Source organism: Streptomyces capparidis, from assembly GCF_054782095.1.
On the sequence record NZ_BAAGTD010000003.1, the window covers coordinates 222,185 to 275,164 of the forward strand.

At 75.4% G+C, this 52,980-nt stretch carries 60 protein-coding genes (1 of these 60 running past the window's edge); 20 read left to right on the forward strand and 40 right to left on the reverse strand.

Annotated features, from left to right (window positions below; translation table 11 throughout):
- The first annotated feature begins 20 nt into the window (after positions 1–20).
- The 3 genes from ACYVO2_RS04455 to ACYVO2_RS04465 all read left to right on the forward strand — a co-directional run bounded on the left by ACYVO2_RS04455 (position 21) and on the right by ACYVO2_RS04465 (position 1,781).
- Positions 21–458, forward strand: coding sequence for a PPOX class F420-dependent oxidoreductase (locus tag ACYVO2_RS04455; protein WP_461006232.1), 438 nt, complete (start codon positions 21–23; stop codon positions 456–458).
- 108 nt (positions 459–566) lie between these two features.
- A complete protein-coding gene (locus tag ACYVO2_RS04460; RefSeq protein ID WP_461006233.1) occupies positions 567–995 on the forward strand; it encodes a hypothetical protein in 429 nt (142 codons plus the stop codon).
- A gap of 39 nt (positions 996–1,034) precedes the next feature.
- Positions 1,035–1,781, forward strand: coding sequence for a nucleotidyltransferase family protein (locus ACYVO2_RS04465; RefSeq protein ID WP_461006234.1), 747 nt, complete (start codon positions 1,035–1,037; stop codon positions 1,779–1,781).
- A gap of 163 nt (positions 1,782–1,944) precedes the next feature.
- Here the strand turns inward: ACYVO2_RS04465 and ACYVO2_RS04470 are convergent, their stop codons facing one another.
- The 6 genes from ACYVO2_RS04470 to ACYVO2_RS04495 all read right to left on the reverse strand — a co-directional run bounded on the left by ACYVO2_RS04470 (position 1,945) and on the right by ACYVO2_RS04495 (position 8,740).
- On the reverse strand, positions 1,945–3,543 hold the full coding sequence (locus ACYVO2_RS04470; RefSeq protein WP_461006299.1) for a DoxX family protein: 1,599 nt from the start codon (positions 3,541–3,543) through the stop codon (positions 1,945–1,947).
- A 168-nt stretch (positions 3,544–3,711) separates the two neighbouring features.
- Entirely contained in the window at positions 3,712–4,659 is a 948-nt protein-coding gene (gene rlmB, locus ACYVO2_RS04475) for a 23S rRNA (guanosine(2251)-2'-O)-methyltransferase RlmB (RefSeq protein ID WP_461006235.1), read from the reverse strand.
- A 117-nt stretch (positions 4,660–4,776) separates the two neighbouring features.
- A complete protein-coding gene (gene cysS, locus ACYVO2_RS04480) occupies positions 4,777–6,177 on the reverse strand; it encodes a cysteine--tRNA ligase (RefSeq protein ID WP_461006236.1) in 1,401 nt (466 codons plus the stop codon).
- A gap of 121 nt (positions 6,178–6,298) precedes the next feature.
- Positions 6,299–6,832 carry a 2-C-methyl-D-erythritol 2,4-cyclodiphosphate synthase gene (gene ispF, locus ACYVO2_RS04485; RefSeq protein WP_461006237.1) on the reverse strand — a complete coding sequence of 178 codons (534 nt, stop codon included), beginning with the start codon at positions 6,830–6,832 and terminating at the stop codon, positions 6,299–6,301.
- Between the two features lie 25 nt (positions 6,833–6,857).
- Positions 6,858–7,601 (reverse strand): 2-C-methyl-D-erythritol 4-phosphate cytidylyltransferase, encoded by a 744-nt coding sequence (ispD, locus tag ACYVO2_RS04490; protein ID WP_461006300.1) that lies wholly within the window; start codon positions 7,599–7,601, stop codon positions 6,858–6,860.
- Between the two features lie 656 nt (positions 7,602–8,257).
- Positions 8,258–8,740, reverse strand: a complete 483-nt coding sequence (locus ACYVO2_RS04495; protein WP_461006238.1) for a CarD family transcriptional regulator — start codon at positions 8,738–8,740, stop codon at positions 8,258–8,260.
- A 592-nt stretch (positions 8,741–9,332) separates the two neighbouring features.
- On the opposite strand from ACYVO2_RS04495, the gene ACYVO2_RS04500 reads away from it, so the two are divergent.
- Positions 9,333–10,109, forward strand: a complete 777-nt coding sequence (locus tag ACYVO2_RS04500; RefSeq protein ID WP_461006239.1) for a hypothetical protein — start codon at positions 9,333–9,335, stop codon at positions 10,107–10,109.
- 108 nt (positions 10,110–10,217) lie between these two features.
- On the opposite strand, the gene ACYVO2_RS04505 is transcribed toward ACYVO2_RS04500, so the two are convergent.
- Together ACYVO2_RS04505 and ACYVO2_RS04510 are read right to left on the reverse strand one after the other, a co-directional pair.
- A complete protein-coding gene (locus ACYVO2_RS04505) occupies positions 10,218–10,898 on the reverse strand; it encodes a response regulator (protein WP_461006240.1) in 681 nt (226 codons plus the stop codon).
- Positions 10,895–12,136: a sensor histidine kinase gene (locus ACYVO2_RS04510; protein ID WP_461006241.1), complete on the reverse strand. Its 1,242-nt coding sequence runs from the start codon at positions 12,134–12,136 to the stop codon at positions 10,895–10,897. The genes ACYVO2_RS04505 and ACYVO2_RS04510 overlap by 4 nt, the downstream gene beginning before the upstream one ends.
- 273 nt (positions 12,137–12,409) lie before the next feature.
- Here ACYVO2_RS04510 and phoU point away from each other — a divergent pair, with 273 nt between their 5' ends.
- Together phoU and ACYVO2_RS04520 are read left to right on the forward strand one after the other, a co-directional pair.
- The gene (phoU, locus tag ACYVO2_RS04515) at positions 12,410–13,078 is read left to right on the forward strand and encodes a phosphate signaling complex protein PhoU (RefSeq protein WP_461006242.1); all 669 of its coding nucleotides are present in this window, start codon (positions 12,410–12,412) and stop codon (positions 13,076–13,078) included.
- 149 nt (positions 13,079–13,227) lie between these two features.
- Positions 13,228–13,422: a hypothetical protein gene (locus ACYVO2_RS04520; protein WP_461006243.1), complete on the forward strand. Its 195-nt coding sequence runs from the start codon at positions 13,228–13,230 to the stop codon at positions 13,420–13,422.
- A gap of 83 nt (positions 13,423–13,505) precedes the next feature.
- On the opposite strand, the gene ACYVO2_RS04525 is transcribed toward ACYVO2_RS04520, so the two are convergent.
- The 3 genes from ACYVO2_RS04525 to ACYVO2_RS04535 all read right to left on the reverse strand — a co-directional run bounded on the left by ACYVO2_RS04525 (position 13,506) and on the right by ACYVO2_RS04535 (position 15,931).
- Positions 13,506–14,267, reverse strand: a complete 762-nt coding sequence (locus tag ACYVO2_RS04525) for a phosphoglyceromutase (protein WP_461006244.1) — start codon at positions 14,265–14,267, stop codon at positions 13,506–13,508.
- A gap of 44 nt (positions 14,268–14,311) precedes the next feature.
- Positions 14,312–14,905, reverse strand: coding sequence for a type III secretion system chaperone family protein (locus ACYVO2_RS04530; protein WP_461006245.1), 594 nt, complete (start codon positions 14,903–14,905; stop codon positions 14,312–14,314).
- A gap of 96 nt (positions 14,906–15,001) precedes the next feature.
- Positions 15,002–15,931: a zinc-binding dehydrogenase gene (locus ACYVO2_RS04535; protein ID WP_461006246.1), complete on the reverse strand. Its 930-nt coding sequence runs from the start codon at positions 15,929–15,931 to the stop codon at positions 15,002–15,004.
- Between the two features lie 131 nt (positions 15,932–16,062).
- Between ACYVO2_RS04535 and ACYVO2_RS04540 the strand changes: the two genes are divergently transcribed.
- Positions 16,063–16,713, forward strand: coding sequence for a TetR family transcriptional regulator (locus ACYVO2_RS04540; protein WP_461006247.1), 651 nt, complete (start codon positions 16,063–16,065; stop codon positions 16,711–16,713).
- A 68-nt stretch (positions 16,714–16,781) separates the two neighbouring features.
- Here ACYVO2_RS04540 and mshA read toward each other — a convergent pair whose 3' ends face one another.
- Positions 16,782–18,122 carry a D-inositol-3-phosphate glycosyltransferase gene (mshA, locus tag ACYVO2_RS04545; RefSeq protein WP_461006248.1) on the reverse strand — a complete coding sequence of 447 codons (1,341 nt, stop codon included), beginning with the start codon at positions 18,120–18,122 and terminating at the stop codon, positions 16,782–16,784.
- A gap of 294 nt (positions 18,123–18,416) precedes the next feature.
- Here mshA and ACYVO2_RS04550 point away from each other — a divergent pair, with 294 nt between their 5' ends.
- Positions 18,417–19,139 (forward strand): class I SAM-dependent methyltransferase, encoded by a 723-nt coding sequence (locus ACYVO2_RS04550; RefSeq protein ID WP_461006301.1) that lies wholly within the window; start codon positions 18,417–18,419, stop codon positions 19,137–19,139.
- Positions 19,140–19,258: 119 nt separating this feature from the next.
- Positions 19,259–20,341 (forward strand): C40 family peptidase, encoded by a 1,083-nt coding sequence (locus tag ACYVO2_RS04555; RefSeq protein WP_461006249.1) that lies wholly within the window; start codon positions 19,259–19,261, stop codon positions 20,339–20,341.
- 32 nt (positions 20,342–20,373) lie between these two features.
- Here the strand turns inward: ACYVO2_RS04555 and ACYVO2_RS04560 are convergent, their stop codons facing one another.
- Entirely contained in the window at positions 20,374–20,895 is a 522-nt protein-coding gene (locus ACYVO2_RS04560; protein WP_461006250.1) for an O-acetyl-ADP-ribose deacetylase, read from the reverse strand.
- Between the two features lie 232 nt (positions 20,896–21,127).
- Here ACYVO2_RS04560 and ACYVO2_RS04565 point away from each other — a divergent pair, with 232 nt between their 5' ends.
- Positions 21,128–22,462 (forward strand): PP2C family protein-serine/threonine phosphatase, encoded by a 1,335-nt coding sequence (locus tag ACYVO2_RS04565; protein WP_461006251.1) that lies wholly within the window; start codon positions 21,128–21,130, stop codon positions 22,460–22,462.
- Here the strand turns inward: ACYVO2_RS04565 and ACYVO2_RS04570 are convergent.
- From ACYVO2_RS04570 to ACYVO2_RS04590, 5 genes are all read right to left on the reverse strand, one after another.
- On the reverse strand, positions 22,447–22,803 hold the full coding sequence (locus tag ACYVO2_RS04570) for a DUF2516 family protein (protein ID WP_461006252.1): 357 nt from the start codon (positions 22,801–22,803) through the stop codon (positions 22,447–22,449). The genes ACYVO2_RS04565 and ACYVO2_RS04570 overlap by 16 nt on opposite strands.
- 112 nt (positions 22,804–22,915) lie before the next feature.
- Complete coding sequence (locus ACYVO2_RS04575) at positions 22,916–23,542, reverse strand: hypothetical protein (protein ID WP_461006253.1); 627 nt, start codon at positions 23,540–23,542, stop codon at positions 22,916–22,918.
- 56 nt (positions 23,543–23,598) lie between these two features.
- Entirely contained in the window at positions 23,599–24,264 is a 666-nt protein-coding gene (locus ACYVO2_RS04580; RefSeq protein WP_461006254.1) for a helix-turn-helix domain-containing protein, read from the reverse strand.
- A 156-nt stretch (positions 24,265–24,420) separates the two neighbouring features.
- Complete coding sequence (locus tag ACYVO2_RS04585) at positions 24,421–25,296, reverse strand: LLM class flavin-dependent oxidoreductase (RefSeq protein ID WP_461006255.1); 876 nt, start codon at positions 25,294–25,296, stop codon at positions 24,421–24,423.
- A 91-nt stretch (positions 25,297–25,387) separates the two neighbouring features.
- A complete protein-coding gene (locus ACYVO2_RS04590) occupies positions 25,388–25,927 on the reverse strand; it encodes a PadR family transcriptional regulator (RefSeq protein ID WP_461006256.1) in 540 nt (179 codons plus the stop codon).
- A gap of 109 nt (positions 25,928–26,036) precedes the next feature.
- Between ACYVO2_RS04590 and ACYVO2_RS04595 the strand changes: the two genes are divergently transcribed.
- Entirely contained in the window at positions 26,037–26,807 is a 771-nt protein-coding gene (locus ACYVO2_RS04595) for an alpha/beta fold hydrolase (RefSeq protein ID WP_461006257.1), read from the forward strand.
- A 27-nt stretch (positions 26,808–26,834) separates the two neighbouring features.
- On the opposite strand, the gene ACYVO2_RS04600 is transcribed toward ACYVO2_RS04595, so the two are convergent.
- On the reverse strand, positions 26,835–27,212 hold the full coding sequence (locus tag ACYVO2_RS04600) for a MerR family transcriptional regulator (protein ID WP_461006258.1): 378 nt from the start codon (positions 27,210–27,212) through the stop codon (positions 26,835–26,837).
- Between the two features lie 472 nt (positions 27,213–27,684).
- The gene (locus ACYVO2_RS04605; protein WP_461006259.1) at positions 27,685–27,966 is read right to left on the reverse strand and encodes a hypothetical protein; all 282 of its coding nucleotides are present in this window, start codon (positions 27,964–27,966) and stop codon (positions 27,685–27,687) included.
- A gap of 227 nt (positions 27,967–28,193) precedes the next feature.
- On the opposite strand from ACYVO2_RS04605, the gene ACYVO2_RS04610 reads away from it, so the two are divergent.
- Both ACYVO2_RS04610 and ACYVO2_RS04615 read left to right on the forward strand, forming a co-directional pair.
- A complete protein-coding gene (locus ACYVO2_RS04610) occupies positions 28,194–29,081 on the forward strand; it encodes a helix-turn-helix domain-containing protein (RefSeq protein WP_461006260.1) in 888 nt (295 codons plus the stop codon).
- Positions 29,068–29,319, forward strand: a complete 252-nt coding sequence (locus ACYVO2_RS04615; RefSeq protein ID WP_461006261.1) for a DUF397 domain-containing protein — start codon at positions 29,068–29,070, stop codon at positions 29,317–29,319. Before ACYVO2_RS04610 ends, ACYVO2_RS04615 begins: the two co-directional genes overlap by 14 nt.
- 85 nt (positions 29,320–29,404) lie before the next feature.
- On the opposite strand, the gene ACYVO2_RS04620 is transcribed toward ACYVO2_RS04615, so the two are convergent.
- A complete protein-coding gene (locus ACYVO2_RS04620) occupies positions 29,405–29,959 on the reverse strand; it encodes a CGNR zinc finger domain-containing protein (protein ID WP_461006262.1) in 555 nt (184 codons plus the stop codon).
- A 174-nt stretch (positions 29,960–30,133) separates the two neighbouring features.
- Here ACYVO2_RS04620 and ACYVO2_RS04625 point away from each other — a divergent pair, with 174 nt between their 5' ends.
- Complete coding sequence (locus ACYVO2_RS04625; RefSeq protein WP_461006263.1) at positions 30,134–31,498, forward strand: MFS transporter; 1,365 nt, start codon at positions 30,134–30,136, stop codon at positions 31,496–31,498.
- 39 nt (positions 31,499–31,537) lie between these two features.
- Here the strand turns inward: ACYVO2_RS04625 and ACYVO2_RS04630 are convergent, their stop codons facing one another.
- Positions 31,538–32,296 (reverse strand): TetR/AcrR family transcriptional regulator, encoded by a 759-nt coding sequence (locus tag ACYVO2_RS04630; protein WP_461006264.1) that lies wholly within the window; start codon positions 32,294–32,296, stop codon positions 31,538–31,540.
- Positions 32,297–32,432: 136 nt separating this feature from the next.
- On the opposite strand from ACYVO2_RS04630, the gene ACYVO2_RS04635 reads away from it, so the two are divergent.
- The 3 genes from ACYVO2_RS04635 to ACYVO2_RS04645 all read left to right on the forward strand — a co-directional run bounded on the left by ACYVO2_RS04635 (position 32,433) and on the right by ACYVO2_RS04645 (position 36,659).
- Entirely contained in the window at positions 32,433–33,410 is a 978-nt protein-coding gene (locus ACYVO2_RS04635; RefSeq protein WP_461006265.1) for an ATP-binding cassette domain-containing protein, read from the forward strand.
- Between the two features lie 28 nt (positions 33,411–33,438).
- Positions 33,439–34,164: an ABC transporter permease gene (locus ACYVO2_RS04640; RefSeq protein WP_461006302.1), complete on the forward strand. Its 726-nt coding sequence runs from the start codon at positions 33,439–33,441 to the stop codon at positions 34,162–34,164.
- Positions 34,165–34,331: 167 nt separating this feature from the next.
- A complete protein-coding gene (locus ACYVO2_RS04645; RefSeq protein ID WP_461006303.1) occupies positions 34,332–36,659 on the forward strand; it encodes a Tex family protein in 2,328 nt (775 codons plus the stop codon).
- A 34-nt stretch (positions 36,660–36,693) separates the two neighbouring features.
- Here ACYVO2_RS04645 and ACYVO2_RS04650 read toward each other — a convergent pair whose 3' ends face one another.
- The 3 genes from ACYVO2_RS04650 to ACYVO2_RS04660 form a co-directional block, all read right to left on the reverse strand.
- Entirely contained in the window at positions 36,694–37,431 is a 738-nt protein-coding gene (locus ACYVO2_RS04650) for an HAD family hydrolase (protein WP_461006266.1), read from the reverse strand.
- Positions 37,421–38,725: a phosphotransferase family protein gene (locus ACYVO2_RS04655; RefSeq protein WP_461006267.1), complete on the reverse strand. Its 1,305-nt coding sequence runs from the start codon at positions 38,723–38,725 to the stop codon at positions 37,421–37,423. Before ACYVO2_RS04655 ends, ACYVO2_RS04650 begins: the two co-directional genes overlap by 11 nt.
- Positions 38,726–39,055: 330 nt before the next feature.
- On the reverse strand, positions 39,056–39,934 hold the full coding sequence (locus ACYVO2_RS04660; RefSeq protein ID WP_461006268.1) for a winged helix-turn-helix domain-containing protein: 879 nt from the start codon (positions 39,932–39,934) through the stop codon (positions 39,056–39,058).
- Positions 39,935–40,309: 375 nt separating this feature from the next.
- Between ACYVO2_RS04660 and ACYVO2_RS04665 the strand changes: the two genes are divergently transcribed.
- Positions 40,310–40,435 carry a hypothetical protein gene (locus ACYVO2_RS04665; RefSeq protein ID WP_461006269.1) on the forward strand — a complete coding sequence of 42 codons (126 nt, stop codon included), beginning with the start codon at positions 40,310–40,312 and terminating at the stop codon, positions 40,433–40,435.
- A gap of 91 nt (positions 40,436–40,526) precedes the next feature.
- Here ACYVO2_RS04665 and ACYVO2_RS04670 read toward each other — a convergent pair whose 3' ends face one another.
- The 3 genes from ACYVO2_RS04670 to ACYVO2_RS04680 all read right to left on the reverse strand — a co-directional run bounded on the left by ACYVO2_RS04670 (position 40,527) and on the right by ACYVO2_RS04680 (position 43,574).
- A complete protein-coding gene (locus ACYVO2_RS04670; RefSeq protein WP_461006270.1) occupies positions 40,527–41,783 on the reverse strand; it encodes a GNAT family N-acetyltransferase in 1,257 nt (418 codons plus the stop codon).
- Between the two features lie 129 nt (positions 41,784–41,912).
- A complete protein-coding gene (locus tag ACYVO2_RS04675) occupies positions 41,913–42,884 on the reverse strand; it encodes an asparaginase (RefSeq protein WP_461006271.1) in 972 nt (323 codons plus the stop codon).
- 90 nt (positions 42,885–42,974) lie between these two features.
- Positions 42,975–43,574, reverse strand: coding sequence for an RsiG family protein (locus ACYVO2_RS04680; RefSeq protein WP_461006272.1), 600 nt, complete (start codon positions 43,572–43,574; stop codon positions 42,975–42,977).
- Positions 43,575–43,787: 213 nt separating this feature from the next.
- Here ACYVO2_RS04680 and dtd point away from each other — a divergent pair, with 213 nt between their 5' ends.
- Positions 43,788–44,213, forward strand: a complete 426-nt coding sequence (dtd, locus tag ACYVO2_RS04685; protein ID WP_461006273.1) for a D-aminoacyl-tRNA deacylase — start codon at positions 43,788–43,790, stop codon at positions 44,211–44,213.
- A gap of 152 nt (positions 44,214–44,365) precedes the next feature.
- Here dtd and ygfZ read toward each other — a convergent pair whose 3' ends face one another.
- From ygfZ to ACYVO2_RS04705, 4 genes are all read right to left on the reverse strand, one after another.
- The gene (gene ygfZ / locus ACYVO2_RS04690; RefSeq protein WP_461006274.1) at positions 44,366–45,331 is read right to left on the reverse strand and encodes a CAF17-like 4Fe-4S cluster assembly/insertion protein YgfZ; all 966 of its coding nucleotides are present in this window, start codon (positions 45,329–45,331) and stop codon (positions 44,366–44,368) included.
- Between the two features lie 55 nt (positions 45,332–45,386).
- A complete protein-coding gene (locus tag ACYVO2_RS04695; protein WP_461006275.1) occupies positions 45,387–45,851 on the reverse strand; it encodes a Fur family transcriptional regulator in 465 nt (154 codons plus the stop codon).
- Positions 45,852–45,968: 117 nt separating this feature from the next.
- Positions 45,969–46,550, reverse strand: coding sequence for a heme-binding beta-barrel domain-containing protein (locus tag ACYVO2_RS04700; protein WP_461006276.1), 582 nt, complete (start codon positions 46,548–46,550; stop codon positions 45,969–45,971).
- A 231-nt stretch (positions 46,551–46,781) separates the two neighbouring features.
- Positions 46,782–47,486 (reverse strand): hypothetical protein, encoded by a 705-nt coding sequence (locus ACYVO2_RS04705; protein ID WP_461006277.1) that lies wholly within the window; start codon positions 47,484–47,486, stop codon positions 46,782–46,784.
- A 152-nt stretch (positions 47,487–47,638) separates the two neighbouring features.
- On the opposite strand from ACYVO2_RS04705, the gene ACYVO2_RS04710 reads away from it, so the two are divergent.
- The gene (locus ACYVO2_RS04710; RefSeq protein WP_461006278.1) at positions 47,639–48,001 is read left to right on the forward strand and encodes a DsrE family protein; all 363 of its coding nucleotides are present in this window, start codon (positions 47,639–47,641) and stop codon (positions 47,999–48,001) included.
- Between the two features lie 39 nt (positions 48,002–48,040).
- Here the strand turns inward: ACYVO2_RS04710 and ACYVO2_RS04715 are convergent, their stop codons facing one another.
- The 8 genes from ACYVO2_RS04715 to ACYVO2_RS04750 form a co-directional block, all read right to left on the reverse strand.
- Positions 48,041–48,244 (reverse strand): DUF3099 domain-containing protein, encoded by a 204-nt coding sequence (locus tag ACYVO2_RS04715; RefSeq protein ID WP_461006279.1) that lies wholly within the window; start codon positions 48,242–48,244, stop codon positions 48,041–48,043.
- Between the two features lie 99 nt (positions 48,245–48,343).
- A complete protein-coding gene (locus ACYVO2_RS04720) occupies positions 48,344–48,634 on the reverse strand; it encodes a DUF1416 domain-containing protein (protein ID WP_461006280.1) in 291 nt (96 codons plus the stop codon).
- 46 nt (positions 48,635–48,680) lie between these two features.
- Positions 48,681–49,520, reverse strand: a complete 840-nt coding sequence (locus ACYVO2_RS04725) for a sulfurtransferase (RefSeq protein WP_461006281.1) — start codon at positions 49,518–49,520, stop codon at positions 48,681–48,683.
- Positions 49,521–49,689: 169 nt separating this feature from the next.
- A complete protein-coding gene (locus tag ACYVO2_RS04730) occupies positions 49,690–49,770 on the reverse strand; it encodes an Ms5788A family Cys-rich leader peptide (RefSeq protein WP_461006304.1) in 81 nt (26 codons plus the stop codon).
- A 223-nt stretch (positions 49,771–49,993) separates the two neighbouring features.
- Complete coding sequence (locus tag ACYVO2_RS04735) at positions 49,994–50,695, reverse strand: LmeA family phospholipid-binding protein (protein WP_461006282.1); 702 nt, start codon at positions 50,693–50,695, stop codon at positions 49,994–49,996.
- A 40-nt stretch (positions 50,696–50,735) separates the two neighbouring features.
- Positions 50,736–52,406 (reverse strand): hypothetical protein, encoded by a 1,671-nt coding sequence (locus tag ACYVO2_RS04740; protein WP_461006283.1) that lies wholly within the window; start codon positions 52,404–52,406, stop codon positions 50,736–50,738.
- 8 nt (positions 52,407–52,414) lie between these two features.
- Complete coding sequence (locus tag ACYVO2_RS04745) at positions 52,415–52,699, reverse strand: MoaD/ThiS family protein (RefSeq protein WP_461006284.1); 285 nt, start codon at positions 52,697–52,699, stop codon at positions 52,415–52,417.
- Positions 52,700–52,860: 161 nt separating this feature from the next.
- Positions 52,861–52,980, reverse strand: partial view of an alpha/beta hydrolase gene (locus ACYVO2_RS04750; protein ID WP_461006285.1) — the final stretch only. The gene runs 759 nt beyond the window's last position; 120 of the gene's 879 nt are visible here — the last part of the coding sequence; its start codon lies beyond the right edge, outside the window; its stop codon occupies positions 52,861–52,863.

Genomic DNA, 52,980 nt, shown 5'->3' on the forward strand with positions numbered 1-52,980 from the left:
TGTCGGTACGGGGAGAGAGGATGGCCGGCATGGCGAGGATGAGTGACGCGGAGTGGCGGGAGTTCGCCGCCGAGGGGACCAGGACGGGCAAGCTGGCCACTGTGCGGGAGGACGGGCGGCCGCACGTGGCCCCGGTGTGGTTCGTCCTCGACGGGGACGACGTGGTCTTCAACACGGGGCGGGACTCGGTGAAGGGCCGCAATCTGCGCCGCCCGGGGGTCAGGGCCGCGATATGCGTGGACGACGAGCGGCCGCCGTTCGCGTTCGTCGTGCTGGAGGGCGAGGTGTCGGTGTCCGAGGAGCCGGAGGAGCTGCTGCGGTGGGCCACCGCGATCGGCGGCCGGTACATGGGCGCGGACCGGGCGGAGGAGTTCGGCAGGCGCAACGGGGTGCCGGGCGAGCTGCTGGTGCGGGTGCGTGTTGACCGGGTGGTCGCCCACAAAGGGGTCTCCGACTAGGGCGGATTCCCGGGCGTCAACGTCAGTGGTGGAACGGGGGCGGTTCGCTGTCCCTCGGCAGGGTTACCAAATGTCGCCAAATCATCACTTGCCGCTACTATCGCGGTCGTGAACCAGGCAGCCCGCCATATCGGCAAAACCATCGCACTCGTCCTCCCGGTCGTCCTCGTGCTTTCCGGGACCCTCGCGGTCACCCGGGTTACCTGGACACCGACCGGCTCGGACACCCAGTCCCTGACCGCCTCGGCCGGCGGCGGACACCTGTCCGCGGACTCGGCCCGCGGCGCCTCGGCGCCCGAGGTGCTGCGCGACCAACTGCTGCGCGAGCTCCAGACCGAGGACCCGGGCGTCGCGCTCACCCACCTCCAGCGCGAGGTGAACCGCAGGCCGTCGCTGGCCAGGTACTGCCACTCGATCGCCCGCTTCCTCGGCCGCGCCGCCGTGGACAAGTACGACGGGGACGTGCGCCGCGCGCAGAGCTGGTCGCGCCCGGTGTGCGACACCTCGTTCGCGTCGGGGGTCGTCTCGGCCGGGTGACGCCCCGGAGGGGCCCGGCCGCCCCGTAGGGTGCGGGGCATGACAGGTGTCCTCGAACCCACCCAGGCCGTGGTGCTCGCGGGCGGCCAGGGCTCACGGCTGCGCCCCTACACCGATGACCGTCCCAAGCCGATGGTCGAGATCCCCGGCACGGGGACCCCGATCATCGGCCATCAGCTCGCCTGGCTCGCCGAGGCGGGGGTGACGGACGCCGTGGTGAGCTGCGGCCATCTCGCCGAGGTGCTGCGCGAGTGGCTGGACAAGGCCGAGCTGCCGCTGCGGGTGACCACCGTCGTGGAGAGCGAGCCGCTGGGCCGGGGCGGCGGCCTGAAGTACGCCGCCGCCTCGCTGCCGCGCCCGGACGAGCCGTGGTTCGCCACGAACGGCGACATCTGGACCAGGTTCCCGCTGCGGGACATGGCCGCCTTCCACGTGGAGCGGGCGGCCGTGGCGACGCTGGCCCTCGCCCGGCCGCGCATCCCGTGGGGCGCGGTGGAGACCAACGAGTTCGGGCAGGTGCTGGACTTCATCGAGGCGCCGCTCTCGCCCTATCTGATCAACGCGGGGGTGTACGTGTTCGCGCCGGAGTTCGCGGGGATGCTGCCCGCCCGGGGCGACCACGAGCGCACCACGTTTCCGCATCTGGCGCGGGAGCGCAGGCTCGCCGGGTACCCGATCCCGCAGGGCGCGTACTGGCGGGCGATCGACACGGCGAAGGACCTGACGGAGGCCGCCAGGGAACTGGCGGAGCTGCGGGGCGGCGGCGGGGGCCGGACGGGCCGCTGACGGGCCGCCACCGGGGCCGGGGACGGGCGGGACGGGTGCGTCGGGCGGCGGTTCGGCGGACGGCGCCCCGCGGGGAGAGAGCGGACGGTCGCCGACGGGGAAAGGGCGACGGGCCCGCGAGGACGTCCTCGCGGGCCCGTGCCGTGCGCGGCGGGGGCGCGGCTCAGGCGCTCCCCGCGCCGCCGTCCCTGGGCTTGCGGACGCTCTCCATGCCGAGCAGCCCACCGCCGAGGATGCCGCCGAGGGCTCCCCCGCCCTCGTTGCCGCCGCTGCCGCCTTCGCCGCCGCCCACGGGCGGGGAGGGCAGCGCGGGCTGCGGGTGGGTGGGGACGGCCGGCTGGGGGGTGGTGGCGGGGCCGCCCTGGCTGGGTGCCCTGCGGGTGGCGCCGCCCGTGCCCGCCTCGGTGCCCGCCGGCGCGGGCGGCGTACGCCGGCTCGGGGGCGGCGTGGTGCCCCGCGGGGAGCGGGAGGGCGCGGCGGCGGACGGGGAGGTGGAGCCGGGCCGGGTCCAGGACGGGTGGGAGGAGCGGGCGCCGCCGGACGGGGACGGCGACTCCTGCGGCGGCAGGGGCGAGCCCGGCAGGTGGTTCGTGGGCGGCGGGGACGGCTCGGGCAGCTCCGTGCGGAAGGTGCCCGCGCGGACCGCGCCGCCGAGCAGGGAGCCCACCAGCAGGGTCAGCCCGGTGACGACCGTGGCGACCACCGCGCCGCGGCGCAGCGCCCAGCACCGCAACTGGTAGACGGACGTGTGCGGGCCCAGCCGCCGCCAGGCGTCCCGGGCCAGGCGGGCGTCCAGCGAGAAGTAGGGGGCGCCCGCGATGAGCAGCGGGCTCCACGCGGCGAAGTAGACGATGTCCGGCGCGTCGTACACGGGGACGTTGCGCCAGCTCACCGTGAGCAGCAGGGCCGCGGACAGCAGCATGCCGACGGCGGCGGCGGCCCGCTGCCACAGGCCGAGCACGGACAGGGTGCCGACCACGATCTGGGTGAACGCGATGGTCAGGCCGGAGCCCACGGGGTGGGCGAGCGCGAAGTCGTGCAGCGGTTCGGCGGCCGCCCACGGGTGCAACGAGGACAGCCACTGCACCATGGAGCCGCGCTCCCCGCCGTCGAAGTAGACGGGGTCGCACAGCTTGCCCATGCCGGCGTACACGCAGATGCCGCCGAGGAAGATGCGCAGCGGCAGCAGCACGATGCCGGGGTTGCGGCGGCGGTGCGGGTGCCAGGAGCGCGGGATCGGCTCGGGGGACGGGGCGGGCCCGCCCGGTCCCGCGGCGAGCGGCCCGGGGCGGCCCGGCGGGTACGGGGAGCGCGGCCCGATGACGGTGACGCGGTGCGGCGCCCGCGCCTCGCGAACGCGCGGCAGCAGCCGGGTGCCCCCGCCCACGGGCACGGTGGGCAGCAGCCGGGTGGCCTCGGCGTCGCCGAAACCGCCGCGGCCGACGCGCAGCACCCGGGCCCCCCGGGACACCGCGGGGCCCACCGGGACGGCGGGCGAGCGGGCGTACTCCCCGGGGTGGGGGCGGCCGGGCGCGGGGACGACCGGCAGCGGAGCCGTCTCGTCCGACGGCCCCGCGGCCGGGGCGGACCGGGACGGCGCGGGCAGGGAGGGCACGGCCGGGGACTGCGCGGTCGGGGACGGGGCGGTCAGGGACGGGGCGGGCAGCCCGGCCCGCTGCCAGGACGGGGGACGCGGCGGCCGCGCCAGGTGGACGCGGAAGCTCGCGTGGTTGACGCTGACCTGCGCCGGGTCGCTGGGCACCTTCACGGCGCGGATGACCGTGTCCTGGGCCTCCCGCGCACGTCCCCCCGAAGATCGCGGGGCTGTTCTGGTGTACACATCCCCCTAACCGAGTGAACTCGGATGAGGACACGCTGTAATCACCCCGCGGTTCGCGGGAGGCCGCGGGGACGGGCGGCCGGACGGGCCTCAGCCGCGGCGGCGGGCCGCCTCGTAGAGCACGACACCCGCGGCCACGCCCGCGTTCAACGACTCGGCGCCGCCCGGCATCGGGATGCGCACCGTCACGTCGCAGGTCTCCCCCACCAGGCGGGACAGGCCCTTGCCCTCGGAGCCGACCACGACGACCACCGGCCCTTCGAGGATCTCCAGGTCCGGCAGCGCCACGTCGCCGTCGGCGGCCAGGCCGACCACCATCACGCCGGCCTTCTTGTACGCCTCCAGCGTCCGGGTGAGGTTGGTGGCGCGGGCGACGGGCAGTTGGGCCGCCGTGCCCGCGGAGGTCTTCCACGCGCCCGCCGTCATCCCGGCCGCGCGCCGCTCGGGCACCACCACGCCGTGGCCGCCGAACGCCGCCGCGCTGCGCACCACGGCGCCCAGGTTGCGCGGGTCGGTGACCCCGTCGAGGGCCACGATCAGCGGCTCCTCCGCGGCCTCGGCGGCGCGCTCCAGCAGGTCGTCGGGGTGCGCGTACTCGTAAGGCGGCACCTGGAGGGCCAGGCCCTGGTGGTTGATGTAGCCCGTCATCCGGTCCAGCTCGGGGCGCGGGGCCTCCAGCAGCGGGATGTTCCGGTCGTTGGCCAGGGTCAGCGCCTCGCGGACCCGGTCGTCGTTGTCGATGTACTGCTGGACGTACAGCGCGTTGGCCGGCACGCCGCCGCGCAGCGCCTCGACCACGGGGTTGCGGCCGACGACCAGCTCGGAGGCGGACGTCCTGCCCTTGCGCTGCTGCTGCCGCTGCGCGGCCTGCTTGGCCTTCGCCTGGGCGGCGCGCTGCTTGGGGTGGCCCTTGCGCATCTCGGCGGGCGGGGTCGGGCCCTTGCCGCGCAGCGCCTTGCGGCTGTGCCCGCCGGTGCCGACCTGCGGTCCCTTCTTGGACGAGATGCGGCGGTTGGCTCGCTGGCTGTTGCCGGCCATGGTGGTGATTCTGCTTTCTGCTCGGGGGCGCGGCGGGGGCCGCCCGGGTGCCGCGGCCGGGTGCCGCGGGCCGGACGGGCCGCCCGCTCCTGCTGGTGCGGGGCTTGGGAAGAGCGGCTACTGCGTGCGGCCGAGCTCCCAGCGTGGCCCCTGCGGGGTGTCCTCGATGACGAGGCCCGCCCGGGTCAGCCGGTCGCGGATGGCGTCCGCGGTGGCGTAGTCCTTGCGTGCCCTGGCGGCCTGGCGCTGCTCCAGGACGAGGCCGACCAGCGAGTCCACGGCGGAGCGCAGCTCGTCGCTCTCACCGTCGGCGCCGGCCCACTGCTCGTCCAGCGGGTCCAGGCCCAGCACGCCGAGCATCGCGCGGACCTCGGCGAGACGGGCCACCGCGGCGTCCTTGTCGTCCGCGGTGAGCGCGGAGTTGCCCTGGCGGACGGTGGTGTGGACGACGGCGAGGGCCTGGGGCACGCCCAGGTCCTCGTCCATGGCCTCGCTGAACGCCGTGGGCAGCTCGGCGGCGGGCTCCACGGGCCCGGCCAGCTCCACCACGCGGCGCACGAAGCCCTCGATGCGGTCGTAGGCGGACTCGGCCTCGCGCAGCGCCTCCTCGCTGTACTCGATGGTCGAGCGGTAGTGCGGGGTGCCCAGGTAGTAGCGCAGCACCACGGGCCGCCAACGGCGGACCATCTCGGAGACCAGCACCGAGTTGCCGAGCGACTTGCTCATCTTCTCGCCGGCCATGGTCACCCAGGCGTTGTGCACCCAGAAGCGGGCGAAGCCGTCGCCCGCGGCCCTGCTCTGCGCGATCTCGTTCTCGTGGTGCGGGAAGACCAGGTCCAGGCCGCCGCCGTGGATGTCGAACTCGCGGCCGAGGTACTTGCGGGCCATGGCCGAGCACTCCAGGTGCCAGCCGGGGCGGCCGCGCCCCCACGGGGTGGGCCAGCTCGGCTCGCCGGGCCTGGCGGCCTTCCACATCGCGAAGTCCCGCTGGTCCCGCTTGCCGTGCTCGCCCTCGCTCTCGGGCTGGCGCAGGTGGTCCAGCTCCTGGTTGGACAGCGCCAGGTAGTCCGGGAAGGAGTGCACGTCGAAGTAGACGCTGCCCTCGGAGGCGTAGGCGTGGCCGCGGTCGATCAGCTCCCGCATCATCTCGACCATCTCCGGCACATGCCCGGTGGCCCGCGGCTCGGCCGTGGGCGGGAGGCAGCCGAGGACGCGGTAGGCGTCGCCGAAGGCGCGCTCGTTGGCGTGGGCGATGGCCCACCAGGGCTCGCCGCGCTCCGCCGACTTGGCGATGATCTTGTCGTCGATGTCGGTGACGTTCCTGATGAACGTGACCCGGTGGCCGCGGTGCTCGAACCACCGCCGCATGATGTCGAAGTTCACACCCGACCGGATGTGCCCGATGTGCGGCGGCGCCTGCACGGTCGCGCCACACAGGTAGATCGAGACGCACCCCGGCACGAGCGGGGAGAAGTCACGGACCTGTCGGGCGCTGGTGTCGTACAGGCGAATGCTCACGGACACCAGGGTAGTGGGCGCGGAGCCGTGCCCCACGACCGATCGCGCCATCGTACGCCCCGCGGGGCACCGGCGCACCGCGGGGCGGGCCCCGCCGCGGGCGCCCGGAGCGGGCACGGCGTCAGGGCCGCCGCACCACCAGCGCCGTCGCGATCGCCGCCAGGCCCTCCGCACGGCCCGTCAGACCCAGGCCGTCGGTGGTGGTGCCGGAGACCGACACCGGCGCGCCGACCGCGTCGGACAGGACCCGCTGCGCCTCCTCGCGGCGCCTGCCGACCTTGGGGCGCACCCCGATGACCTGGACGGCGACGTTGCCGATCTCGAAGCCCGCCGCCCGCACGATCCGCGCCGCCTCCGCCAGCAGGGTGACGCCGGACGCGCCGGACCACTCGGGGCGGCCGGTGCCGAAGTGCGCCCCGAGGTCGCCGACCCCGGCGGCCGAGAACAGGGCGTCGCAGGCGGCGTGCGCCGCCACGTCACCGTCGGAGTGGCCCGCCAGGCCGTACTCGGAGTCCGGCCACAGCAGGCCGGCCACCCACAGCGGGCGTCCCTCCTCGAAGGCGTGCACATCGGTGCCGACACCGGTGCGCGGCAGCGGGGCCCGGAGCTCGGAACCCACTGGGCGGTGCCCTCCTCCGTCGGGCTCAGAACCCACTTCGCGGCGCCCTCCTCCGTCGGGCTCAGAACCCATCCGTCGCCCTCCTCCGCGCCAGGACCGCCTCCGCGAGCACCAGGTCCAGCGGGCGGGTGACCTTGAACGCCTCCTCGTGGCCGGGGATCAGCACCACGGGGACGCCGGTGCGCTCGACCATGCCCGCGTCGTCCGTGGCGCCCTCGCCCTCGGCGGCGACCGTCTCGTGCGCCCGCACCAGCACGTCGCGCCGGAAACCCTGCGGGGTCTGCACGGCCCGCAGCAGCGCCCGCTCCGGGGTGGCCACGACCGGCTCGGGCCCGTCCCGGCGCGGCTCGACCTGCTTGACGGTGTCGGCCAGCGGCAGGGCGGGGACGACCGCGGGGGCGCCGTCGCGCACCGCCCCGGCGACCGCGTCCACCACGTCCACCGGCACCAGCGGGCGGGCGGCGTCGTGGACCAGGACGGTGTCCACGTCGTCGGGCAGGGCGGCCAGGCCCAGGCGCACCGACTCCTGGCGGGTCGCCCCGCCCGCCACCACCGCTATCTCCTTGCTCTCCGGCAGGCCGTTGCTGTCCAGCAGACGGCGTACCTCGGCGACCCCGTCCGGCGGGGCCACCACGACGACGAGCGTGACCGCGCGAGCGCGCAGGAGCGCGCGCACGGCGTGCACCAGCATGGGCACGCCGCCCAGGGTGCGCAGGGCCTTGGGCGCGCCGGGGCCGAGGCGTACGCCTCTCCCCGCCGCCGGAATGACTGCTGCGGTAGTCAGGTTTGCTTCCTTAGCCGAAATGGGTATCGCCTCAACGAGCCGGGTGTGGCACGGCCGTCCGGGCCCTTCCGTGACGATCCGGGCGGCGCTGCCTCCGGGCTCGGTTCGGCACCGGCCGTCGGTGCCGGGCACCGCCGTTCCCGCACCGGTCCGCTCCTTCCGTCGCCGCGAACCGGCCGTGGGCGCGGTTCGCGGGAAGGCGGGGGCGTTTCAGGGGTTTCCGCACGTCAGTGCACGAACGCACGTGGCACGAGCAGGCACGGGAGTGTGCCGCCGGTCCGCGTGTGCCGGGAGCGTAGCCGAACGCCGCCGGGCGCGGCCATCGCCGCTTCCCGCGCCGCTCGCACGGCCCGTCCCCTCAGGGGAAGGATCCGCGCGGTGGGACGAGAAGAGCCGGTGGCCGCCCTGAGTGGTCCCGTGGGGCGCGCTCGCGATGCGGAGCAAAGCGGGGCGCATATCGGGGACGCTTCGGGGCATGCTCCCGGCATGACATGCTCAGGGCACACGCGCCAGGGACGGCCGCACGGCCGCCGGGCGCCCCGGGGCGCTCCGGTCGGGTACGGAAGCCGTCCGCGCACGACCGGGACCGCCGGCGCCGCCGGCCGGTCCGCGGCACACGTGCCACAGTGCCCGGCCGCGCCGAGTGGTGAACCCGGCCGGGCACTGCCGCACGGGCGTCAGGACGCGAGTACCTCGTCGAGGAGGGTCTCGGCCTTGTCCTCGTTGGTGTTCTCGGCCAGCGCGAGCTCGCTGACCAGGATCTGACGGGCCTTCGCCAGCATGCGCTTCTCGCCGGCCGACAGTCCGCGCTCGCGCTCACGGCGCCACAGGTCGCGGACGACCTCGGCCACCTTGATCACGTCGCCGGAGGCAAGCTTCTCGAGATTCGCCTTGTAGCGCCGGGACCAGTTGGTCGGCTCTTCGGTGTAAGGCGCGCGCAGCACCTCGAAGACCCGGTCCAGCCCCTCCTGGCCAACCACGTCGCGCACTCCGACGAACTCCGCGTTGTCCGCGGGCACGCGTACCGTCAAGTCGCCCTGGGCGACCTTGAGCACCAGATAGGTCTTCTCCACGCCCTTGATCTGCCGAATTTCGATGGCTTCGATCAGCGCGGCCCCGTGATGGGGGTAGACCACGGTGTCGCCAACCTTGAACGTCATGTGACAGGTACCCCTTCCGTGGCTTTCCAGGGTAACACGGGACGGGGCCCACTTGAATGGCGTTTGTGCAGGTCAGAGCATATCTCGGGGCTTGACAAGAGCGGCTGGGCCGTGCTCGACCCCCCTCCGGGAACGGTCTTCGCGCAGGTGGGAGCGGTTCTGGGGAAGTCGTGAAACGCCCCCGTTACACGGGTTTGAGTCGCGAGAACAGGAGCCGATCCGTCCGCGTTGTCCAGACCTCGGCGGGGTGCGGTGGGAGCCGGAATCGATCGTTCGGAGCAAGATCCCGGCCAATTGCGGGACGAGTGGCCGAACCCGTGCCGCGGCCGCGGGATATCCGAACCGCGGCGGGAACGTGTCGGGGAAAGGTTTTCCGATCATGAACTCGGCCGGTCCGGGAACGGCCGCGGAGCCCGGCCGGGCGCGGGCCGGGCGCGGGCCGGGCGGGGGGGCGCGCCGCGCGGTGGGGGTGCCCCCGGCCGGGGTCGAGGTGCGGCTCGGTAACCTATGGCCGCTGGTGGATCCCGGCCAATGCCGCGATCTTGGAACCATGCGAACCATCGGACGATCACCCGAAGGAGAAGCCGCCGCCGTGAGCCTCCCCCAACCTCCGGCCGGGGGTGCCCCCTGGCTTCGTCGCGGCGTTCTCGCCGCCTCCGCCCTGCTGGCCACCGCCGCCCTGACCGCGTGCGGGGCCGGGCACGACGCGGCCAGCCTCGAGATCAAGCCGGACAACCCCGCCACGTCCGCGGGCGGCATCGAGATCCACAACGGCGTGGTGATCGTCCCCGAGGGCGAGAGCGCGGCCGTGGCGGTCTCCGCCTCCCTGACCAACAACACCCCGAAGGCCCAGACGCTGGAGTCGGTGACGGTCGAGGGCCTGTCCGGGCCGCTGGAGCTGTCCGGGCCCGACGGTGAGGGCGACGTGACCGTTCCGGCGGGCGCGACCGTGGTGCTCGGCGGGGAGGGCAACCCGTCCGCGGTCGCCGAGGGCGCGTCCGGCTCCGCCGAGAAGGCGGTGGGCTCCTACCGCACGGTGACGTTCACCTTCAGCGAGAGCGGCAAGGTGCCGCTGGAGGCGAACGTGGTGGCGGACGAGGACTACTACGCGCCGTTCGCCGCCACCGCCGAGGCGTCCCCGCCGGCGGCGGGCGAGTCGGGCTCCCCCGAGGGCGAGGAGGGCCACGAGGAGCCCGCGGCGGGCGAGTCTGAGCAGCCCGGCGGCGACCACGCGGACGAGGGCGAGCAGGGCGGGGGCGAGGAGTCCGAGTCCTCCTCCGACAGCGCCGAGGGCTCCGAGGGCGGGGCCTCCGCGCCGGCCAGCCCGGACGCCAGCCAGAGCACCGGCGCGGCGGACGAGCAGCACTGAGCCCCGCCGGGCCGCGAGCGCGCGGAAAGGGCGGGCACCTGCTCCGGTGCCCGCCCTTCCGGGTCGTGCGGGGCCGGACGGGTCCGGCCGCTCACCGCTCCGGCGGGATCACGGCTCGAACTTGTAGCCGAGGCCCCGCACGGTCACCAGGTAGCGGGGCGCGCCCGGGTCCGGCTCGATCTTCGCGCGCAGCCGCTTGACGTGGACGTCCAGGGTCTTGGTGTCGCCCACGTAGTCGGCGCCCCAGACCCGGTCGATGAGCTGCATCCGGGTGAGCACCCGGCCGGCGTTGCGCAGCAGCATCTCCAGCAGGTCGAACTCCTTCAGCGGCAGGTCGACCTTGGCGCCGTTGACGGTGACGACGTGCCGGTCCACGTCCATCCGCACCGGGCCCGCCTCCAGGGCGGCGGGCGCGGTCTCCTCCGGCTCGCCCCTGCGGCGCAGCACCGCGCGGATGCGGGCGACCAGCTCGCGGGAGGAGAAGGGCTTGGTCACGTAGTCGTCGGCCCCTATCTCCAGGCCGACGACCTTGTCGATCTCGCTGTCCTTGGCGGTGACCATGATCACCGGGACGTTGGACTTGTTGCGCAGTTGGCGGCAGACCTCGGTGCCGGGCAGGCCGGGCAGCATCAGGTCGAGCAGGACCATGTCGGCGCCGTTGCGCTCGAACTCGTCCAGCGCGTCAGGGCCCGTGGGCGCGATGGCGACCTCGAAGCCCTCCTTGCGGAGCATGTACGACAGCGCGTCGCTGAACGACTCCTCGTCCTCGACAACGAGCACTCGAGTCACGGCAGGACCTCCGGGGCGGGTAGTGAGGTGAAGGTGTCCGGCACTGGTCCGTGCCGGTCCGGGGCCTTGCGGTCTCGGCCGTCGCGGGTGGCACCCGCCTCCGGCAGGCGCAGGGTGAACGTGGAGCCCTGGCCCTCGGCACTCCACACCGTGACTTCCCCGCCGTGCGAGGCGGCCACGTGCTTGACGATGGACAGACCCAGGCCGGTGCCGCCCGTGGCGCGGGAGCGGGCCGGGTCCACCCGGTAGAAACGTTCGAAGATCCGCTCCCGGTCCCGCTCGGGGATGCCGATGCCCTGGTCGGTGACGGAGATCTCGACGAGGTTGCCGCCGGGCGCCGCGATCCGGCGGCCGGCGATGCCCACGCGGGTGCGCGAGGGGCTGTAGTTGACGGCGTTCTCCACGAGGTTGCCGAGCGCGGCGGCCAACTGCCCGCGGTTGCCGAAGACGTACAGGCCCGGCGCGCCGCCGGTGGCCATGGTGATGTGCTTGATGTTGGCCTGGTGGCGGCAGCGGTCCACGGCCTCGGCCACCAGGTCGTCGACGGGGACGGGTTCGGCGTCCTCCATCGGGTGGTCGTTCTGCACCCGGGAGAGGTCGATCAGCTCCTGCACCAGGTTGGTCAGCCGGTTGGCCTCCACCTGCATGCGCCCGGCGAAGCGGATCACCGCCTCCGGGTCGTCGCTGGCGTCCATCACCGCCTCCGACAGCAGCGAGAGCGCGCCGACCGGGGTCTTCAGCTCGTGGCTGACGTTGGCGACGAAGTCGCGGCGCACGGCCTCGATCCTGCGGGCCTCGGTGAGGTCCTCCACCAGCAGCAGCACCAGGCGGGAGCCGAGCGGCGCCACCCGCGCGGAGACGGCGAGCGCCTCGCCCCGCCCGTTGCCGCGGCGGGGGAGGTCCAGTTCGACCTGCCTTATCTCGCCGTCGCGCCGGGTGTCCCTGGCCATCTGGAGCATCCGGTCCACGGCCAGGCGCCCGCCCCGCACGATGCCGAGGGCGTAGGCCGCCGAGCTCGCCTTGACGACGCTGTCGGCCTCGTCCAGCACCACCGCGGACGACCGCAGCACGGACAGCACCGTGTCCACGCCGGGCGGCAGCACCGCCTCGGTGTGCAGGGAGGTGCGGGTGATGCCCGCCTGCTCCCGCTCGCTCCAGCGGATGGACAGGCCGGCGACGAGGCCGGTGCACACACCGGCGACCGCGCTGGCTGCGGCGACGGCCGCGTTGATGTCCATGCTCACCAGCGTAGGCGGGGGGCGGGGGTGGTCCGTAGCGGTCGGGGTACCAGCTCCGACAAGCGTTGCCAAGAGTTCACCGTGGTGTCCGGGATGGTTCACTCGTGGAGCGCAGACGGGACAGGCGGACCCCTGAGCGTGGGACCCGCCGTCAAGCGGGTACAGCCCGGGCCAGGGATGTGCGCGACACCGCCGCGGGCGTCCCCGGACCACTCCGGCGCGAAGGGCCCGGGCACGAGGCAGGCAGCACGAGGCAGGTAGGGAGAGGAAGACATGCGCGACGCGTACCACGAGGAACTCGACTCGATCGGGGACGGTCTGGTCGAGATGGCCCGGCTCGTCGGGTCCGCGATCGGCCGGGCCACCACGGCGATGCTCGACGCCGACCTGAAGCTGGCCGAGAGCGTGATCGCCGCCGACGAGAAGGTCGACGCGCTGGAGCGGGAACTGGAGCAGAAGGCGATAGCGCTGCTGGCCCGCCAGCAGCCGGTCGCCACCGACCTGCGGATCGTGGTCACCTCGCTGCGGATGAGCTCCGACCTGGAGCGGTGCGGCGACCTGGCCCGGCACGTGGCCAAGGTGGCGAGGCTGCGCTACCCCGCGCCCGCGGTCCCCGCGGAGCTGCACGCCACCATCCTGGAGATGGGCCAGCTCGCGCAGCGGCTCGTGGCCAAGGCCGGCGAGGTCATCAGGACCAAGGACGTGGACGCCGCCCTGCAACTGGAGCAGGACGACGACGCGATGGACCTGCTGCACCGCACGCTGTTCCAGCACATGATCGACGGCAAGTGGAAGCACGGCATCGAGACGGCGGTGGACGTCACGCTGTGCGGGCGCTACTACGAGCGGTTCGCCGACCACGCGGTGTCCGTGGCGCAGCGGGTGGTGTACCTGGTGACGGGCGAGCACGCGGACGAGCTGACCGCGGCCCCGGAGAGCTGAGCGGCGCCCGGGGCGGGCGCGGGGCGGCTCGCGGCGCCGGGGTGCCCCGGGGCGTGGCGAGTGCTCCCGCGCGCCGTTGACGCGTTCCGTGAGCGGGCGTCCACTGGAGGTGACCGCACGGCTCACGTCCACGGCTAGGAGGGCCCTCGATGACGGACTCCCCCACCTGCCCCGGCCGGTCCGCGCCCCGCGCGCCAGCCGCGCACCGGCTCCCGGACGCCCGCCCCGCGGGATCACCAGGGGTGGCCGCGCTGCCCCTGGTGGCCGCCTGCGGCTGCGGTCCGGGGTGCGGTTGCGGCTGCCAGTCCGGCGGCCCCTGCCAGTGCGGGGGCTGTTGCGGCTGAGGTGCCCGGCACGACGGCAAGGGGCCCGCTCCGCCTGCGCGCGGAGCGGGCCCCTTTTTCGCCTTCTCGCCTCTCGGCGCGTCCTACTTCTTCTTGCCCTGGTTCTTCACGGCCTCGATCGCGGCGGCCGCGGCCTGCGGGTCCAGGTAGGTGCCGCCCTTGGTCACGGGGCGGAAGTCCGCGTCCAGCTCGTAGTGCAGCGGGATGCCGGTGGGGATGTTCAGCCCGGCGATGTCGGTGTCCGAGATGCCGTCGAGGTGCTTGACCAGCGCGCGCAGGCTGTTGCCGTGGGCGGCCACGAGCACGGTGCGGCCGGTGAGCAGGTCCGGCACGACGCTGTCGTACCAGTACGGCAGCATGCGCTCGACGACGTCCTTCAGGCACTCGGTGCGCGGGCGCACCTCCGAGGGGATCGTCGCATAGCGCGGGTCGTTGACCTGCGAGAACTCGTTGTCGTCCGCGATGGGCGGCGGCGGGGTGTCGTAGGAGCGGCGCCAGAGCATGAACTGCTCCTCGCCGAACTCGGCGAGGGTCTGGGCCTTGTCCTTGCCCTGGAGGGCGCCGTAGTGGCGCTCGTTGAGCCGCCAGGAGCGGTGGACGGGGATCCAGTGGCGGTCCGCGGTGTCCAGGGCGATGGTCGCGGTGCGGATCGCCCGGCGCAGCAGGGAGGTGTGGACGACGTCGGGCAGCAGCCCCGCGTCCCGCAGCAGCTCGCCACCGCGGACGGCCTCGTCCTCGCCCTTGGCGTTGAGGTTGACGTCCACCCATCCGGTGAACAGGTTCTTCGCGTTCCACTCGCTCTCGCCGTGGCGGAGCAGGATCAACTGGTAAGGAGCGTCGGCCATGGAATCGAGCCTAGGCCATGGCGGGGCGCGGGCCGCGTCCGCGGTCACAGGGTGGACTGCTGTCCCTCACCGGGGTCGGGACCGGGATCGGGGCCGGGGCCCGGGTCGCGGGCGGGGTCGGCGAGGTGGGCGAACGCCTCGAGGTTGCGCAGCGACTCGCCGCGCTTGACCCGCCACTGCCACTCCCGGCGGATGGAGGAGGCGAACCCCATCTCCAGGAGGGTGTTGAAGCTGCCGTCCGCGTTCTCCAGCACCTGGCCGAGCAGCCGGTCCACCTCCTCCGGGGTGACCGCGGCCAGCGGCAGCCGCCCGACGAGGTAGACGTCGCCGAGCCGGTCGATCGCGTAGGCGACGCCGTACAGGCGGGTGTTGCGCTCCAGCAGCCAGCGGTGGACGGCCTCGTGGTTCTCGTCCGGGCGGCGGACGACGAAGGCGTTGACGGACAGGGAGTGCTGCCCGATCACCAGCGAGCAGGTGGTGGACAGCTTGCGGGTGCCGGGCAGGGTGACGACGTACGTTCCCGGCTCGGGGCGCTCGTGGGCGAGCTCCGTCTCCCGCAGCAGTTCCTCCACGGCCCGCGCGGCGCGCTGGGCGGGGGTGCGGGGGGTGCCCGCCCCCGGGGTGTCGGCTTCCGGCATGGCACGCAAGCTTACGTCCCGGGCGGCGGGCGGACCGGAGCGGCGCGGGGCGGCGCGGGGCGGCGCTCGCCGGCGGTCGCGGCGGCGCCGGGCGCGTCAGCCCAGGTCGAGCACCGCCTTGCCGTGCAGGCGGCGGTCGAGCAGGGCCCGCACCGCCTGGGCGGCGCCGTCCCAGTTGCCGCGCCAGGAGACGCCCGGGTCCAGGTCGCCCGCGTGGACGCGGGCGGCGAGCCAGGTGAGGTCGGGGGCCAGGCCGGTGCAGTGGAGCAGGAAGAAGGTGGTGATCGAGCGGTCGTGGCGCCCCTCGTCGCCGAAGAAGGCGCCGAACGGGAAGTTCTCGCCCTCGTCCGTGGAGTGGCCCACGGCCACCAGCGTCCCGCCCTCGGCCAGCGTCCCGTACGCCTCGACCAACTGCCGGCCGCCGACCAGGTCCACCACGCCGTGCACCGGCGCGCCGACCGCCGCGGGCCCGGCGACCACCTCGTGGGCGCCCAGCGCGCGCAGGGCGGCGCCGTGCGCCTCGGGGTCCGTGGTGGACGCGACGACGTGCGCGCCGCCGAGCCGGGCGAGCTGGACGGCGTACCTGCCGACGCCGCCGGTGGCCCCGGTGACCAGCACGCGCCTGCCCAGCAGCGGGCCGACGCGGTGCAGGGCGCGCAGGGCGCTGGCGCCCGCCACGGGGACGGTGCCGAGCGGGCCGGGGTCGGCGCCCTCGGGGGCCGTGCCGATCAGGGCGGTGTCCACGGCGCGCAGCTCGGCCCAGGCGCCGTCGGGGGCGAGGGTGACCACGGGGGTGCCCGCGGGCGGTCCCGAACCGTCGGCGGCGGCCCGCTCCACGACGCCGGCCGCGTCCCAGCCGAGGACCGCGCCGTCGGGTGCCGCCGGGATCAGGTGCTTGACCTCGCCGTAGTTGAGGGAGGTGGCGGACACCCGGACCAGGGCCTGGTGGGGGGCGGGCTCGGGGTCGGGGGCGGACCCGAGCCGCAGGCCCTCGGGGGCGGAGTGGTCGACGAGCAGCGCGCGCATGGCGGAGCACCTTTCGGCAGGGGCGGGCGGCGCTCCGTCGTGGGGCGCCTGAGCCATTTTTGCCACTGAGTGGCACAAGCCGTCAAGTGGCTATAGCTGCTCCGTCGCGTGCCTCGGGATACACTTCCGCCATGCCAGGAGTTGCGAGGGAGCGGCCGCCGCTGCGGGAGCGCAAGAAGCTGCGCACGCGGCAGGCGCTGATCGACACGGCCCTGGAGATGTTCACCGAACGCGGTTTCGACGGCACCACCCTCGACGAGCTGTGCGACGCGGTGGAGGTCTCCAAGCGCACGTTCTTCCGCTACTTCGTCAGCAAGGAGGACGTGGCCAGCGCGCCCACGCAGGACCTGTGGGCGGCCTTCCTCGACGAGCTGGAGGCCCTCCGGCCCGACGGCCGCACCGTGCTGGAGGCGCTCCAGGAGGCGCTGCTGGCCGCCCTGGACCGGATGAGCGCGGACGACTGGGCCGGGCGGGTGCTGCTCAGCAGGCGGCTGGAGGAGCGCACGCCCTCGATGGGCGCCCACGGCCTGCACTTCTGCGACCGCACCGGCCGCGCCGCGCTGGCCGTGCTGCACCGCAGGCTCGACCTCGCCGACCCGGGGGACCTGCGCCCGCGGCTCGTCCTCGACGTGCTGATCGCCGCGTTCCACCGCGCGCTCGACACCTGGGCGGCGCGGCCCGGCACCCCCACCCGCGAACGCCTCGCGGACGACCTGCGGGAGGCGTTCGCCGCGGTGCCCGGCGCCCTCACGCTCACCGCGGGGCCGCGCCCGGACGCCTGACCCCGGACGCCGGACGCCTGCCCCCGGACGCCTGACGGGGCCGCGCGGGGCGGCCCGGTCCGGTCGGCTCAGGTCCGCCGGGCCGGGGCCCGGCGGGCGGCGGTGACGTCGGCGTAGACGCGGGCGGTGGCCTCGGCGGCGGCGGTCCAGCCGAACGCCTGGGCGTGCCCGGCCGCCGCCCGGCCGAGCACCTCGTGCAGCCCGGGCCGGTCCACGAAGTGGCGCAGGACCCGCGCGTAGTCGGCCGGGTCGTGGCCGTCCACCAGATAGCCGGTGACGCCGTCGCGCACCGCGACCGGCAGCCCGCCCACGGCCGCGGCCACCACCGGGGTGCCGCACGCCTGCGCCTCGATGGCCACCAGGCCGAAGGACTCGCTGTGGGACGGGGTGACCAGCACGGTCGCCGCCCGGTACCAGTCGGCCAGCTCGGACTGGGCCACCGGCGGCCGGAACCGCACCACGTCGGACACGCCCAGCCTGGCGGCGAGCTTGTGCAGGTGCTCGGGGCGGGCCAGGCCGGTGCCGCTGGGGCCGCCGACGATCGGCACGATCAGGCGGCGGCGCAGCCCCGGGTCCCGCTCCAGCAGGTGGGCGACGGCGTGCAGCAGCACGTCGGGGGCCTTCAGCGGCTGGATCCGCCCGGCGAACAGCGGCACGAACGCCTCCCGGGGCAGCCCGAGGCGCCGCCGGGCCGCGGCCCTGCCGTCGCCGGGGCGGAACATCTCCAGGTTCACCCCGGGGTGCACCACCTCCACCCGCCCGGGCGGCGCGGCGTAGTGCGCGACGAGGTCGCCGGCCTCCTCCTCGGTGTTGGCGATCAGCCGGTCGGCGGCCCTGACCACCTGCGTCTCGCCGATGATCCGGGCGACGGGCTCGGGGGTGTCGCCCTCGGCCAGGCAGGCGTTCTTGACCTTGGCCATGGTGTGCATGGTGTGCACCAGCGGCACGCCCCAGCGGTCGGAGGCGAGCCAGCCGACCTGGCCGGAGAGCCAGTAGTGGGAGTGCACCACGTCGTAGTAGCCGGGCCGGTGGGACGCCTCGGTCTGGAGGACGCCGTGGGTGAACGCGCACAGTTGGGCGGGCAGCTCCTCCTTGGCCAGGCCCTCGTAGGGGCCGGCGTCCACGTGCCGGACCAGCACGCCGGGGGCCAGCTCGACCGTGGGCGGCAGGGCGGCGCTGGTGGCGCGGGTGAAGATCTCCACCTCCACGCCGATGCGGGCCAGGCAGCGGGACAGCTCCACGATGTAGACGTTCATCCCGCCCGCGTCGCCGGTGCCCGGCTGGTGCAGCGGGGAGGTGTGGACGCTGAGCATGGCCACGCGCCGGGGGCGCGGGGCCCTGCGGGGGCGGGCGAGGCGGGTTCTGCGGCCCCAGGGCCGCTGCTCGGGCCGGGCACCGTGCTGGCTCACGTCGAGCGACCTCCTGATTTCCCGCTCCGGTGTGTCGCGCCTGTGCGGCCCGAGCTCCGTCGCCCGGCGGGTCTCGGCACCCGCCGCGGCGAGCCGCCGATCCTCCGACGCTGAAACAGCGGCCGTGTCAAACGCATTTCCCGGAGTCGGCTCCCTTTGCCGAAACGTGATGTTCCGTTCTCTACGCTTGTCCGCCATGAGGCTGGTTTCCCCGTGAGCGCCCCCGCGTCCCGGGCGGGCAAGCCGGTCGGGGCGGTGACCCGGGGCACCACCAACCCCAACCGGCTGCGCCGCATGGACCGCTGGATCGCCGCCACGCACGCCCGGGCGCTGCGCGGCGCCGCCGACCCGCTGGCCGTGGACCTCGGCTACGGGGCCGCGCCCTGGACCGCGGTGGAGCTGCTGGTCCGGCTGCGCGCCGTGCGCCCCGACACGGAGGTGGTCGGGGTGGAGATCGACCCGGGGCGGGTGGCCGCGGCGCAGCCGTACCGGCGGCGGGGCCTGGCGTTCGTGCGCGGCGGGTTCGAGGTGCCGCTGCCGGGGCGCCGCCCGGTGGTGATCCGGGCGGCCAATGTGCTGCGCCAGTACGGCGAGGCCGACGTGGCGGCGGCGTGGGCGGCGCTGTGCGGGCGGCTCGCGCCCGGCGGGCTGCTGGTCGAGGGCACCTGCGACGAGGTGGGGCGGCGGCACGTGTGGGTGGCGCTGGGCCCGGACGGGCCGCGCACGGTGACGTTCGCGGCCCGACTGCGCTGCCTGGAGCGGCCGTCCGACCTGGCCGAGCGGCTGCCGAAGGCGCTGATCCACCGGAATGTGCCGGGCGAGCCGGTGCACGCCTTCCTCGCGGACTTCGACCGGGCCTGGTCGGCGGCGGCGCCGTTGCGGGCGTTCGGGGCGCGGCAGCGCTGGATCACCGCGGTGCGGTCGCTGACCGGCCGGTGGCCGGTGGTGGACGGCCCCGGGCGGTGGCGGCAGGGGGAGGTCACGGTGGCCTGGGAGGCGCTGGCGCCGCGGGGGTGAGCGCGGCCGCGGTGCCGTGACCCTTCCGGTTCGCGGGCCTTCGTGCCACCATCCGGCCACCGGTTGCTGACACTTCGTCAGTTCGACGGGCCCCGCTCGTGGACCGCCCGGAGGCCACCATGACGACACGGCGCACCCCCCGGCGGGCCGCCGCCTGCTGCGCGGCGCTGCTGAGCGCGGCCGGGCTGCTCACCGCCGCCGACCCCGCCGCGCGCGCCGAGCCCGCGGGGTCCCGTCTGGAGCGGGTCGCGGACCGGGTGCACGCGCTGTACCGCGAGGCCGAGCGGGCCACCGACGCCCACAACGCGGCCGAGGAGCGGGTGCGCGAACAGCAGCGGAACGTCGTCACGGTGGCGCGGGCGATCACCCGGGCGCAGGAGCGCGCCGAGGCGCTGGGCGCGGAGGTCGGGGCGCTGGCCAGGGCGCAGTACCGCTCCGGCGGGATGTCGCCGGGGCTGCGCCTGGTCCTGTCCGCCGACCCCGAGGACTACCTGGAGGGGGTGGAGCTGGCGGAGCGGGAGGCCCGGGCGGCGGCGCGCGCCCTGGACGGCCTGAAGGCGGCGCGGCGGGACCTGGACCGGTTCGGCGAGGCCGCCACCGACGAGCTCGAGCGACTGGAGGAGGCCAGGCGGGAGCGGTCGCGGGCCGGCACCGAGGTGCGCGAGCGGCTGCGGGAGGCGGAGCGACTGCTGGCCGGGCTGCGGGAGCGGGAGCGGGCGCGACTGGAGCGGCTCGAGGACGAGGCGGCCCGCCGGGCGCAGGCGGCGTGGCTCGCGCGGCGGGAGGAGCCCGGGGCGGAGGGGCCGGGCGGGGCCGTCGCGGCGGACGGCGGCGCCTCCCCGGCGGGGGCCTCCCCGGTGGGGGCGGCGGTGCGCTACGCGCGGGCGCAGCTCGGCAAGCCGTACCGGTGGGGCGCCGAGGGCCCGGCGGCGTTCGACTGCTCGGGCCTGACCCTGCGGGCGTGGCAGGCGGCGGGGCTGCGGATCCCGCGGACCTCGCAGGGGCAGTGGGCGGGGCTGCCGCGGGTGCCCCAGGACGCGATGCGGCCCGGCGACCTGATCGTCTACTTCGACGACGCCAGCCACGTCGGCCTCTACATCGGCGGCGGCGCCATGATCCACGCGCCCCGGCCGGGCCGCCGGGTGGCGGTGGCGGGCGCGGGCTCGCTGCCGGTCCTCGGGGTGGTGCGGCCGGGCGGGTGAGCCCCGGCCGGGCCGGCGGCCCCCGGGCGGCCTCAGCCCCCGAGTTCGTCCAGCGCCTGCCGGAAGGCGGCGTGCGCGGCCTCGTCGAACAGCACGAACCGGGCCTCCTCCACCCGGCTGGGGGTGTCCCGGACGGTGCGCAGCGCGATCCGGGCCGCGTCGGCGAGCGGCCAGCGGTAGACGCCGGTGGAGACGGCGGGGAACGCCACCGTGCGCGCGCCCAGCTCGTCCGCGACCCGCAGGCACTCGCGGTGGCAGGAGGCCAGCAGCTCCGACCGGTCCTCGTGCGCGGAGTGCACCGGGCCCACGGTGTGGATCACCCAGCGCGCCGGGAGCCGCCCGGCCGTGGTGGCCACCGCCTGCCCGGTGGGCAGCCCGCGCCCGTACCGGCTCGCCCGCAGCGCGCGGCACTCCGCCAGGATGTCCGGGCCGCCCCGGCGGTGGATGGCGCCGTCCACGCCGCCCCCGCCGAGCAGGGAGCCGTTGGCGGCGTTGACGACCGCGTCCACGGCCTGCTCGGTGATGTCGCCCCGGACCAGGGTGACGCGCGTCACAGCCCCTCCCGTCCCGTGCCGCCGGCGCGGGTCCCGATCGAGTGGCTCTGCCCGGTACAGGGGCAATCAAGCGTGAGGTTCGTCATGTGCGGGATACTCCCCTTTCAGGACCGTTCCCCGGCCCAGCCTGGGCATATGCCCGGACGAATGTCGGCTCGCCTCCTCCACCGGGGCACCCCGGGGCGGCTATCGTTCCCCGCGTTGCCCTCGGGGGGAGGGAAGGAAATGCGCCATGTCCGAAACCGGACACATCGGGCCGGGAACGCGGGCCCACACGCCGGAGGCCCTGGGACAGTGGCTCGCGCGCGCCGCCGTCCCCAGGCAGCGCCAGGACGCGTCGGCCCAGGCCGCGGGCACCGACGCCGGGCACGAGCCGCTGACGCTGCTCGTCGTCGCCGACGACCCCGCTGACGCGGCCACCGTCGAGCGCACCCTCGACACGGCCGGCACCCGGGCCCGGATCCGGCACGCCCGCAACCTCGCCGAGGTCGAGCGGCTGCTGACCAGCGACGTCCACTGCATCCTGCTCGACCTCGACCTGCCCGCCGACGAGGAGCTCGAACGGCTGAGGCGGGTGCTGAACATGGCGCCGCGCACCGCCGTGCTCGGCGTCACCGGCGAGGCCGACACCGGCCGCGGCGCCGAGGCGGTGCGGATCGGCGCCCAGGACTACCTGGTGCGCGACGAGCTCGGCGGGACATGGCTCAGCCGCGCCATCCGCTACGCCGTGGAGCGCAAGCGCGCCGACATCTCCCAGCGGCAGTTGGCCGAGTCGCGCCTGCGCACCCAGGAGAACGCCCGGCTGGAGCGCGGCCTGCTGCCGACCCCGCTGCTCGACGGGTCCGGGCTCGGCTTCGCCGCCCGCTACCGGCCGGGGCGCGCCCGCACCCTGCTCGGCGGCGACTTCTTCGACATCGTGCGCTCCCCCGACGGCACCGTGCACGCCATGATCGGCGACGTGTGCGGGCACGGCCCGGACGAGGCCGCGCTCGGCGTGGAGCTGCGGATCGCCTGGCGCGCGCTGACGTTCGCGGGGCTGGCCGGCGAGGAGCTGCTGCGGGCGCTGGAGCAGGTGCTGGTGGCCGAGCGGCCGGACGAGGAGATCTTCGCGACGCTGTGCGCGGTGGACATCGCGCCGGACGGCACCCGGGCGGAGCTGTTCCTGGCCGGGCACCCGGTTCCGCTGGTCAGGCGCGGGGACGGGCCGCCGGAGCTGCTGCCGTACGAGGCGGGCGGGCCCGCGCTCGGCCTGCTCGGGGACGGCGCCTGGCCCCGCCGGGAGTTCGCGCTGGGCCCGCGGTGGAGCCTGATGCTCTACACCGACGGGCTGATCGAGGGCCGGGTCGGGGAGGGGTCGCGGCGGCTGGGCCAGGAGGGCATGGCCGAGCTGGTCGCCGCCGGGATCGCCGAGGGCCTGGCCGGGGAGGAGCTGCTGGACGCGACGCTGACCGAGGTGGAGCGGCTCAACGGCGGCGAGCTGACCGACGACGTGGCCGTGGTGCTGCTGGACCGCGCGGACGGCGCCGGGGCCCGGTCCGGGGGGACCGCCGGTCACCAGGGGCCGTAGGGGCCCATGTTCCCGCCGCGGTTGCGGCCGCCGCTGACCTGCTTCAGCGCGGGCCTGACGTCCACGACGTACACGATCGCGGCGATCAGGCCGATGATCGCCAGGATGCCCAGGGGGTAGAAGCCGCCGCCGATGGCGCCGAATATGCCGTCGGCGCCCACGAACACGCCGAGAATGATCAGCCAGAACGGCTTGGTCTGCTTCTCCGCCGCCGGGTAGGCGTCCTTGCGGCGGGCCGCGGCGTCCACCAGGGCGAACAGCTTGAAGAGGAACAGGGCGAACCCGACCACGTACAGGGCGTTGTTGAACTGCAACACCACGTCCCCGGCGACGTTGTTCATCGGTCCTCCACGGCTGCCGACCAAGTGCCCCCACCGTACCCGTGCAACGGGCCGGGCAACCGAAAGATGCCCGGCCCGTCGTGCCCCGTCGCGGGGCGGGTGGTCCGCCGCGTCACTCCGCGGGCTTGCCCGTGCCCTTCTGCTGCCGGCCGGCCGGCCGCTCGGCCTTCGCGGCCTGCTCCGCGGTGGCGGCGGCCGTGGAGGCGGTGGGGGTCCGCTTCGCGGCGGGGCGGCGGGCCGGGGCCCGGCGGGCGGCGGGCGCCTTGCGCTCGGCGGTCCCGGCCGCGGGCTCCTTCTTCTCCAGCGGCTCGGGCTCGATCGCCACGGCGGCGTCCTCGACGTTCTCGGCGAGCTCGCCGCGCAGGTGGTGCACCGCGCGCTGGCCGCGCTCGGCCAGCTCGTCGTAGGTCTCCCGCGCCTGGACGGCGGCCTCGGCGGCGCGGCCGACCTGCCGCAGCGCGAAGCTCTGCGCGCTGTCGCGGAGCTGCTTGAGGTCGACGTGCCGGGGGTCGATGGTCGAGACGAGCTTCGTCTGCGCCTCCTTGGCCCGCTCGCCCACCTTCTGCGGGGCGGCGGTCTCCCGGAGCGAGGCGAGCCGCTCCGGGGCCTCGGCGCGGACCTTCTCCAGCAGCGCGGGCACTTCGCGCAGCTTCTCCCCGGCGAGGACGGCGGTCCCGGCGACGGCGTACAGCGGCGTCGGGTCGGTGAGGGTCTTGCGCAGGTCCTGGGTGATGGCCATGAGGGCCTCCTTCGGAGCTCGTGCTGTTCGAGGGTTGCTGGGGAGCGGGGGCCCGCTCAGGCGACCGCGCCGCCGTCCGCGCTCCCGTCCGGGACGGCGGTGCCCGCGGCAGGGGCCTGCTGGGTGGGGGCCTGCTGGGTGGGAGTCTGCCCGGTGGGGGTCTTCGGGGCCGAGGTGCCGCGGGCCGGGCGCGCTCCGCGGCCCGCGACCTTGCGCGCCACCTTCTTCGCGGTCTTCCCGGCCGCCCGCTTGACCGGCGCGGCCTTCGCCGTGGGCTCCCCGTCGGCTCCGGCGGGTCTGCGCGCCGCCTTCGCGGCGCGCTTGCGGGCGGCGCGCGGCGCCTCGGCGGGGGCCTCGGCCGCTTCGGCGCCGTCGGCGGCGCCGTTCTCCTTGCGGAAGGACTCGTAGATCTGGAGCAGCACCTGCTTCTGCCGCTCGTTGAGCGTCGGGTCGGTGAGGATCGCGTTGTGCACCTCGAGCCCGTCGCGGTCGCGCTCGTCGAGGATCCCGGCCTGCACGTACAGGCTCTCGGCGGAGATGCGCAGCGCCTTGGCGATCTGCTGGAGGATCTCCGCGCTGGGCTTGCGCAGCCCGCGCTCGATCTGGCTGAGGTACGGGTTGGACACCCCCGCGGCTTCGGCGAGCTGCCGCAGGCTGTACTGCGCGCTGCGGCGCTGCTCGCGGATGTACTCGCCGAGCGATCCGACGTTCAGTGAGGCCATGTTCCGATGATGACCCCGAGTGCTAACTATTGCAAGCGAACCGCTTGCTGCGGTGTCGTTCCGAGGGTGTGACGGGCCCGCCCCGCGGGGCCCGGGAACCGCTCTGACCTGGGAGGACAGGAGTCTGGGGCGGGAGCGGGCCGGTGCGCGGACGGGTCAGTCGCCCAGGGCGCGGCGGACCGCGGGGACGACCTCGTGGGCGAACAGGGCGAGCTGGCGGGCGTGGTCGGCGGCCGGCCAGAAGACGAAGGCGTTCATGCCGTGGTCGAGGACGAGCGCGGTGAGCCGCTCGGTCCACATCGCCGCGGGCCCGTGGAACGGCTCGGCGGACTCCGGGCCGACCAAGCCGCCGATGTTGTAGACCTTGCGCAGCCGCGCCGGGTCGCGGCCGGCCTCCTCGGCCGCCCCGTCCACGCGGGCGACGGCCTCGCCCAGCCGGTCCGGGCCGAGGAACGCCAGCGAGGGCATCCAACCGTCGGCGAGGGCACCGGTCGTGCGCAGGGTGCGGGGGCCGTAGGCGCCCAGCCAGATGCCGAGGCCGGGGGACGGCGCGGGGCCGGGGCGGGTGCCCGCGAGCGTGTAGTGGGCGCCGGCGAACCGGACGGACCGCTCGCCGCTCCACATCAGCCGGATCACCCGCACGGCCTCCGCCAGGGCGTCCGCGGCGTCCCCCGCCCCGCGCCTGGGCCCACCCATGGCCGCGATGGCCTCCCAGAACGCCCCCGCGCCCAGCCCCAACTGCACCCGGCCGCCGCCGGTGAGGACGTCCAGGCTGGCCACGGCCTTGGCCAGCATCGCGGGTGGGCGCAGCGGCAGGTTGGCCACCGTCGGCACGAACGCCACCCGCCGGGTGCGGGCCGCCAGATGGCTGATCAGCGTCCAGGTGTCGTAGAACGCCTGCTGGTACGGGTGGTCCTGCACCGCCACCAGGTCGTACCCGGCGTCCTCGGCCAGCACCGAGAGGCGGACGGGCGCCTGCGGGTCGGCCCAGGTGGGATCGACGTTGGCACCGAACAGCACCGGCAGAGTCATCGCGCCTCCCTGCACCCCCGCGAGCCACGGTAGGCGGCTGGGCGGACCCGCGCGACGGGAGAGCGGCGGGAGGGGCGGCCGCGGGGCCGCGTCAGCCGGGTCCGTCCAGCTCGTCCAGGGTCGCGCGCAGCCAGCGCAGCTCGGCGGCGGAGGTCGCGCGGGCGATGGTGAGCAGGCCGCGCCGGAACGGGTCGTCCATGTCCTCGGCGGTCAGCGGGCGCGGCGGGTCGGCGTCGTCGTGGAAGAAGCTGCTGGGCTGCTCCAGGAAGGCCAGCCGCCGGCGCAGCACGGCCGCCTGCCCGGCCGGGTCGTCGAGGTGGCGCAGGAACGCCAGCAGCGTGAACCAGCGGTTCTCGTCGCTGATCTCCACCTCGTCGGGCTCGCGCAGCCTGCGGCGCAGCTCCGCGCGCCCCTCGGCGGTGAGGCTGAGGGTGTGGCGGGGCGCGGCCCTGCTGCCCGGCTCGGTGCGGCGGGTCAGCAGACCGGCCCGCTCCAGGCGCTTGACCGCCGGGTACAGGGTGCCGTCGGCGATGGGGCGCACATGGCCGGTGAGATGGGCGATGCGGCGTTTGAGCTCGTAGCCGTGCAGTGGTCGCTCGTACAGGAAACCCAGGATGGCCAGCTCCAGCATGGCCGCATCCTCGCGCACCGAGGCTTATACATCGGCACCGAGGTATAGTCTCGGCGAGGTTGGACGGCCGCGCGGATCAGCCGCGCGGCGGGGACGGGAGGGGACGGGCATGCGCGCTGCCCAGGTGACGGACGACGGGGCGTGTCTGCGGTGGACCGAGATCCCCGGGGACGCGGAGCCGCCGCGGGTGTACGTGCACGGGCTCGGGGCCGCCTCGGGCCCGTACTTCGCGGCGACCGCCGCCCACCCCGCGCTGACGGGGCACCGCTCGCTGCTGGTGGACCTGCTCGGCTTCGGGATCAGCGACCGCCCGGAGAGCTTCGGCTACACCCTGGAGGAGCACGCCGACGCCCTGGCGGCGGCGCTGCGGACGGCGGGGGTGCGCGGGGCGGACGTGATCGCGCACAGCATGGGCGGGGCGGTCGCGATCGTGCTGGCGGCGCGGCACCCGGAACTGGCCGGGCGGCTGGTGCTGGTGGACGCCAACCTCGACCCCGTCCCCGTCGTCCGCGACCGCCCGGGCAGCAGCGGCATCGCGGCGTACACCGAGGAGGAGTTCACCGGCGGGGGCTGGCGGGAGGTGCGCGACCGGGTCGGGCCGCACTGGTGGGCCACGATGCGGCTGGCCGGGCGGACCGCCCTGTACCGCAGCGCCGTGCACCTGGCCCGGGGCACCGCTCCCACCATGCGCGAGCTGCTGCTCGACCTGCCGATGCCGCGCACCTTCCTGCACCCGGCGGACGACGGCCCCCCGCCCGGGGCGCGGCGTCTGGCCGAGGCCGGGGTGGCGGTGGTGGCCGTGCCGGAGTGCGGGCACAACGTCATGCTGGACAACCCGGAGGGGTTCGCCCGGGCGACGGCGCGGGCGCTGGCGGGGTGAGGGGGCGCCGCGCCGGGCGGCGGCCGCCTACGCCGCCTCGTTCTCGGGGAAGCGCTCCGGGGCGGCGTCCAGGACCGTGTCCAGCATCGAGCGGGAGGTGCGCAGCGCCTCGATCTCCGCGGTGATGCGCCGCCGCTCGTTGCGCAGCCTGCGCACCAGCTCGGGGCAGGTGGGCACCAGGCGGTCGCCGTCGTCCCGCACGCACGGCAGCACCTGGGCGATCACCGACGTGGACAGGCCCGCCGTGAGCAGGCAGCGGATCCGGCGCACCGTCTCCACGTCCGCCTCGCTGTACTCGCGGTACCCGCTGGGCAGGCGCTCGGGGCGGAGCAGGCCCTGCTGCTCGTAGTAGCGCAGCATCCGCTCGTGCACCCCGGTGCGCCGGACCATCTCCTTCATGCGCATGCGAGCCGCCTCTCCCCCGTCGCCCGCCCGTCCTCGCGGGCGGGACTCCGAACTCCGACATCCGTGTCGGAGTGTAAGGGGCGGGGGCGGGGCGGCAGGGGGACGGCGGTGCTCGGGTGGGGCTCCCCGGGCGCGGCGGGGGTGGAGCGGTCGGTCGCGGTGGGCCGGTCGTCCGCGGCGGGCCTGGCGCGGCGGGCGGGGCGGGCGGCGTGCGCCGGGCGCGTTCGTCGCGTCCCGGCGCGTTTTCCCGTTTCGGGCGTTCGCGGTGCGCCGCCCGTTTCCACCGTTCCGCGCGGGCGCACTCCGGCGCCTGGCCATTCCGTTCCGTCCACCGTGTTCCGTCCGCCGTGTTTCGGCCGCAGCGTTTCGGCCGCTGTGTTCCGGCCGCCGAATGGGGACGGGAACGCCCCGGTTCTCCGGGCAGTGTTCTCCTATCCCTTCGGGATATGCGCGAGGAATATGCCGGAAACCTTCACCAGCAGCCGCGTTCGCCGCCCCGGCCTCGCGCGTCCACCCGGCGCTGCTTCGCGGCGAGCGCCTCGTTCGGCGAGAGCACCCGGACCGCGTGCGGCTCGGCCTCCCACTCCCTGCCGCCGCCCACCGGCCGCAGGTAGAGCCTGCCGCGATAGCCCACGGCCATGACCTCCGCGATCCGGTCGGTGCCCGTCTCCCGGACCAGCGAGCCCATCGGGGGCGGATCCGCGGGGCGGCCGTGGTCGCCGCCGCTGCCTTCGGGGGTGCGTTCCGGGGCCATTGCGCCTGCCTCCTCGAGGGCTGCCCGCCCAGCCCTGTCCAGCCTGCCGTCCGACGGAGTCCCAGCTTCAGCCAGGATGGCGGCTCCGCCGACAATTCTGCAAGACTTCGCAGCGATACCCTCGCATGGATATACACGATCGAGTGAATTGCATTGCGGGACCCCTCCCCTGGCGCTTTCATTTTGAGTGGCGGTAATCCTTCATACGGAGAACGGGGGGTGGGCCGGTGGCGGAGGGGACGACGGGATCAACCGTCCCGCGCAGACAGCTCGGCCGTCACCTGCGCGATCTGCGGAACGGGGCCCGGCTCACCGTGCGGGCCGCGGCGCGCGAACTGGAGTGGTCCGAGGCCAAGATGTGGCGCATCGAGACCGGGCAGACCTCGCTGCGCAGCCTCGACGTCGAGGCCATGTGCCGGGTCTACGGCGCCGCGCCCGAGCTGACCGAGACCTTGAAGGGCCTGGCCAGGGAGACCAAGGCCAAGGGCTGGTGGCACGCCTACGGGGACGCGGTGCCCGAGGGCTTCGCCGTGTTCATCGGTCTGGAGGAGGCCGCCGCCGAGCTGGCCTGCTACGAGAGCGAACTGATCCCCGGGCTGCTCCAGACGAAGGAGTACGCGCGGGCCGTCGTGCGCACCCACAACCCGGGGCTCGACGAGGCGGAGATCGAGCGGCGCGCCCGGCTGCGCCTGGAGCGGCAGGCGGTGCTGACCCGCCCTTCCTCCCCGCCGAGGCTGCGCGCGGTGCTGAACGAGGCCGTGCTGCGGCGCCCGGTGGACGGCGGCAAGCGCATGGCGGACCAGCTCCGGCACCTGCTGGAGACGGCCGAGCTGCCCCATGTGGAGATCCGGGTGATGCCGTTCGCGGCCGGGCTGCACCGGGGCGCGCTGTCGGGTCCGTTCGTCCTCCTGCGCTTCCCGCCCACCGCCGACGGGCGCGAGAGCGAGCCGCCGACCGTCTACACCGAGACCCTGACCGCCGACGGGTACGTGGACAAGCCCGGCGAGGTCGCCCGCTACGACGCGGTGTTCGAGGACATGTGGGGCGCGGCCCTCACCGACGGGGCGTCGCGGCGCCTGATGCGCGAACTGGCGGCGGCCTATGAGCGGGGCTGACCGCGCGGCGGGCCCCCGCGGCGCGGCGCCGGCGGGCGCGGCGGGCGCGGCGTGGTTCAAGTCCAGCCACAGCAACGGCGAGCGCAACTGCGTCGAGGTGGCCTTCCTCGACGGCGGCGCGGCCGTCGCGCTGCGCGACAGCAAGGACGGGGGCGCGGGCCCCGTGCTGCTGTTCACCGCCGAACAGTGGCGGGCGTTCCTGCGCCGCGCCGGGAGCGGCGCCCTCGGCCCCGCGTGACGGGATGAGCGCGTGACGGGATGAGCGCGTGACCGGGGTGAGCGCGTGACCGGGGTGAGCGGGCCCCGCGCCCGGCCGGGCGGTCTCAGCCGTCCGGCGGCGCGGGGCCCCGCCGCGCCGCCGCGAACCGGCGGGCCTTGGCGCGGTTGCCGCACACCCGCATCGAGCACCAGCGGCGGCTGCGGTTCTTGGAGACGTCCCAGAACACCCAGGCGCAGGAGTGCTCCGCGCAGCGCTTGAGCCTGGCCGCGTCCCCGGTGGTCACCAGCTCGCTCCAGGCGACGGCGAGCGCGGCCAGCGCCCGGCGCGCCGGGGGCAGGCCGGGGTCGGGGAGCAGCGGGGCGGCGCCCAGGGCGACCCGCACCGGCAGGGCGCGCAGCACCTCGTCGGCCTCGGCCACACGGCGCGGGTCGGGGGTGTCGCCGACGCCCACGCCGAGCAGCTCCCGGATGCCGTCGCGCAGGCGCACGCCCATCACGTGCTCCTCGGGCCCGACCGCGTCCGCGGGTCCGAGCAGCCCGCGCGCCTCCAGCCAGGCGGCCAGGCCCCGGGGGTCGGCGAGGGCGTCGGTGCCCTCGTCCACGTCCAGGGTGTTGGCGAACGCCTCGACGAGCACGGCCGAGGCCGGGGGTTCGAGCACGGTCGGGCACCTCCTGACAACCCACCCTACCGGCAAAGTCGATGACCGGTTAGCCACGGCGGGTGTTCCTGTGGCACCCTGAGGCCTCCGCCTTGCTACCGGCTAACACGTTTGATGGTTAGCCGTCGCGGACAGCAGGGCGGGCACGGGATGCGAGCGCGGAACGGGGGCGCCATGACAGCGCGGACGGCCACGGCGGGCACGGGGCACGAGGGCACGGGCACGACGGCCGGGCGGGACGCGGCGACCGGCGCGGCCGCGCCCTCCGCGCCCCTCGGCCCCGCGGCCGGGAAGCCGGTGCCGCGGCGGCCCGCCGCCGCCCGCAACACCGCGGTCCTGGTGGCCTTCACCGCGGTGACGAACCTCGCCGAGGGCGTGCTGAAGATGGCGCTGCCGCTGCTCGCCGCCCGCGCCTCCGCCTCCCCCGCCCAGGTCACCGCGGTCTCGCTGGCGCTGACCCTGCCCTGGCTGCTGTGCTCGCTGCACGCCGGCGCCCTGGTGGACCGGATGGACCGCAGACGGCTGCTGTGGGCCGCGAACGGGCTGCGCCTGCTCGCGGTGGGCGCGCTGTGCGGCGCGGCCGCCGCCGGGGCGGTGCCGGTGTGGGTGCTGTGCGCGGGCGGGGTCGCGGCCGGGGTCGCCGAGGTGCTGGCGTCCACGGCGGCGGCGGCGCTGGTGCCCGCCGCGGTGCCGCCCGCGGGGCGGGAGCGGGCCAACGCGTGGGTGGCCGGGGCCGAGACGGTGTGCGGCGAGTTCTGCGGGCCGTTCGTCGGCGGGGTGCTGGTCGCGGCGGGGGCGGGGCTCGCGCTCGGCGCCAGTTGGGGCGGGTTCGCGGCGGCGTCGCTGGTCCTGCTGCTGCTCGCGGGCCGGTTCCGCGCGGCGGGGGCGGCGGCCGGGGACGGCGCGGGGGCGGCTCGGCCCGGCGGGCGCGGTGGGGCCGGGCGCGGTGGGATCGTCGAGGGGCTGCGCGTGCTGTGGCGCGACCCGCTGCTGCGCACACTGAACCTGCTGCTGATCGTGCTGGGGGCGTCCTGGGGCGCGTGGACCGCGCTGATGCCGCTGTACGCGACGCGGGAGATGGGCCTGGACGCTCGGGCCTACGGCCTGGTGTTCGCCGCGCTCGGGGTGGGCGGGCTCGCCGGGGTGGCGGTGGTGGGGCTGGTGAACCGGGTGTGCGGGCGGCGCGGGGCGCTGTTCGCCGACCTGGTGGGCACGTGCGCCATGGTGGCCGTGCCCGCGCTGACCACGCACGCCTGGGCGGTGGGGGCGGCGGCGTTCCTCGGCGGCGTGGGCGGCTCGCTGTGGACGGTGAACGTCCGCACGATCGCCCAGCGCCTGGTGCCCGATGACCTGTACGGGCGCTATGTGGCGACCAGCCGCCTGTTCACCTTCGGCGCCATGCCGGTGGGCGCGGCGGTCGTGGGCCTGCTCGCGGAACTGGCCGGGCCCCGGGTGGCGTTCGCCTGCTTCGGCGCGGCCGTCGCCGGCACGGTGGTGCCGTTCCTGCGCGTGGTCACCGCGCGGGCGCTCGCCCGCTGAGCGGCCCCGCCCCGCCGGGGCCCGCGCGCCGGGCGGCCCTCACCCGGCGTCGGCGGCCCCTTGACGGCGCATCAGGGCCGCCACGCCGTCCAGGACGGTGGCCAGGCCGAACTCGAGCTCGTCGTCGGGGCCGTCCGGGCCGTCGAGCACTCCGGCGTCGACGACGGTGTGCAGCTCGGGGAAGAGCGCCGGGTCGGTGAGCCGGCGCACCAGCGCGCCGTAGGACTGCATGGTGACCAGCCCGGGCGACCGCGCGGCGGCGGCCTCCGCCAGGCTGAGCGACAGCGTCGCGTCATGTCGGACCAGGCCGCTGAGCAGCAGCATCACCGACATCTTCTGAACCTCGGTCAGCCGGGTGCCGCGCATGGCGGTCAGGCCGGACTCCAGCCAGGCCAGCATGTTCGGCGTGACCGGCGGCCCGGTGATCGGCACGCGCAGCATCCACGGGTGCCGGCGCAGCGCCGCCACGTACGCCCACGTCCAGTGCTCGAGGCCGGCCCGCCAGCCCGGGCGCTCCGGCGGGGCGGGCGGCGGGCCGACCGCGGCGTCCACCATGAGCAGCAGCAGCTCGTCCTTGGCCTTCACATAGCGGTACAGCGCCATCGCGGAGGTGCCGAGCTCGGCGGCCACCTTGCTCATGGAGACGGCCGGCAGCCCGTCGGCGGCGGCCACCCGGACGGCGGCCTCGACGATCCGCTCCAGGCTGAGCCCGGGCCGCGGCCCCTTGCTCGGCCGCTCCCGCAGGCCCCAGGCCGTCTCGATACTCGCGGGCAGCCCGGTGCCGCTGTCGTCCGCCATCGCCTCAGCTCTCGTCTCGGGTTGACCCCCATCCTAGTTCTGCGTATACCTTAAACAGTAGAGTTTATGGCGTAAGCAGTAAACGGGAAGCGGAATCGCAGGCGAGGGGCCGGACGGCCCGGAAGGGGGCACAGCCATGCCCGGGGACGAGGCGGCCGTCGAGGCCGCGGGGCTGCGCAAGTCCTACGGAGAGGTGCCCGTGCTCGGCGGGGTGGACCTGGCGGTGGCGCGCGGCACCGTCTTCTCCCTGCTCGGCCCGAACGGCGCGGGCAAGACCACCACCGTGCGGATCCTGGCGACCCTGCTGCGGCCGGACGGGGGCCACGCCCGCGTCGCCGGGTGGGACCTGCTGCGGCAGCGGCGGCAGGTGCGCCGCGCCATCAGCCTGACCGGCCAGTACGCGGCCGTGGACGAGGCGCAGACCGGCGAGGAGAACCTGCGGATGATGGGCAGGCTGCGCGGGCTGAGCCGGGAGCGGGCCCGGCGGCGGGCGGGCGAGCTGCTGGAGGCGTTCGGGCTCACCGGGGCGGCCGGACGCCGGGCCGGCGGGTACTCGGGCGGCATGCGGCGGCGCCTGGACCTGGCGGCGAGCCTGGTGGGCGACCCGTCGCTGATCTTCCTCGACGAGCCCACCACCGGCCTGGACCCGCGCAGCAGGCAGGCCATGTGGGAGGTCATCACCGGTCTGGTGGACACCGGCGTCACCGTCTTCCTCACCACCCAGTACCTGGAGGAGGCGGACCGCCTCGCCGACCGGGTGGCCGTGCTGGACGGCGGCCGGATCGTGGCCGAGGGCAGCCCGGAGGAGCTCAAGCGGGACATCGCCGGGCAACGGCTGGACCTGGTCCTCGCCGACGACGCCGCCTACACCGCGACCCGCGACCTGCTCGGCGGGCGCGCGGTCGCCGAGGACCGCGAGCGGCGGGTGCTGTCCGCCGCCACCGACGGCAGCGCCGGGCACATCAGGGCGCTGCTGGACGAGATCGACCCGCACCGCACCGCGGTCACCCGGTTCTCCGTGCACACCGCCACCCTCGACGACGTGTTCCTCGCGCTGACCGGGCACGCCGCCGCCCCCTCCACCGCCTCCGGGAAGGAGACCGCCGGTGTCTGACACCACCGCGCTCGCCCACGCCGGCACCATGACCGCCCGCTGCCTGCGGCTGACCCGGCGCAACCCCGACGCGCTGCTCACCTCGCTGATGCTGCCGGTGCTGCTGATGCTGCTGTTCGTCTACCTCTTCGGCGGGGCGATCCACACCGGCACCGAGTACGTCACCTACGTGGTGCCGGGCGTGCTGATGCTGTGCGCGGCCTACGGCGCGTCGATGACGGCGGTCAGCGTCAGCAACGACATGGCAGGCGGGATCGTGGACCGCTTCCGCTCCATGGACGTCGGCGGCACCGCCGTGCTCGCCGGGCACGTCGCGGCCGCCACCGTCCGCAACGCCGTCTCCACCGCGCTGGTGCTCGCCGTGGCGTTCGCCATCGGGTTCCGGCCCGGCGCGGACGCGCTCGGCTGGCTGGCGGCGGCCGGGCTGCTGCTGCTGTTCATCGCCGCCATGTCATGGCTGTCCGCCGCGGTCGGGGTGCTGGCCAGGAGCCCGGAGGCGGCGAGCGGGTTCACCTTCTTCGCGATGTTCCTGCCCTACCCCAGCAGCGCGTTCGTGCCGGTGGAGACCATGCCGGACTGGCTGCACGGCTTCGCCGAGCACCAGCCCGCCACCCCCGTCATCGAGACCCTGCGCGCCCTGCTGCTCGACGAGCCCGCGGGCGACGCCGCGTGGCAGGCGGTGGCCTGGTGCGGCGGCGGGCTGGTGCTGGCCATGGCCGCGGCGGCGGCGCTGTTCCGGCGGCGGATGCCCTAGCGCGACGGCGGCGCGGCGCACCGGGCGGGCGGCCTGCCCCCGCATCGCGGCCCGTCCGGGACACAATCGGGGGCGGGCCCGCGGCCGCGGGCCCCGCGCAAGACGAGCCCCGGGCACCCACTGGGGCACCCCCGGCCGGAAAGCGAAGGCGGAACGAAGACGTGACCATGGCACTTGAGGCTGTTCACCGCAGGATCGCCGAGGAACTCGGCGTGCGCGAGGGGCAGGTGACGGCGGCGGTCGAGCTGCTCGACGGGGGTGCGACCGTGCCGTTCATCGCCCGCTACCGCAAGGAGGTGACCGGCGCGCTGGACGACACCCAGTTGCGCACGCTGGAGGAGCGGCTGCGCTACCTGCGGGAGCTGGAGGAACGGCGCGCCGCCGTGCTGGAGTCGGTGCGCGCCCAGGGCAAGCTGGACCAGGCCCTGGAGGCGCAGATCCTCGCGGCCGACTCCAAGGCCCGCCTGGAGGACATCTACCTGCCGTTCAAGCCCAAGCGGCGCACCAAGGCGCAGATCGCCCGCGAGGCCGGGCTCGAACCGCTGGCCGACCTGCTGCTCGGCGACCCCTCCCGGGAGCCGCACGAGGCCGCGGGCCCGTACGTGGACGAGGGCAGGGGCGTCGCCGACACCGCGGCGGCGCTGGAGGGCGCGCGGGCGATCCTCGTCGAGCGGGTCGGCGAGGACGCCGACCTCGTCGGCGAGCTGCGCGAGCGGATGTGGACCCGCGGCCGGGTGGTGTCGCGGGTGCGGGAGGGCCGGGAGGAGGCGGGCGCCAAGTTCGCCGACTACTTCGCGTTCGCCGAGCCGTTCACCAAGCTGCCCTCGCACCGGGTGCTGGCGCTGTTCCGCGGCGAGAAGGAGGAGGTGCTCGACCTGTCCTTCGAGCCCGTCGGCGAGGGCGAGGAGGAGGACGGCCCGTCCGGCTACGAGGCGCGGATCGCCCGCCGGTTCGGCATCGCCGACCGGGGCCGCCCCGCCGACCGCTGGCTGCTGGACACCGTCCGCTGGGCGTGGCGGACCAGGATCCTGGTGCGGCTCGGCCTGGACCTGCGCCAGCGGCTGCGCCAGGAGGCGGAGGACGAGGCGGTGCGGGTGTTCGCCGCTAACCTGCGCGACCTGCTGCTGGCCGCGCCCGCCGGGACCCGCGCCACCATGGGCCTGGACCCGGGCTTCCGCACCGGGGTGAAGGTCGCGGTGGTGGACGCCACCGGCAAGGTCGTGGCCACCGACACCGTCTACCCGCACGTGCCGCGCAACCGCTGGAAGGAGTCCGTCGCCACCCTGGCCCGACTGGCCCGCGAGCACCGGGTGGAGCTGGTCGCGATCGGCAACGGCACCGCGTCCCGGGAGACCGACCGGCTCGCCGCCGACCTGATCAAGGAGCACCCGGAGCTGCGGCTGACCAAGGCCGTGGTCTCCGAGGCCGGAGCCTCGGTGTACTCCGCCTCCGCCTACGGCGCCCAGGAGCTGCCGGAGCTGGACGTGTCGCTGCGCGGCGCGGTGTCCATCGCCCGCCGCCTCCAGGACCCGCTCGCCGAGCTGGTCAAGATCGACCCGAAGTCGATCGGGGTGGGCCAGTACCAGCACGACCTGCCGGAGCTGAAGCTGTCCCGCTCCCTGGACGCGGTGGTCGAGGACTGCGTGAACGCGGTCGGGGTGGACGTCAACACCGCCTCGCCGCCGCTGCTGACCCGGGTGTCCGGCATCGGGGCCGGGCTCGCGGAGAACATCGTGCGGCACCGCGACGCCAACGGCCCGTTCCGCAGCCGCAAGGCGCTCAAGGACGTGCCGCGGCTGGGCGCGAAGGCGTTCGAGCAGTGCGCGGGCTTCCTGCGCATCCCCGACGGCGACGACCCGCTGGACGCCTCCGCCGTGCACCCGGAGGCCTACCCGGTGGTGCGCCGGATCCTCCAGGCGACCGGCACCGGCATCAGGGAGCTGATCGGCGACGGCGAGAAGCTGCGGTCGCTGCGCCCGCAGGACTTCGTGGACGGCGCGTTCGGCCTGCCGACCGTCACCGACATCCTGGGTGAGCTGGAGAAGCCCGGCCGCGACCCGCGACCGGCGTTCGCCACGGCGGCGTTCAAGGAGGGCGTGGAGGAGATCAAGGACCTCCGGCCGGGGATGGTGCTGGAGGGCGTGGTCACCAACGTGGCCGCGTTCGGCGCGTTCGTGGACGTCGGCGTGCACCAGGACGGTCTCGTGCACGTCTCGGCGATGTCCAGGACGTTCGTCAAGGACCCGCGGGACGTGGTCAAGCCCGGCGACATCGTGCGGGTGAAGGTGCTGGACGTGGACGTGCCGCGCAAGCGGATCTCGCTGACGCTGCGCCTGGACGACGAGGCCGAGCCCGGCCGGGGCCGTCCGCGCGAGCGGGGCGGGGACCGGGAGCGTGGCGGCAACCGGCGGCCCCCGGCGCAGCGCGGGTCCCGGCCCGAGCAGGGCGGCGGCGCGCTGGCGGACGCGCTGCGGCGGGCGGGGCTCGTCAAGTAGCGCCTCCGGCGGCAGGCCGTGCGCGCCCCGGCGCTCAGTCCAGGGCGCGCACGGCCTCCGCGAGCGTGGCCACCACCAGCTCGGCCCCGGCCTCCCGCAGCGCCCGGGCCTTGTCCGGGTTGCGCCCGAGCCCGAGGAAGGGCACCGCGGCCCGGCGCGCCGCCTCGGCGTCGGCGGGGGCGTCGCCGATGAACAGGCACGCGCCGGGCCGCGCGCCGAGCGCGGCGACGGCGCGGAGCAGGCAGTCGGGGTCCGGCTTCATCCGCGCCGGGTCGCGGGTGCGGCCGTGCACCCCGGCGGAGAAGTGCCGGTCGAGTCCGGCGCGGGCCAGATGGGCGTGCACGGCCTCGGGGGCGTTGTTACTGGCGACGGCGAGCCGGACACCGTCCGCGGCCAGGCGGCCGACGAGGGCCCCGGCGTGGGGGGTGGGGGTGGCGCCCGCGGCGGCGGTGAGCTCGCAGGCGGTGAGAAAACGTTCCGCCTCCTGGACGGCCTGCCGGACGGCCGGGCCGGAGCCGTGCAGCGCGGCGCGGCGCAGTATCTCGTGCGGGCTGGTCAGCCCGGCGCAGCCCGGCGGCAGCAGACCCGCGTCCGCGATGAGGGCGCGCATCCGGCGGGTGATGGGGGCGACGGGGCAGGCCGCGAAGAGATGGCACAGCGGCCCGTCGAAATCGAAGATCACGCATTCGGCGCCGCCGAACGCCCGCCGCAGTTGCCCCGCGCCCGCGGTCCCGGTACCGGTCCGCCGCGTCGCCCTGGTGTCAACCCGCACGCTCGCGCCCCACCCCTCCGTGTCCCGTCACCCGCGCCGCGGTCCCGGCCCGCGCGCCCCGCCCGGGGGCCCGCCACGGGTCCGTGCGCCATTCCCCGCCTGCTACCCAGGGCGCGCGGGTGTCACTCGGGCCCGGCGCGGGCCCGACGGCGACGGGAGCACCCGCGCCGCCCGGGCGGGGACGGCCGCGGCGGCGCCCGTCGAGCCACCGGGTGAGCTCCGCCCTGATGTCGCGGACACCGAGGACGTTTTCCAGACGCAGCGGCCCCCGCGCCAGCGCGAGGGTGCGGTGGATTCTTAGCGACGCCTTTCTGATCCGGCGTGGAAGGGAGGCCCCGCTGCTTCCGTCGAGCAGCCCGCGGGCCGCCCGGATGACGTCCGGGAAAACCGACTGGGCCCGTTCCCAGTCGAGATACACCGCCAGGTCCCTTTCCCATCCCCCGGCCGCGCCGGGCGGCACCGCGGCGGCCCAGCGGCGGGCCACCCGAGCCGTCCACGACCCGCTTTCCGGATAGCGCATCCGGCACAGATGGGTCGCCAGGTCGTGCAGGGGGTCGCCGACCATCGCCAGTTCCCAGTCGATGGCCACCAGGCGGCCGTCCGGGCGCACGATGAGATTGTCCCGGTGGACGTCGGTGTGCAGCAACGCGAACCGCCGCGGGGTGAGCGCGCCGAGGCGCTCCTCGAAACGCAGCACGGCGTCCTCGGGAATGCCCAGGGCGTCGAACAGTGCGCCGAACTCGGGGCGGGCCGCCCGGTGCACCCGCTCCTCGGTGAAGCGGACCAGTCGCCGCAGGAACGCGGTGCAGTCCCCGTCCCGCGGCCAGTCCTCCGGCAGCGGCGGCAGGGCGCTCACATCGACCCTGGTCATGGCGGCGAACAGCTCGACGATCTGGCTCAGATGGGGCTCGGGCACCTCCCAGCCGGGCGGCCGGATCCGCGACAGGCGCCACCCGGGCACATAGGTGTGCACGGTGAACTCGCCGCAGTCGGCCAGGCACCGGGGAATTCCGGGCAGCCACGGCTCCAGGGCGCGCAACAGCGCGGCCTCGTCCCGCCACGCCCGCATCACGACCTCGGGAGTGCCCCGCAGCGGAAACCGCAATTTCACCCGGGTGTCCCGGGCGATTTCCGCAAGATGTGCGAGGGAACCGTCCAGGCGCCGCACGTCATTGCGATTGTGGTAACCGCTGACGGGCTTGCCGAAGCGGCGCGCGCGGTCCAGGACGTCGAGCCAGACGGAATCGGGGATCGGGCGGGCTCCGGCGGCGATCCCGGCATCACGGACCGGCATGCGGGCGACCTCCGTGCTCCTTGCCCTCCGGCGCGCGCCGGAACGGCAGCCGCAGCCTATATCCCGCGGCGCGGCGGCGGCCGGGGAAAGGGCGGCGCGGCATTCGCGGCGGCTTTTCGCCGCGCCGCTCGGGCCCGCCCGCGCCCGCGGCCCCGGCGGCTTTCGCGCCGGGCGCGGGCGGATTTCGCCGGAAAAGCACGGCGGGCCCGCCGGGAAAAACGGGCGGTTCGCCCGGGAAGCGGGGCGGCGCTCCGGCGGCCGGGAATTCCCGGTCCGCAACGGGTCCACGGGGTGCCGCGGACCGCCCGCCCGCCCCGGGCGGCGTCCGGTTCACTCGGCGACCGCGGACTCCACGGCGATCGAGTCCCACAGGGAGTCGAAGAACAGCTTGGTCTCCCCCACGAACGCGTCGTCCACCGATCCGGGCTCCCCCTGCACATGGCGGAAGAGCACGGACCCGAGCCCCAGCACGTCGTAGATGGGCACGCTCTCGCCCTCGATCAGCACCGAGCGGCGCACGATGCGGTAGTGACCGGTGAGGACCTCCGTGCCGTTGAGCACGTAGATCTTCTGGAGCGGCGTGATCGAGACCTCCCTGACCTCGACGTCGACCTCACGGACGAAGCCGCCCACCGCCAGGTCCCGCAGGGAGTTGACCGCGGTGAGGCGGTGGCTGGCCGAGAGCCTGCGCAGCCGCTCCAGGGGGCGCAGGTCGCCGTCGTCCGCGGTGCTGCGCGGGATGGCCAGGTTGGTGGAGACGCTCGGCAGGAGCAGCCGGACGCGGATCCGCTCCGGCGCGGGGCCGCCGGTCCTGATCTTCGTGAGCGGGCCCGCCAGGGCGTTGTTGAGGGTCTCCGCGGTGAGCGAGAACGCGTCGATCGTCACCTCGCCCGAGCTGAGGAAGGCGTCCTGGAGCGACTTGGCCAGCGAGGCGATGGCCTTCTCCGGCCGTCGCACCGCGCCGTCCGCCGCCCCCGAGCCGCCCTCGCGCCAGTCGGCGACGAAGGTGCCCTGCCCCTGGTGCGACTCGATGTATCCCGCGTCCCGCAGCTCGCCCAGGGCCCGCTGGATCGTGGCGCGCGAGACGTCGAAGCGCTCGGCGAGCTCGTACTGGGTCGGCACCCGGTCGCCGACGCGCAGCCGCTCGTCGAGGATCTCGCCCCGCAGGGCGTCCACGACCTGCTGGAACGGGAGGCGGTCCTTACGCACGGTACAAGCCTACAACTCTCCGTCAAATTGAGCGAGTTGACCGCCCAGTTGACTGACCAACCACCCCGCCCCACGTTTAGCGATCTCCTGACCATGGCATTCAATGAGTGAGTCAAGCCAGTCAAGTGCAGCCAACCGGCGGGCATTTGACCACCGGTCGCCATCCTCTCCGCGGCACCACCGAGGCTGACGCCCGATCAGGCAGAAAGTGGCGCGCTCCCCCACTGCCCGCAGTGCGCCCCGACTCCCCCGGCCCGGACGGCATGGCCGCGCCGCGCCGAGGAACCCAGGTTGCGCACATCGGAACCGGACCGCCCGCGCGGAGATGACAGAAGGGGGAACCGCGTGCCCATCCTCGCCTTTTTATTCGAACAAATGATGCAGTACAGGTTCGGCCTCGGCGGCGGCGCCGCCGCGGTCCTGCTGCTGTTCGGGCTGCGGAACAAGTCGGAGCTGTGCCAGTACGTGGCACTGATCTCCCTGCTTGCCGCGGTCCAATGACCGGCCGCGGCCCCGCCGTCCGGCCGGGCCGCGCGACGCAGGGCCGGGGCCCCGCCCGCACCGGGCGGGGCCCCGCTCGCGCGGGAACCGGTCAGAACATGTCGGGGCACCACGGCCTGCGCCCGGTGCGGAACATCGCGTCCACCCGGGTCAGGGCGCCCGCCCGCTCCTCCGCCACCCGTCCCACCGAGGCCAGCCGGGTCGCGGTCTCGTCGCCCAGGTACAGCGAGCCGAGCGCCGCCGCGTCCAGGGTGACGTCGGCCTCCCGCGCCGTGGCCGCGCAGGCCGCCCCGTCCGGGCCGCCCTCCAGCAGGAAGCGGCCCGCCGCGAAGCCCGCGGGGTCGGCGACCTCGAACACCACCGAGCCGGGCGCGCCGTAGGTGCGGGCCGCCAGCAGGCGGGGCACGTCCAGCGGGCGGAGCCACAGGAAGTCGGTGTGCAGGGTCCGCCGGGCCGAGCGGGGGTCGCCCAGCAGCAGCGGGAGGATGTCGTCGGGCGCGCGGCCCGGCGCCTCCACCGTGGCCACCCAGTCCACGGACATGGCGTACCGCCACAGCGCCGCCTCGGCCCGCGGGGTGACGCCGATCAGGTCCCGCACCCGCAGCACGCAGCGCGGCTGGTTGTTGTCCCACTTGTCGTCCACCACATAGCTCAGCCAGCCGTCCACCCGGCCTGAGGCGTCCCGGTACAGCACGTGGGTCGACGGCCGGAAGGGGCGGTCCGGCAGGCCGAGGTCGGTGGTGGCCTCGCGCCAGAAGTGGTCGTCGCGGGGGATCACGCCGTGGCGGGTGACCCGGAAGCGGTCGTGCGCCTCGGGGACGTGCTTGAGGAACTCGGCGGCGTCCACCACCTCCACCCCGCCGTCGGCGGACGGCTCGAAGGGGCCGGGCGCGGCGCGCGTCACATCGATCTCGAAGGTCACCGTGGTGGAGGCGGGCCCGAAGCCGTAGCGGCCGTATATGCCGTACTCGGCGGAGTCCAGGATGGCCAGCGGCTCCCCGCGCTCCACGCACGCGGCGAGCTCGGTGGCCATCATCCGCCTCAGCAGGCCGCGGCGGCGGTGGGTGGCGGTCACCGTGACGTTGGTGACGCCGGAGGCGGTCAGGGTGCCGCCGCCCGGCACGGTCAGTTCCTGCGGGGAGCTGCGGAAGGTGGCCACACAGCGGGGGCCGTCGAACGCCCCCAGGGTGCGCCGCGGGTCGACGAAGCCGCGGCGGAAGGCCACCACCTGCTCGGACGTCGAGTGCGTGGTGGGCCGCAGGAACCCGGTGTCCACGGCCCGGGACCACTCCGGGAGCTCGTCGGGGGTGATCCAGCGGATGTCCGGGGCGGGGCTGAGGGTGCTCATCCGGGCAGGGTAGGCGGGCCCTGTTCCGGGTCGCACGCGAGTTTTTCGGGGGTCGCCGCCGGTGCGCGAGGCGGCGCCGCCCGCGCGCGGGGCCCCCGCCCGGCCGCGAGCGGCGCCGCCCGGCGGTCGTCAGAACGCCGCGCGCACCTCGCCGACCCGCCGCCCGCCCCCGAGCAGCGGGCTGTCCGCGATCCGGGCCAGCACCGGGGCGTCCACTCCGGCCCGGCGCAGGGCCGCCGCGAGCACCGGGCCGAGCGCGCGCTTCCCACCGTCGTCGATCTTGAACGCCAGGGCCCGCCCGTCCGGGAGCGCCACCGCCTGAACGGCCTCCGCGCCCATCTTGGCCAGCGCCCCGGGCACGCCCGCCATCAGCCAGGTGTCGGGGCGCCGGGTGCCCGCGACGAACTCGGGGTGGGCGCGCATGGCGTCGGCGACCCGGCGCTCGGACGTGCCGGGCGCGGCCAGCACCAGGCCGCGGAAGGCGCGGGCGAGGCCGGTGAGGGTGACGGCGAACAGCGGGGCGCCGCAGCCGTCCGTGCCGGTGTGCGCGACGGGGTCACCGGTGGCCGCGCGGACGGTGCGCAGGGCCTCGCGCTGCACGGGGTGGTCCGGCTCCAGGTAGCCCGCCACGGGCCAGCCACGCGCGACGCAGGCGGTGAGCATGGCCGCGTGTTTGCCCGAGCAGTCACCGGCGACCGGTTCTGGACCGCCGCCCGCGCGCAGGGTGCGCTCGGCCTCGACCGGGTCCAGCGGCAGCGCGGGCGGGTTGCGCAGCGCGTGCTCGGTCAGTCCTGCGGCGGCGAGCATCGTCCGCACCCCCGCGAGGTGGAACGATTCTCCGGAGTGGCTCGCCGCCGCGAGCGCCAGCGGCTCGCCGTCCAGATCCGCCCCGCAGCGCAGCGCGGCCACGGCCTGGAGGGGCTTGTTCGCCGACCGGGGGAACACCTCCGCGTCCGGCTCGCCGAGGGCGAACTCCACCTCCCCCGCGGCGTCCAGCACCACCAGGGACCCCCGGTGCACCCCCTCGACGAAGCCGGACCTGACCACCTCGGCCAGCACGGGGTGCGCGGGGCGCTCGGGCTGCACGGGCTGCACGGACATGCGGTCGGCCTTTCACGGGGCGGCTCAGGGGCGAGGCGGGCCGCCCACCCGCCTCCCCCGGTCACCCCGGATCGGCCCCGCCGGGCCCGGTCAGGCCCCGGACAGCAGGTCGTCGACGCTCGCCTCGCCCTCACGGTACCGGCGGGCGATCTCGGCGCCGCAGCCGTCCGCGGTCCGCTGGAGCCGCTGCCTGCGCTCGGAGACCTCGCGCTCGTGCGCGCTCAGCCGGGCCAGGGCCCGCCGCAGCTCGGCGTCGGTGCGGGCGTCGAGGTCGGACAGCTCCACCTCGGACAGGATCCGGTCGGCGAGCCTGCGGCACTCAGGTGAGCGCGGCGTGCCGAGCGTCACGTGCCGGGCGGAGCCGCGCACCCGCGGCGGGGCGTCCGCGAGGATCTCCGGCAGTTGGTCGAGCAGTCTGGCGCCGGGGCCGGCCGGGGCCGGGGCGGCGCCCGCCCTGGCGCCCACCGACGCCCGGCGGGCGAGCTCGGCGCGCAGGATGTCCACGCGCCCCTGGAGCAGCCGCCGCAGATACGACAGGTCGGCCTCCTCCCGCTGCGCCGCCCGCCGCATGGCGCGCAGTTGCCGCAGGTCGAGGCGGGCCGGATCGGGCGCGGCGGGGACCGTTCCCGGATGGCTCGTCAGGCGCGCCCGCGGACGGGGGGGCCAGGGCTGGAGCGGTTCCGCCGTCATGGGCAGCTCCTGGTGCGGATCGGTGACCCGGGCCGGCGCCGGGGCCGTGCGGCCGGGTCGTGGGCGGGTGAGTCCTACCAAGTACTGGCCCACGCCGCTCACGCAGCGACGCGCGCGGGCCATGGCTGGCATGGTGCCACTCCACACGGCCGTGGCGCACGGCCCCCTTGCGCGGATGCGGGCCGGTGTGCTTGCGGCTGGGAGGATGGGCGCATGCGTGCTGTTGTTCAGGTGGTGACCCGGGCGGGTGTGACGGTGGACGGCGAGACGGTCGGGGAGATCCGGGGCCCCGGTCTGTGCGTTCTGGTCGGCGTCACCCACGAGGACACCCCCCAGAAGGCGGCGCAGTTGGCCCGCAAGCTCTGGTCGCTGCGCGTTCTGCCTGGTGAGAAGTCCTGCTCCGACCTGGGCGCCCCGCTGCTCGTGATCAGTCAGTTCACCCTCTACGGTGACGCGCGCAAGGGGCGCAGGCCCACCTGGAACGCCGCCGCGCCCGGCCCGGTCGCCGAGCCGCTGGTGGACGAGGTGGTGGCGCGACTGCGGGAGTTCGGCGCCGAGGTGGCCACGGGCCGGTTCGGTGCGCGGATGCAGGTGTCACTGGTGAACGACGGGCCCTTCACCGTTCTTCTGGAGATATGACCCATATGGTTGGCAGTCAGGTGTTGCGCCAGGTTGACGCCCGGGAGGAATGAAGGATTCCGCCCGAACCCCCGGAACACCCCGCCTCCGGGGCGGTCGGGGCCGGTCCCGAAGCCGCCGGGACCCGCCCCGCCCGTTCACCCGGACGGCCCTCACTGCGGGACGATCACGTCCTGCGCCGCCGCCACCGTGTCCACCAGCAGGGGAGCGTCCACAGGGGTGTTCCGTTTCACCAGTGCCAGGGCGACGGGCCCCAGCTCCCAGTGCCGCACCGCCGTGGTGACGAAGCCGACCTGCCGCCCCTCGGGCCCGTCCGCGGCCAGCTTCACCGGGGTGCCGTGCGCCGGGAGGGTGACCTCGGTGCCGTCCAGGTGGAGGAAGACCAGCCGCCGCGGCGGCTTGCCCAGGTTGTGCACCCGGGCCACCGTCTCCTGGCCCCGGTAGCAGCCCTTGTCCAGGTGCACGGCCGACTCCAGCCAGCCCACCTCGTGCGGGATCGTGCGGTGGTCCGTCTCCCGGCCCAGGCGCGGCCGGCGGGCCTCCACGCGCAGCGCCTCCAGCGCGGCCACGCCGATCGCCGGGCCGCTCGCCGCCGCGAACGCCGCCAGGTCGCCGCGCGGCAGGAACACGTCCCGCCCGTACGCGGTCTCCCGGACCACGGCACCCTCGGGGCTCGGGGTGATGCTGCCCGCGGGCAGGTGCACCACGGCGCGGTCGTCCGTGACGTCGGCGACCTCCACCCGGTAGAAGAACTTCATCGACTCCAGATAGGCCAGCAGCTCGCCCAGGGTGCCGGGCTCCACGTGCGCCCAGGTCGCGGTGCCGTCGTCCACCAGGTACAGGGCGTGCTCGATGTGGCCGTGCGCGGACAGGATCAGCGCCTCGGTGGCCACGCCGGGACTCAGCTCGCTGACGTGCTGGGTCAGCAGCAGGTGCAGCCAGCTCAGCCGGTCCTCACCGCTGACCCGGAGCACGCCGCGGTGGGAGAGGTCCACGAATCCGGTGCCGGAGGCGAGATCGCGCTGCTCGCGGAACAGGTCGCCGTAGTGCGCCGCGACTCCCTCGTCGGGAGCCTCCGCCGGGACAGCGCCGGGCAGCGACAGCAGAGGGCTTTTCATACCGACAAGCGTACGCGGGACCCTGCCCGGAGCCGCCGGGGCGGCTCTTGGCTCGTCAGGCGTTCACCTGCGGTTCTCCGCCGCGCCGGGGCCGGTCCTCCTCCGGGCAGCGCTCGCACCGCCCGAAGATCGCGAAGTGCTTCATGTCGGTCTCGAAGGCGAACCGCTCGCGGAGCAGGGCCACGAACGGGTCCGCCACCGAGATGTCCGCCTCCGTGATGGAGCCGCAGTCCCGGCACACCAGGTGCATGTGGTGGTGCCGGTCCGCCAGGTGGTAGGTGGGCGCGCCGTGGCCGAGGTGGGCGTGGCTGACCAGGCCCAGCTCCTCCAGCAGCTCCAGGGTGCGGTAGACCGTGGAGATGTTGACGCTGCTCGCCGTCTTGCGGACCTCGGTGAGGATCTCGTCGGGCGTGGCGTGCTCCAGGGCGTCCACGGCCTCGAGGACCAGTTGCCGCTGCGGGGTCAGCCGGTAGCCGCGCTCACGCAGGTCGGCCTTCCAGTCGGTGCCGCTCGTGTTCACAACGGTCGCATCCCTCGGCTCGCTCGCGTCGCCCCAGTGGTGACGATTCTACGGCTGGCTCCGCCGCCACCACCGGCTCCGTGAACGGGAGCCGAACCCCCGGCCGCCGGCGCCCCGCTAGCGGAAGAACGCGATCCCGTCGTCCGGCAGGTCCTTCAGGTCCTTCGCCCACTCGGACGGGTCCACGACCTTCTTCAGGTGGGCCGACATGTACGGCTTGAGCCCGCCGCCCGCGACGACCTTCTCGAACACCCACATCAGGTCGCCCTTGACCAGCCCGTACAGCCGCTTGCCGCCCAGGTACTCGGGGGTGCCGGGGAAGCGGGCGACGGCGTCGGTGACCATGTCGATCTGCGGCCTGCCGTCGGCCAGCTCGCCGTACCAGATCTCGATGACGCCGTCGTCGCGGGACATCGCGATCTCCAGGCGGCGGTTGTCGCCGATCCGCCACCAGCCGCTCTCGCTCTCCAGGGGCCGGACCTTGTTGCCCTCGCCGTCGAGCACCCAGGTGCGGGAGGTGTACTCCAGGAACGGGCGGCCGTCGTGGCTGAAGACGACCTCCTGCCCGAAGTTGCACTTCCCGATCTCCGGGCCCTTCTCCCCGGCGACGGGTTCGCAGACCCCGGCGCCCGCCCAGGAACCGAGCAGGAAGGCGAGCGGGACGTTGGCCGGGTGCAGGTCGGAAGGAATCTCGATCATGTTCGTCAGCGCTGGCCCTGGTAGAGCTTCACCACGGTGAGGGCGGCGAAGGCACCGATCATGACGGCCACCAGGACGAGCAGGCCGGTGATGAAGGTCTCTAGCACGGGAGCGCTCCTAAGCGGGAAACGAACCGGTTGGCGAAAAGCTGACAGGTCGGGCCGGGTCCGAGTCTAGTCGTCGCCGCTCGAGGGGGCCCCGTGAGGTGCGCCCCGCCGGGGCGGGCGCCGGTCAGCGCCCCGTGCGCAGCCGCTCCCGCTGGTCCGCGACCAGCTCCGCCATCCGCGCCGCCGACGGCTCGCCCGCGCCGGTGACGGTGATCGTGAACGCCACGTCGCCCTCCTGCCCCACGGCCACCAGCGCGTCGGTGCTCTCCGCGGCGGAGGACTCCAGCCGGGTGGCCCGCGTGCCGCTCTCGCCGGGCAGGGACACGGCCGGGCCCTCGAACAGGTCCTCGCCGGCGAAGTCCCGCGCCTGCCCCGCCGACCCGAACCGGAGCAGCTTGACGTTCACCTCGCCGCTGCCGTCCGCGGTGCGGAACACCCGCAGCGCGCCCTGGCGGAAGCCGCGCTGGCGCAGGGAGTCCTCGGTGACGGAGCCGAGCCCGATCGCGGCGTCCGCCGCGCCCGCCGGATCACCGGCGGGCTCGCCGTAGGGCTCGGCGCCCTCCGGCAGGGGCAGCAGGAAGTACCGCAGGTCGCCGCGGTGCACGCCGCCGCTGACCGACCCGGTGACGGCGGGGCTCGGCGCCCCGGAGCCCTCCGGGGCCGGGGAGGTGGCCGCCGACTCCTTCGGGGCCGCGCCGCTGCGCTGGGGGCGGGCGCCGCCGTCCCCGTCCCCGTCGCCGGAACCGGAGTCCGAGCACCCGGCCAGGGCGAGGGACCCGGCCGCCACCACGGCCAGGAGGAACGTCACGGTCCTTCGGCGGTCCCGCATCGGCTGGCTGCTCCCCCGGGGGTCGTTTCGGTCGCACGAGTCGATCACGCGTGCGGCCCCGAGACTAGCGCTCCCCCGCGCGCCGCCGCCGTCCCCGGCGCGCGGCGCCCGCCGGGGCCCGCACGGGGCCCACCCGGGACTACAGTTGCCGCGTGGCCAAGAAGCTGGTGATCAAGGTAACGGCGGGCAAGGACGCGCCCGAGCGGTGCTCGCAGGCGTTCACCGTGGCGGCGGTGGCCGTCGCCAGCGGCGTCGAGGTGTCGCTGTGGCTGACCGGCGAGTCGTCGTGGTTCGCGCTGCCCGGCCGGGCGGCGGAGTTCGAGCTGCCGCACGCCGCGCCGCTGCCCGACCTGCTGGAGTCGATCCTCGCGGCGGGCCGCGTCACGCTGTGCACCCAGTGCGCGGCGCGGCGGGAGATCACGGAGCGGGACGTGCTCGACGGGGTGCGGATCGCGGGCGCGCAGGTCTTCGTCAGCGAGGCCATGGAGGACGGCACTCAGGCGCTCGTCTACTGACCGCGGACGGCCGGGGGAAGCCGCCGGGGCGGATACGGCCTAGCGGGGGTCGTCCCACCAGCGGTCGTCGGGGTCCCTGCGGTTGGCCACGATCGCGGCGCACGGCGGGATGACCATCGCGACCACGCACATGGCGACGGCCGCGGGCACCGACCACAGGCGCACGAACGCCCACGCCGACACGAACAGGGCCAGGCACAGGCCCATCAGCGCGAAGTAGCGGTGCCTTCTGCGCGCGTACACCCCTCCACGGTAGGCCGGGGCCGCGGGCGGCGCGAAGGCCGCGCCCCCGGGGCGGTGGCTCCCGGGAGGCGCGGCCTCGTGCCCTGTGCCGCCGTGCGCTCAGACGGCGATGACGACCTCGGCCCGCGCGCCCTGCTCGGCGAGGTGCACCTTGCGGTCCGCGGTGGCGCCGGGGACGAGCGCGCGCAGCGTCCAGGTGCCGGGGGCGGCGAAGAAGCGGAACTGGCCCGTCGCCGAGGTGGGCACCTCGGCGGTGAACTCGCCGCCGCCGTCCAGCAGCCGCACGTACCCGTTGACGGGCTCGCCGTCCCGGGTCACCGAACCCTGGATGATCGTCTCACCGGCGCCGACTTCCGCCAGGTCGGGGCCTCCGGCCTTCGCTCCACACATGTGCTCTTCCTCGCGTTCGGGGGCGTTCAGGGGGTGGTGGGGTCGGTCACTTGCCGGTGCCGAGCTCGATCGGCACGCCGACCAGCGAGCCGTACTCGGTCCAGGAGCCGTCGTAGTTCTTCACGTTCTGCTGGCCGAGCAGCTCGTGCAGCACGAACCAGGTCAGCGCGGACCGCTCGCCGATGCGGCAGTAGGCGATGGTGTCCTTGCCGAGGTCCACGTCCTCCGACTCGTACAGCGCCTTCAGCTCCTCGTCGGACTTGAAGGTGCCGTCGTCGTTGGCGTTCTTCGACCACGGGATGTTCTTCGCGGACGGGACGTGGCCCGGGCGCTGGGACTGCTCCTGCGGCAGGTGGGCCGGGGCGAGCAGACGGCCGGAGAACTCGTCGGGCGAGCGGACGTCGACCAGGTTGAGGGTGCCGATGGCGGCCACCACGTCGTCCCGGAAGGCGCGGATGGAGGTGTCCTGCTCCTTGGCGCGGTACTCGGTGCGCGGGCGGCTGGGGACCTCGGTGGCCAGCTCGCGGGAGTCCAGCTCCCACTTCTTGCGGCCGCCGTCGAGGAGCTTGACGCTCTCGTGCCCGTACAGCTTGAAGTACCAGTAGGCGTAGGACGCGAACCAGTTGTTGTTGCCGCCGTAGAGGACGACCGTGTGGTCGTTGCCGATGCCGCGCTCGGACAGCAGGGCCTCGAAGCCCTCCTTGTCCACGAAGTCGCGGCGGACCGGGTCCTGGAGGTCCTTCTTCCAGTCCAGCTTGATCGCGTTGCGGATGTGGTTCTTGTCGTAGGCCGAGGTGTCCTCGTCGACCTCCACGATCACGACGTTCGGGTCGTCGAGGTGGCTCTGGACCCAGTCAGCGTCCACGAGGACGTCACTGCGGCTCATCATTCTCCTCCGGGACAGATGCGGCGGTGGGTGCGTTGTCGGGCGCCCGCGCGGAGCGGTGGCGCATCCTCGGCGCGGAACGGCGACGCGGGAACGCGGCAGGCGCGGGGGGAAAGCGGGATCCGTCGTCGCGTGCGGGCCGCGAAAGCGGTCCGGCGCGGCCGTCCCATCAGGCCATTCGACACAGACAGGCGGCGACGCGGCACAGGTCCACTGCCCGCCGCTTCGTGAGAACCGCCTGTCGCTGCATGCCCTCGATCGTAGGGACGTCACCCCGCCAGTGTCATCGGCGTACCGGATGCTGAGACAAGATTGTCCGTATGCAGAGAACGGTTGACAGCGGCGCGGGGCGGGGGACCTGCCGGTACGGGCGCCGCGCGGGTCCGGAGGGGGTGCGGTCGGCTGATCGGCGGACGCGGCGTCTCATCACCCGGACGGCGGGGCCGGGCGGGGCCGCGGGCGGCGGCGCGGGCTCACTGGCTGAGGGAGACGTCCCGGCCGCTCAGCTCGATGACGATGCCGGACTCGTCGGCCTCGATGGAGTCCAGCCGCATGCCCTCGGGCAGGCCGGTGACCTGCTTGTCGAAGTCCAGGTACTCGCGTATCCGCTCCTCGGCCCCGGGGATGGAGCTGGCCGGGACCGACTTCGCGCGCACGCTCACCGTGTCGCCGTCCACCAGGCTGATCTCGCTGGTCACGCTCTGCTCGCCCAGGACGGGGATGCCCGCGCTGGCCTTGACCTCGCTCACCCCGGCCTTGCCGCTCGGGCCCCCGTAGGAGATGCGCACCCCGGGCGGGGCCGCGGCGGACAGGTCGGCGTAGCTGATCCGCACGGTGCCGGAGGCGCTGCGGGCGGTGGCGGTGGTGAAGCCGTCGGAGAACTTCACGTCGTGCAGGTCGGCGCTGAACTTCGTGACGCGCAGGGAGGTGCCCTCGGTGTCCTCGGCGCGCATGCCCTCGGCGGAGGCGTGCACCTTGTCCAGCTCCCCGCCCACGAGCTGGGTGAGGAACGGGAAGCCGTCGATCGACACCTCCGGCTTGCCGTCCGTCTGCCGGGACTGGCGCAACTGGTCCGCGGCCTCCGACTCCGCCAGGGCGACGGCGATCCGGTCCGCGATCACGAACAGGACGGCGAGCACGGCGAGCGTGATCAGCAGTGGACGTACGACGCGCATGGTGCTCCCCCGGTCGGTCTTTCGGCGAGCCTAACCCGCCCTACCCCGCCACGATCCGCCCGAACATGTAGACGGCCGGTGCCGCGGCGGCCAGCGGCAGGGACACACCGGCGGTGAAGTGGACGAACCGCGAGGGCCAGTCGTAGCTGGCGACCCGCACCCCGATCAGGGCGCAGGCGCCCGCCGCCGCCCCGAGCAGCGCGCCGCCGCCCGTGCCGATCTCCACCCAGCCCGCCGCGCCCGCCCCCGCGCCCGCGGCGGCGGCCACGCACAGCGGCACCGACACCCACCCGGGCAGGGGCAGCGGCCGCAGCAGCACCGCGGCGGCGACCCCGGCCAGGCCCGCTATGACCGGCGCCCCGGTCCGCCAGTCGGCGACCGTGGCCTCGTCCCCGTAGACGCCGCTGACGCTCCAGGCCGCGACCAGGCCGGAGACCAGCACGGCGGCCGTGGCTGAGGTGGCGGTCACGGTGAGCGCGTACAGCCGCTCGTCGGCCCCGCCGCGGTGGCGCAACTGGAGGACCAGGATCAGCAGGAACCACACCCCGAGCGTGCCGATGACGGCGGACGGGGCGTGCTCGCCGTGCAGGGCGAGGATCACGCCGTCGGCGGCGAGCCCGGCGGCGAAGGCCAGCATGATGCCCTGCCGGGCGGGCCACATCCCGTTGAGCCGGAACACACCCGCGGCGGTGACGGCCTGGAGCAGCACCGCGACCCCGGCCAGCGCGGGCCGCGACACGGCGGCGCCGCCCGCGAGGAGCAGGCAGAACAGGACGGTGAGCAGGGCCGGCTTGATGCCGGGCTCGATGATCGGCGAACCGGTCCTGCGGGACGCGGCCGGCGCGGGCGGCGCGGGCGAAGGCGACGGCGGGGCGGCACCGGCCGCCTCTTCCGGCCCGCCGCCCACCGCTCCCGAAGGCCGGGGCGCCGCCCTGCGCCGCCCCGTACCCGCGGCGGGCCCCCCCGCGGCGGGCGCGCCGTACCCCCGCGGCGCGGGCTGCTCCGGCCCGCCCTGCCCGCCGGGGTGCGGCGGCGGGGCCGCCCCGTACCCGGGCTCCGGCAACTGCCACGGCCGGCCCTGCGCGCCCCCGGGGCCGGCCTGCCCCGCCCCGGCCGCCCACGCCCCGCCGTACCCGGCGGCGCCGTGGCCGTCCGCCCCGCCGGGCTGCCCCGCGGGGTGGGGCGCGGCGGCCCCGTGGGCGCCGTACCCGCCGTGGGGGTCGTGCCCGGGGCCGCCGTGGGGCGGGGGCGCCGCGGCGCCGTACCCCTGCTCCCCGCCGTACCCCTGGCCCGCGCCGTAGTGGCCGTGCTGCTCGCCGTACCCCTGGCCCGGGTACTCCTGGCCCGGGTACCCCTGGCCCGCGTCCCCTCCGCCGCCGTGGCCATGACCGCCGCCGTGGCCCGGCCCTTCGCCGTAGCCCTGGCCGCCGCCGTACTCCTGCCCCGGCTGCGCTCCGGTGCCGTACCCGCCGTGGCCGTACCCGCCGCCGTACTCCCCGGCCCCGTATCCCGCCGCGTGACCGTGGTCGCCGGCATGGCCGTACTGCTCCGCGCCCCCGTACTGCCGCGCCTGCCCGTACGGCCCGGCCTGCCCGTACTCCTGCCCCTGGCCGGCCGCGTGCCCGTACCCCTCCGCCGCGCCGGGCTCGTACTCCTCGGGGGCGTCCTGCGCCCGGCCGCGCTCCCACTGCTCCCACTCGGGTGTGGACATGGCCCGCCTCACCCGCCCGCGAACGGCGGCAGCACCTCGACGGTGCCGCCCTCGGCCAGGGGGATCAGGTCGTGGTCACGGGTGCCGACCGGCTCGCCGTCCACCAGGAACGAGCAGGCGGAGAGCACCCGCGCGAACTCCGGGCGGTCCCGGTGCCGCCCGCGGGCGTCCGCGAGCGCCTCCGCGAGGGTCGTCCCCCGGTACGGCTCCTCCGCGGTGCCCGCGGCCGCCTTGGCGGCGGCCCAGTAGCGGATGGTGCCGCCGGGTCCCGTGCCCGTCACACCTGCGGCCATAGCGGCTCCTTGCCGGCGTTGCCCGATCGGCCGGCGGGCCCGGCCCGGCCCGCGCGGCCGCGACGAAAACCGCTGCCTTCCCGCGGCCGTCGCGGCTCCATCATCCCGCCTCCGCGGCACCGGCCCGCAACGCCCTGTGGAAAACCCCGCGGAAGCGCAGGTCAGTGCGGTTGCCCGGGGTTCGGGGCCGGCCCTGCGGGACGCACTCGGCCACCGCCCCCGACCGCCCCGACCGCCCCGCCTGACGACGCGGCCGTCCGCTCCACCACCCACCGCCCCAC

Coding starts and splice junctions, on each gene's coding strand:
- ACYVO2_RS04565 (WP_461006251.1), top strand. CDS start 21,128: ATGTCCGAAACCGGACACATCGGGCCGGGAACGCGGGCCCACACGCCG.
- ACYVO2_RS04665 (WP_461006269.1), top strand. CDS start 40,310: ATGATGCAGTACAGGTTCGGCCTCGGCGGCGGCGCCGCCGCGGTCCTG.
- ACYVO2_RS04580 (WP_461006254.1), bottom strand. CDS start 24,264: ATGGCCTCACTGAACGTCGGATCGCTCGGCGAGTACATCCGCGAGCAG.
- ACYVO2_RS04645 (WP_461006303.1), top strand. CDS start 34,332: ATGGCACTTGAGGCTGTTCACCGCAGGATCGCCGAGGAACTCGGCGTG.
- ACYVO2_RS04575 (WP_461006253.1), bottom strand. CDS start 23,542: ATGGCCATCACCCAGGACCTGCGCAAGACCCTCACCGACCCGACGCCG.
- ACYVO2_RS04735 (WP_461006282.1), bottom strand. CDS start 50,695: ATGCGCGTCGTACGTCCACTGCTGATCACGCTCGCCGTGCTCGCCGTC.
- ACYVO2_RS04635 (WP_461006265.1), top strand. CDS start 32,433: ATGCCCGGGGACGAGGCGGCCGTCGAGGCCGCGGGGCTGCGCAAGTCC.
- ACYVO2_RS04720 (WP_461006280.1), bottom strand. CDS start 48,634: ATGTGTGGAGCGAAGGCCGGAGGCCCCGACCTGGCGGAAGTCGGCGCC.
- phoU (WP_461006242.1), top strand. CDS start 12,410: ATGCGCGACGCGTACCACGAGGAACTCGACTCGATCGGGGACGGTCTG.
- ACYVO2_RS04625 (WP_461006263.1), top strand. CDS start 30,134: ATGACAGCGCGGACGGCCACGGCGGGCACGGGGCACGAGGGCACGGGC.
- rlmB (WP_461006235.1), bottom strand. CDS start 4,659: ATGGCCGGCAACAGCCAGCGAGCCAACCGCCGCATCTCGTCCAAGAAG.
- ACYVO2_RS04615 (WP_461006261.1), top strand. CDS start 29,068: ATGAGCGGGGCTGACCGCGCGGCGGGCCCCCGCGGCGCGGCGCCGGCG.
- ygfZ (WP_461006274.1), bottom strand. CDS start 45,331: ATGAAAAGCCCTCTGCTGTCGCTGCCCGGCGCTGTCCCGGCGGAGGCT.
- ACYVO2_RS04670 (WP_461006270.1), bottom strand. CDS start 41,783: ATGAGCACCCTCAGCCCCGCCCCGGACATCCGCTGGATCACCCCCGAC.
- ACYVO2_RS04585 (WP_461006255.1), bottom strand. CDS start 25,296: ATGACTCTGCCGGTGCTGTTCGGTGCCAACGTCGATCCCACCTGGGCC.
- ACYVO2_RS04570 (WP_461006252.1), bottom strand. CDS start 22,803: ATGAACAACGTCGCCGGGGACGTGGTGTTGCAGTTCAACAACGCCCTG.
- ACYVO2_RS04725 (WP_461006281.1), bottom strand. CDS start 49,520: ATGAGCCGCAGTGACGTCCTCGTGGACGCTGACTGGGTCCAGAGCCAC.
- ACYVO2_RS04535 (WP_461006246.1), bottom strand. CDS start 15,931: ATGCGCGCGCTGCTCGTCGACCACTCCGCCCCCGAGGGCCTGCGGCTC.
- ACYVO2_RS04680 (WP_461006272.1), bottom strand. CDS start 43,574: ATGACGGCGGAACCGCTCCAGCCCTGGCCCCCCCGTCCGCGGGCGCGC.
- ACYVO2_RS04465 (WP_461006234.1), top strand. CDS start 1,035: ATGACAGGTGTCCTCGAACCCACCCAGGCCGTGGTGCTCGCGGGCGGC.
- ACYVO2_RS04700 (WP_461006276.1), bottom strand. CDS start 46,550: ATGATCGAGATTCCTTCCGACCTGCACCCGGCCAACGTCCCGCTCGCC.
- ACYVO2_RS04630 (WP_461006264.1), bottom strand. CDS start 32,296: ATGGCGGACGACAGCGGCACCGGGCTGCCCGCGAGTATCGAGACGGCC.
- ACYVO2_RS04730 (WP_461006304.1), bottom strand. CDS start 49,770: ATGCAGCGACAGGCGGTTCTCACGAAGCGGCGGGCAGTGGACCTGTGC.
- ACYVO2_RS04555 (WP_461006249.1), top strand. CDS start 19,259: ATGACGACACGGCGCACCCCCCGGCGGGCCGCCGCCTGCTGCGCGGCG.
- ACYVO2_RS04745 (WP_461006284.1), bottom strand. CDS start 52,699: ATGGCCGCAGGTGTGACGGGCACGGGACCCGGCGGCACCATCCGCTAC.
- dtd (WP_461006273.1), top strand. CDS start 43,788: ATGCGTGCTGTTGTTCAGGTGGTGACCCGGGCGGGTGTGACGGTGGAC.
- ACYVO2_RS04540 (WP_461006247.1), top strand. CDS start 16,063: ATGCCAGGAGTTGCGAGGGAGCGGCCGCCGCTGCGGGAGCGCAAGAAG.
- ACYVO2_RS04600 (WP_461006258.1), bottom strand. CDS start 27,212: ATGCGCATGAAGGAGATGGTCCGGCGCACCGGGGTGCACGAGCGGATG.
- ACYVO2_RS04455 (WP_461006232.1), top strand. CDS start 21: ATGGCCGGCATGGCGAGGATGAGTGACGCGGAGTGGCGGGAGTTCGCC.
- ACYVO2_RS04510 (WP_461006241.1), bottom strand. CDS start 12,136: ATGGACATCAACGCGGCCGTCGCCGCAGCCAGCGCGGTCGCCGGTGTG.
- ACYVO2_RS04520 (WP_461006243.1), top strand. CDS start 13,228: ATGACGGACTCCCCCACCTGCCCCGGCCGGTCCGCGCCCCGCGCGCCA.
- ACYVO2_RS04655 (WP_461006267.1), bottom strand. CDS start 38,725: ATGCCGGTCCGTGATGCCGGGATCGCCGCCGGAGCCCGCCCGATCCCC.
- ACYVO2_RS04605 (WP_461006259.1), bottom strand. CDS start 27,966: ATGGCCCCGGAACGCACCCCCGAAGGCAGCGGCGGCGACCACGGCCGC.
- ACYVO2_RS04595 (WP_461006257.1), top strand. CDS start 26,037: ATGCGCGCTGCCCAGGTGACGGACGACGGGGCGTGTCTGCGGTGGACC.
- ACYVO2_RS04705 (WP_461006277.1), bottom strand. CDS start 47,486: ATGCGGGACCGCCGAAGGACCGTGACGTTCCTCCTGGCCGTGGTGGCG.
- ACYVO2_RS04590 (WP_461006256.1), bottom strand. CDS start 25,927: ATGCTGGAGCTGGCCATCCTGGGTTTCCTGTACGAGCGACCACTGCAC.
- ACYVO2_RS04530 (WP_461006245.1), bottom strand. CDS start 14,905: ATGCCGGAAGCCGACACCCCGGGGGCGGGCACCCCCCGCACCCCCGCC.
- ACYVO2_RS04675 (WP_461006271.1), bottom strand. CDS start 42,884: ATGTCCGTGCAGCCCGTGCAGCCCGAGCGCCCCGCGCACCCCGTGCTG.
- ACYVO2_RS04640 (WP_461006302.1), top strand. CDS start 33,439: ATGACCGCCCGCTGCCTGCGGCTGACCCGGCGCAACCCCGACGCGCTG.
- ACYVO2_RS04550 (WP_461006301.1), top strand. CDS start 18,417: ATGGACCGCTGGATCGCCGCCACGCACGCCCGGGCGCTGCGCGGCGCC.
- ACYVO2_RS04525 (WP_461006244.1), bottom strand. CDS start 14,267: ATGGCCGACGCTCCTTACCAGTTGATCCTGCTCCGCCACGGCGAGAGC.
- ACYVO2_RS04740 (WP_461006283.1), bottom strand. CDS start 52,406: ATGTCCACACCCGAGTGGGAGCAGTGGGAGCGCGGCCGGGCGCAGGAC.
- ACYVO2_RS04495 (WP_461006238.1), bottom strand. CDS start 8,740: ATGACGTTCAAGGTTGGCGACACCGTGGTCTACCCCCATCACGGGGCC.